Genomic DNA, 57,671 nt, shown 5'->3' on the forward strand with positions numbered 1-57,671 from the left:
CGGCGCGGTAGCCGTGTAAGTTCATTAGATCGACGACGCCCTGGAAAGAGCCATCCGGGCTGCTGGCGTTCAGCTTGACGCTGGCGGCGGTGATGTTGTCGCCCGAGGCGAATTCGACGCCGACCGTTTCCAGATCGATCTTCAGTTTCGCAAAGACCTCGCGCTTGGGGTCCCACAACCCGTCGATGCGGTTGCGGCCGATCTTGGCGGCGGCCCTGACCTGTCCGCCCGCCACGAAACGGATCATGTCCGACACATGGCCGGTGACCGCCCAACCGCCTTGAGACGGCGCGATCAGGAACTCGGCCGGGCCGAAATCGATGGTCGCCAGATTGTTGCCTCCGGTCGGCGCCAGCCAGGCCAGTTCCGACACTTTTACCGTAAAACCACCGGATACGGCGGGCAGGACATGGATCGGTTCGGCGAAGGATAATTTGCCCTCGCCCGGTTTGTCCTGGGTCCAGGCCGCCAAGGCCTGGCCGAGGCGGTTTTTGAAGCCTTGGGCGTCTTCGGCATTTGCCGGAAAGGCCAGGGCGAGAAAGGCGAGGATCAGGGCTGATTTGCGCATGGCGTTCCAGATACGTGGAAATCATGGCATTTGCAAGGCGGGGCCCGCTCGACACCTGAGGGACAACTCGGAGCGAAGCGACTAGGCCCAAGGGGCCGCACGCCTGATGGCGTGGAAGCCAAGCGCCCAGAGGGCGCGCCCGGCACCTGAGGGGCAACATAAAATGCATACCCCCATGCGCGGGCGGGGGGTATGCAAGACAGTGCGTGCCAATTATTCTCTGCCGGTCCAAGAATAATAGGAGTTCCAGATGCCTGCCCTGCGCTCACGCACCTCGACCCATGGCCGCAACATGGCTGGCGCCCGCGGACTTTGGCGCGCCACCGGCATGAAGGACGAGGATTTCGGCAAGCCGATCATCGCCGTGGTGAACTCCTTTACCCAATTCGTTCCCGGCCATGTGCATCTGCGCGAGATCGGCCAGATGGTGGCCCGCGAGATCGAGCGGGCCGGGGCCGTGGCCAAGGAGTTTAACACCATCGCCATCGACGACGGCATCGCCATGGGCCATGGCGGCATGCTTTACAGCCTGCCGTCGCGCGACCTGATCGCGGATTCGGTCGAATATATGGTCAACGCCCATTGCGCCGACGCCATGGTCTGCATCTCGAATTGCGACAAGATCACGCCCGGCATGATGATGGCCGCCATGCGTCTGAACATTCCCACCGTGATGGTTTCCGGCGGGCCGATGGAAGCGGGCAAGGTGGTGATCGGCGGCAAGACCCGCGCCGTCGATCTGATCGACGCCATGATCCAGGCAGCCAATCCGGCGACCAGCGACGAGGACGTCACCGCCTATGAGCGGTCAAGCTGCCCGACCTGCGGTTCCTGCTCGGGCATGTTCACTGCAAACTCCATGAATTGTCTGGCCGAGGCGCTGGGCTTGGCGTTGCCCGGCAACGGCACCCTGGTCGCCACCCATGCCGACCGACGGGAATTGTTCGTGCGCGCCGCCCATCTGGCGGTGGAGATCACCAGAAGATGGTACGAGAACGAAGACGCCAGGGTTCTGCCGCGTTCGTTGGCCAGCATGAAGACCTTCGAGAACGCCATGGCGCTCGATATCGCCATGGGCGGCTCCACCAATACCGTCTTGCATCTGCTGGCCATCGCCCGCGAGGCGGGAACCGATTTTACGATGAACGACATCGACCGCCTGTCGCGCAAGGTGCCGCATCTATGCAAGGTGGCTCCTTCGACCCCAGATTTCCATATGGAAGACGTGCATCGCGCGGGCGGCATCATGGCCATTCTGGGCGAGCTGGATCGGTTGGGGCTGATCCATCGCGACGTGCCCACCGTGCATAGCCCCACCTTGGCCCAGGCGCTCGAGGAATGGGACGTCATGCGCACGAAGTCGCAGGAAGTGGCGGCCTTTTATCGCGCCTCGCCGGGCGGCAAGCCTACCATCAAGGCCTTCTCGCAATCCAAGCGCTATCGGTCGCTTGATCTGGACCGCAAGCATGGCTGCCTGCGCGAGGGTGCTAACGCCTATAGCCAGGATGGCGGTCTGGCCGTGCTGTTTGGAAATTTGGCAGAGCAGGGCTGCATCGTCAAAACGGCGGGCGTCGATGCCTCCATCCTGACCTTTGCTGGTCCCGCCCAGGTTTACAACAGTCAGGACGAAGCTGTCGAAGCCATCTTGAACGGCAAGGTCAAGGCAGGCGACGTGGTGATCGTGCGCTATGAGGGGCCTCGGGGCGGACCCGGCATGCAAGAGATGCTGTATCCCACCAGCTATATTAAATCGATGGGTTTGGGTAAGGAATGCGCCCTGATCACCGACGGGCGCTTTTCGGGCGGCACGGCGGGCTTGTCGATCGGCCATGTCTCGCCGGAAGCCGCCGAAGGCGGCCTGATCGGCTTGGTCGAGACCGGCGATCGGATCGAGATCGACATTCCGAAGCGGCGCATTCAATTGGCCGTGCCCGACGACGTGCTGGCGGCCCGCAGGGCCGCCATGCTGGCCAAGGGGGCCGACGCCTGGATGCCCGTGGGCCGCGACCGCAAGGTTTCGCAAGCGCTTCAGGCCTATGCGCTGATGGCGACCAGCGCTGCCCAGGGCGCCGTGCGCGATCTGTCCAATCTGACCCGCAAGGTCTGACCGATGCCTGCTCCGGGGGGTGCCAGCGGTCATCTTGACCGTTTCGTGCGTGATCGTCTGCCCTTGCCGGGCCAGATGCCCGATTTCGATTACTCGGCCCCGCATCTGCATGGCTGGCCAGATCGCTTGAACGCCGCCTCTGAATTGGTGGATCGCGCCTGTTCGCTGGGTTTTGCCGACAAGCCCGCCACCATCTGGGAAGGCACGGTCTGGAGTTTTGCCCATCTCAAGGACCGTTCGGAGCGCATCGCCCGCGTGCTGGTCGAGGATTGGGGGCTGGTGCCCGGCAATCGCGTTTTGCTGCGTGGCACGAACTCTCCCATGCTGCTGGCGTCCTGGCTGGGCGTCGTGCGGGCTGGCGGCATCGCCGTCACCACCATGCCTTTGCTGCGCGCCAAGGAATTGGGCTTCATTCTGGAACGCGTGAATATCCGCCATGCGCTATGCGAGGCGTCGCTGGCCGAGGAAATGATCCTGGCCGCCGAGAAGGCGGGCGAGCCTGCAAAGGTTGGCCTGTTCCATCCCGTGGGAACCGGCGGTGGCGATTTCGAGCGCGCCCTGGAAGCCAAACCGAACGGCGGCAAGGTGGCCGATACCTCAGCCGACGATCCGGCGCTGATCGTCTTTACATCGGGCACCACCGGCCAGCCCAAGGCCGCCGTCCATTATCACCGCGATGTGATCGCGGTTGCCGAATGCTGGCCCAGGGATTTCGGCATCAAGCCGGGCGATGTGCATACCGGCTCGCCGTCGATGGCCTTTTCATACGGCTTCGGCGCCTTCATCGCCTTTCCGCTGCGCCATGGCTGCTGTTCGGTCATGCTGCCCAAGGCGGCCCCCGACGCCATCTTGAACGCCATCGCCAAGCATCGGGTGACGTCGCTTTTCGCCGTGCCGACCTCGTACAACGCCATGATGGACGAGGCCAAGAAATACGACCTGTCCAGTCTGCGTTTCTGCGCTTCGGCGGGCGAGCATCTGCGCGATCACACTTTCCGCAATTGGATCGAAGCGACCGGGCATCGGCTGGTCAACGGCATCGGTTCGACCGAGATGCTGAACCATTTCATCGCCCAGCCTTTGGGGGTGGAGCGGCCCGGTGCCACCGGGCGTCTGTTGCCCGGCTATACGGCGCGCATCGTCGATCAGGACGGCAATCTTGCGCCATTGGGCGAGAAAGGCTGGCTGGCCGTCAAGGGGCCGGTGGGTTGCCGTTATTTCGACGATCCAGAACGTCAGAAAGTTTATGTCAAACAAGGCTGGAACGTCACCGGCGACATTTTCGAACAGGATGCCGACGGCTGGTTCTGGTATATCGACCGCGGCGACGACATGATCGTCTCGTCGGGCTACAATATCTCGGCCCAGGAGGTGGAACAGATTCTGATCGAGCATGCCAGAATCAAGGAATGCGCGGTGGTCGGAGCGCCCGACGACGAGCGGGGCCAGATCGTCAAGGCCTTCGTGGTTCTGAAAGATGGGGTCACCCCCAGCGAGGATCTGGCCCGCGACATTCAGGAATTTGTCAAAAACGCCGTGGCCCCTTATAAGTATCCCCGCCTGGTGCGTTTTCTGGATGAATTGCCCAAGACCGCCACCGGCAAGATTCAAAGGTATCTGCTTAAAGAGATGGAGTAAGCGCGTGTCAGGCAATCGGGTTCTGGTCTTTCTGCTGGCCTACAATGCCGAGCGGTTCATCCAGGATACGATGAAGCGAATCCCCGAAGAACTGAAGGAATTCGACACGCATGTACTGATCATCGACGATGCGTCGAGGGATCGCACTGCCGAAATGGCGCTGGAATTCCAAAAATCGACGCCGTTGCCCTTTCCCACTACCATCCTACGCAATCCGGTCAATCAGAACTATGGCGGCAACGTCAAGCTGGGCATGCGCTATGCCATCCGCGAAGGCTTTGACGCCATCTGCCTGATCCATGGCGACGGCCAGTATCCGCCGGAAAAATTGCCGGAATTCGTACGCCCCTTGCTGGCGGGCGAAGCCGATGCCGTTTTCGGCTCACGCATGATGGTTCCCGCCGACGCCCTGAAAGGCGGCATGCCGATGTATAAATATGTCGGCAACAAGGTGCTGACCCGTTTCGAGAATTGGGTGCTGGGCACCGATCTGTCGGAGTTCCACTCGGGCCTGCGTCTCTATTCCGTCAAGGCGTTGGAGCGTTTGCCCTTTCATCTCAATTCCAACGATTTCCATTTCGACACGGAAATCATCGTGCAACTTCACTTCGCTGGCCTCAGGATCAAGGAATTTCCCATTCCCACCCGTTATGGCGAAGAAGTCAGCCACGTCAACGGATTCAAATATGCCTGGGATATCGTCAAGCAGGCGACGTTGGGCCAGTTGCAGCGCCTGAGCTTGGTCTATCAGCGCAAATTCGACGTGTCGCCCAAGGGACGCGAAGTGCTGTATCACGTCGGCAAGATGACTTTTACCGAGGCTCATCGCATGGCGGTCGAAACCGTACCCGCCCAGGCCAAGGTGTTGGATATCGGTTCGTCCGATGGGTTGGTAGGGGCGGCATTGAAGGAAAAGGGTTGCCATGTCGCCGGCATCGACAAACATGCGCCACCCAAGGAGCGCGGGTATGATCGCTTCACGCCCTCAGACCTTGATCGCGACCCTTTGCCGGTTGATCCCACCCACTTCGATTGCGTTCTGCTGCTCGATTTGCTGGGGCATCTGAAGGAACCCGAGCATTTCATGGAACGCTTGCATGAAAGCCTGGGGTCAAAGCCTGAAACCCAAGTCATCGTCACGGCTGGCAATATCGGTTTCATACTGAACCGTCTTCAATTGCTGTTCGGCTATTTCAATTACGGCAAGCGGGGCATTCTGGACGCCAGCCATACGCGCCTGTTCACGTTCCAAAGCCTGCCCAGATTGCTGGAGGAAGCAGGGTTCGAAGTCACCAGCGTGCAGGCGGTTCCCGCGCCATTCGAGCTGGCCCTGGGCGACAATGGCGTTACCAAGATTTTAGTAGCGCTCGACCGATTGCTGCTAAAGCTGTCGCGGGGATTGTTCGGTTTTCGCATCTTTGTATTGGCCCGCCCGCGCCCGACACTGGATGGCATTCTCGCCAAGGCTGTTGCGCAGGAATAGCTATTCCGCCATCCGCCTCGTTTCGGCGGCAATGCGTTTCAAATAGTCGCCATAGCCGCTTTTGCCGTAAGGGGCGATCAGGCTTTCAAAACGGGCCAGATCGATGAACCCCATGCGCAGCGCGATTTCTTCCAGGCAGGCGATCTTCAGTCCTTGGCGGGATTCCACCGTTTGCACGAATTGCGCCGCCTGCAGCAGTGAATCATGCGTGCCGGTATCCAGCCAAGCATAGCCGCGCGACAGATGTTGGACAGTCAGCGCCCCCAGTTCCAGATAAAGACGGTTGAGGTCGGTGATTTCCAACTCGCCCCTGGGCGAGGGTTTCAGCGAGGCCGCCAAATCGCAAACCCGGTTGTCGTAGAAATACAAACCCGTCACCGCCCAGTTGGATTCCGGTGCCGTGGGTTTTTCTTCCAGCTTGGTGACCTTGCCTGATTTGTCGAAACTGACGACGCCGTAGCGTTCGGGATCGGCAACCTCATAGGCGAAAACGGTGGCACCCTGGTTCGAACGCGCCGCTTCTTGCACCAAGCCGCGCAATCCGTGGCCGTAATAGATGTTGTCGCCCAGCACCATGGCGACTGAATCCTGGCCGATGAACTCGCGCCCGATGATGAAAGCCTCGGCCAGGCCGTTTGGTTGCGGCTGTTCAGCGTATGAGATGTTCAGGCCAAGATTAGATCCGTTGCCCAGCAATTGGCGAAAACGCTCAATGGCGTCCGGCGTCGTGATCAGCAGAATGTCCCTGATGCCTGCCAGCATCAGCACCGACAGTGGGTAATAGACCATCGGCTTGTCGTAGATAGGCAACAGTTGTTTGTTCACCGCCTTGGTCATTGGATGCAGGCGCGTGCCCGAACCGCCAGCTAGTACGATACCCTTCACCGCTTTTCTCCCGTGCCAGCGCGTTGGGTCGCCTTGTGCTTTTCAACCAATGACTCCCACCAGCCGCGATTGTCCAGATACCAAATGACGGTATTGCGCAATCCTTGCTCAAACGAAACGGATGGCTGCCAACCTAGCTCATTTTGCAGTTTTGTCGCATCGATGGCGTAACGATGATCGTGACCGGGTCTGTCTGTCACATACGAAATCAGACGCGCATGCGGTCTGTGGGGCGAGGCGGGGACGAGTTCGTCCATAAGCCGACATAGGGTTTCGACGACATCGATATTGCGTTTCTCCGATCTGCCGCCCACCAGATAGCTTTCGCCCAGACGCCCACTTTCCAAGATGGAAATCAAGGCGCTGGCATGGTCATCGACGAACAGCCAGTCGCGCACGTTTTCGCCTTTGCCATAGACGGGCAGGGGCTGGCCTGCCAGGGCGCGCACGATCATCAGGGGGATCAGCTTTTCGGGGAATTGGTAGGGTCCGTAATTGTTCGAGCAATTGGACAGGACCACCGGCAAGCCATAGGTATGATGCCAGGCCAGCGCCAGATGATCCGATGCCGCCTTTGACGCCGAATAGGGCGAGCGCGGATGGTAGGGCGTGGTCTCGGTAAAGGCGGGATCGTTTGGCCCCAGACTTCCGAACACCTCGTCAGTGGATACATGATGGAAGCGAAAGGCCGCCTTCCTCTCGCCCGCAAGGCCGCGCCAGTAATCGAGCGCCTCTTCCAGCAGGCGATAGGTGCCGGTGATATTGGTGTCGATGAATTCAGCCGGGCCGTCGATCGAGCGATCGACATGGCTTTCCGCTGCCAGATGCATGATGGCGTCGGGCTGATGCTTGGCCAGGACGGAGCGAACGGCAGCGCTGTCTCGGATGTCGGCTTGCTCGAAGGCATAGCGTTCGTGCGTCGCGACCGCAGCAAGCGAGGCCGGATTGGCCGCATAGGTCAGCGCATCGAGATTGACCACCTGATGCGCCGTTTGGCTGATCAGGCGGCGCACCACCGCGCCGCCGATGAAACCTGCCCCGCCGGTGACGAGAATCTTCATGGCGCGCCACCGAAACGCCCGAAGAGGGGCGGCAAATCCTTAAGCCTTGGAAAGGTTGTGTCGCGTTCTGCCAGAATGGCTTCGTCCTCGGCCACCGGCCAAGCGATGGCAAGGTCGGGATCATTCCACAACAGGCCATGCTTGTTGCATTCGGGGCTGTAGGGCGACGACAGTTTGTAGACCAGCTCGGTGCCGTCTTGCATGGCGCAGAAACCGTGCGCGAACCCCGTGGGTATGTAAAGCAGCTTCCAGTCGGTTTCATCCAGCTCGACGGCCACATGTTGACCGAAACTGGGCGACCCTTGCCTGAGATCGACGGCGACGTCCAACGCCTTGCCCCTGGCGACGCGCACCAGTTTGGCCTGCGCCCGGGGCGGCGTTTGGAAATGCAGGGCGCGCACCGTCCCTTTTCTGTTCTGGCGCGACAGTCCGTCCAGCACCCAGTTCTGGCAAATGTCCAGGCCCTCGAATTTCGCGGCATCCCAGGTTTCGACGAACAGGCCGCGCGCATCGGCGTGCGGGTCAAGGTGCACGATCTTCACATCGGGGATGGCGGTGTCTTCAAGGCGCATGGGGACCCGCGATCAAGGTTTTCAGCAACCCCTCCTTCAAGTTGACGGTAGCTTTCCAACCGGGAATTTGCGGACCTTGCCAAGGAATGTCGATATGCCGCGCGGGGACCTTCCATTCGCCCCATAATTTGTTGATGCTGCGCCCGGCGACCTCTTCCAGCGTGACGACGACATCTCGAATGGCGTGCCTGAATCCGGATACGGCAAAGCGTCGGTTCTGCCAATCTTGCTGCCTTCCGATCAGTCCTGCGCCAGCCAGATACAAGGCTTCTGCCACGTCGCTGCGATAGGTCAGATCCATCACCATGTTTTCGGCGGGCAACGGCAAGGGAGCGCCGGTTTCCAGCGCCTTGATCAGCGAGGGCACAAGTTTGGCGCGCTTGTCGCCGGGGCCATAAGTGTCGAACAAAATCAGCGTGGTCGCGTTCAGCCCCAGATCCGCATGATAGGCCAGGATCGTTTCGAACGCTTCCTTGCTGGCGGCGTACAGATTGAAGGGCCTGGGCGTTTGCGACTGGTAGAATTGGGCAAAGGTGCCGACATTGACGAAGTTGATGAAATCGCGCCGGATCAGCGAGTCCAATAGGCATGCGCCCAGGGTGACGTTGGCGTCGATCAGGCGCTGAATGTCGTCGGGAGCCGGATCGCGCAAATACAGATTGGCCAAGTGATAGGTGATGTTGGGGCGGCTTTTGCGCACCGCTTCGTCGATGGAGGTGGCCGTTCCGTCAATGGGATGCAAGAAGACGCCCTGGCGGGCCAGCCCTGTCGTGTCGGTCTTTTCGCGCACGATGGCGTGGACCTCAAGCCCCAATTTCAAAAGCCGCTCGGCAAGGGCCATTCCCGGAAAGCTGGTGGCACCTGTGAGCAAAGCGCGGCGCATCGTCGGACCTAGAATGTCTTGGCGAAAGAGCGGAATGTTTCTTCGACATAGGCCAGGGCCTTGGCGTCAAGCCCCTGATGGCAACCGATCAGAATGCCGCCCCGCATCACGCGATCGGCATTGGCGAATCCTTCGGGATCGGCCCGGTGGGCAATGCCCTTGAAGCCCGGTTGGCGCAGAATGTTGCCGGTGAAAACGGTGCGCGTTTGAATGTCGCGCTTCTCGAAATGGATCTGCAGATCGCGCCGGGTGAAAGGGGCGTCGTCCCTCACAATCAGCGGGAAGGCCAGCCATCCGGTGCGCACGTCGCTGCGCTGGCGCGGCAGGATGAACCAGTTCTCATATTGAGAGAAGAAACGCAGCAAGGCCTGGAAGTTGGCCTCGCGGGTTTGGATGAAGCCCTCCAGCTTGGCCAACTGGGCCAGCCCAAAGGCCGCCGAGATTTCAGAGGGCAGGAAATTATAGCCTATGCCCTCGAAAATGAATTTTGAATCGTAGGGAATGCCATCGACCTCGGCATTGAATCTGGCATCGACGCTTTCGGTCTCTCCCATCAAACTGCTGGATCGGCCCCAACCGCGCAAAAGCGTGGCGCGGCGCGCCAAGCCCTCGTCGTTCATGCTGATCATGCCGCCGAAACCGGCGGCGGTCACCACATGCGATGCATAGAAGCTGGTGACGGAAATGTCGGCCAGGGTGCCGGTGGGGCGACCCGAAATGGTGGCGCCCAGCGTGTCGCAAGAATCTTCGATCACGTAAAGGCCGCGGCTGTCGGCGATGCGGCGCAACTCCACCCAGTCGGGCAGATTGCCGATCAGGTTGGGAATCATCAGCGCCTTGGTCTTGGGGCCGATCAGCGCTTCGATGCGCTTCGTGTCCACGACATAGCTGTCGGGTTCCACATCGCAAAAGACCGGCATAAGACCCAGTTGGATCAGAGGCGCTACCGTCGTGGCGAAGGTCAGGGCGGGGGTGATGACCTCGGCCCCCTTGGGCAGGTCGAGGGCGGCAAAGGCCAGCAGGTTGGCCGACGAGCCGGAATTGACCATCAAACCATGGCGCTTTCCGAACAAGGCCGCGATCTTGCCTTCAAACTCGGCCACCTTGGGTCCGGTCATCAGAGCCAGCGACTGATTGCGCAGCACATCGATGACGGCGGCGATCTCTTCTTCGCCATAAATGGCTTGCCCATAGAAAACACGCATCAGACGATCTCCACTTTGCGCACGGGCATGATCCACTTGCCGCCCTGCGCCCGCCAGGACTGTTCCTTGGCGTCGATTTCCTTGAAATGGTTCCAGGCGAACAGCACGGCTGCATCGGGCGGCTGGGCTCGGAATTGATCAGGCGCCACGACGGGAATGTGGCTGCCCGGCGCGAAGGTGTTTTGCTTGGCGGGCGTGCTGTCTTGTATCCAATCCAGGTGCTCGGGCGTGATGCCGCACCAGTTGATGACGGTGGCGCTTTTGGCGGTGGCGCCATAGCCCACGACGCGTTTGCCCTGGCGTTTGTACCCGTCGATCAGGTTCATCAGACGATCACGCGATTCCTCGCAGCGCTGCTTGAAGCGCAGGTAGGTTTCCGCCTTGTCCAGTCCCAACCGCTGTTCCTTGCCCTGGGCCGCAGTCAGTTCAGGCGAAGGGGAACGCACGCCTTTGCGCCCAAGATGGTAGCGCATGCAGCCACCATGATGGTCATTGTGCTCGACATGGAACACTTCCAGCCCATGGCGTCCGAAGGCGTTGTTCAGCGCCGTGATCGACCAGATATACATGTGTTCGGCGTAAACTTGGTCATAGGCGCAGTCTTCGACCATGTCGCCCAGATAGGGGTCTTCTTGGATCATAACGCCGGTGGGCTTGAGCAAGATGGCAACGCCTGCCGCCACGGCATTGATGTCTTCGATATGGTGCATGGTGTTGGTGGCGATGAATAGATCGGCGTTGCCGTGTTCCGCCACGATCTGCTTGGCCGTTTCGACGCCGAAGAAGGCGCATAGGGTTTGAACTCCCTTGGCTCTGGCAGCCTCGGCGACATTGGCGGATGGCTCGATTCCCAGGTGCCGGATGCCCGCATCGGCGAAGTTCCGCAGCGTGATGCCGTCGTTTGAGCCGATCTCGGTCACGAAACAGTCGGGACCGGTCAGGTAGCGCTTCTTCAAATCCTCGGCCATCTCGGCGAAGTGGCGGCTCATCACCGCCGAAGTGCTGGCGAAATAGGCATAATGATCATGGAACATCTGCTCGGGCCTGGGAATTTCCACGATCTGAAAGCATTTGCAGGAAGGGCAAAGGGCCGGTTTCAGTTCGTAGAAATACTCGCCCGCGAACTCGGCTTTCGAGCGCAGGAAGGCGTTGGCGATCGGCATGCGACCGAACGACATGAAGGGGACGACAGGGGTTTGGCAGATGCGGCAAGAATAGATCATGGCAAGCGGCAAGCTAGCTTCTTGAGAAGGGGAAATCAACCGCCCCGGCAGCCCCAGAGGTCGAAGAATCGCCCTTTTTCCTTGGCTTCGTAGCTTTCCAGAAATGCTTGACGGTAGGAAAACAGGAAATCCTGGCCCAAAAAGACGCTGGACATAGTGAACGGCTGCTCTTGGGCGGGGATCAGCCATAAGTCGGTCTGACATTTGGCTAGTCGTTCTCGTCTGGCCGCCGATGGGGGAAGGCCGACAAAGGCGGCTTCCATGTCCGACCAGCCATCGAAGGTGTTGGGATGGCCCGCAAAGGCCAGCATGGGCTTCAAGAAAGTGGCGCGGTAGGTTTCCGCCACGTCGCGCCCGAAGCCCATTTCTACCGATTGGCCGGGATGGCGGGTCAGGATACCCTCTATCTCGGCCTTGGCTTCGCTCATCCAAGCTCTTTCATTCATGTATTTATGCATGCGCCGCTGAGCGGGCCAGCCCAAGAACAGAGGGATCAGGATCAGAAGCAACAGCGCGCCGGTCAGGCGTTTTGGGCTGGCGGGCAGAGCGGCCCGGCCAAGGCGCAGGCATAAATCGGCCCAGATGGGCAGGAAGGGGACCAGTTGATACCAAGCGCTTCCCGCCACCGATGCGGGATAAAGTCCAATCAGAACGCATAATCCATAGCCAAGGGCATAAAGCCGTTCATTCTGCTCCAACCCCTTCCAGGCCCAAGGCAACAGCAAAAGCGGGGTCAGAAACGGCAGCATGCGTTTCAGGGCGTAAAGCAGCAGATCTGGTTCGATGCCGCGCACGCCGACCACCTTGGACAGGCCGCCCAGATACAGATCAAGCGGAAAGGATGGGTGCAGGAATGGCATGTACCAAGCCGCGGCGGCACAAAATGCCGCCAGCGGCCAAGCCAGAAGCCAGCGCCTGGCGGCAAAGCCAAGTGCTAGCGGCGCCAGGAACAAAAATCCATGGGCCTTTACATTCATGGCCAATCCGACCGCCGCGCCTAACGCCAAAGGGGCGGCCCACCAGACCTTGCCGGAGCGCCCGAACTGGGCGCTGGCGGTCAGGCCCAGGCTGGCGATCATCAAAGTGATCGGATCGGCCCTGGTCCAGAAGCTATAGGGGGTTGCCATGAGCATTCCCGCCCCCAACAGCGCCAATCCCGGCGCCAGCCAGAGTTGGCCAAACCTGTTCCAAACATGGTGGGCGAAGGCGGCCAGGGTTACGATGGCCGCCAGAATGCCCCCCAATTTACTGGCGGCAATCGAGCCGCCGAAAAGGGTAAGCCAGAAGCCGTTCCACAGATAGGGCAGGGGGCCGTAAACGGTCAGCAGAAAATCAGGCGCGTCTGGGGGCATATAGGCAGGCAAGCCCTGGGCGACGCGCCAGGAGCGCGAGGCCATGTTGGGTTCGCCGTGATCGAAATATGAAGCAAAATCAATATAATGAATGAAAAGCCAAGCCAGCAGACCCAAAATGGCCAAGCTGACGGCGCTAAACAGATGGCGCTTTGCTAAATCTGCGCCAATGGCTGGGAATCGTTGAGTATCTGGCATGGGGGCGAGATTGTCCGAGCTTTGCTCTTGCGTCCATTGAAAATTAACGCTCATGCGCGTATATTCTAGGTGTGGCTGCTGAATGCGGCGTGGCCGTCGGATAGGCGGCAAGTGAACAGGATGTTCAAAATGATGCTCGTTCTTGCGACGTTGCTTTCCTCCTTGATGCTCTGTTGGTCGGCTTGCGGGCAATCGCGAGCGGTGCCGGTGCCTGCGCGCAATCGCGCCAGGAGGTGGTAATGGCTATCGACTATGCCGGCGGGCTTTCCATTCTGTCGTCTTCGTCTTCGACATTCTCCAGCAAGTCGATGCAGGACGTGATCTACGAAAAGATCACCGAGCAGTACAAGGCCAAGATTGAAAAAGCCAGCGAGGCTCGCAGCGAAGTTTACGACTCGCGCGCCAAATATTACGAAGCGCAGAACGAGAAACTTTCCATGGTCCGTGGCGGCGTCAGCAATGCCGTCGAGTCCATCGGCGGCGCCGTTGAGGGCGCCAAGAAAATCAAGGACTTGATCTTCGACCTCAAGGTTTTATTGGAGAGCGCTGACCGCGATCCGACCTATTACGCCCAGGAATTCGACAAGAAGCTGGCCGCCATCAATTCCGAAGTGCAAGAAAGGGCGGGCGTCTACAACCTTCTGGGCGCCAAAAGCCGCACCAATTACGAAGCCAGGGACTACGACCTGAAGGTGGACGAAAGCGGCACGGCGGTGACGCTGCAAGGTTACAACATGTCCGTGGATTACATGATTACCGACAGCGACGGTAAATTTTGGGTTCCGGATATGCAAAACAGCATCAAGCGTTACGACAATTACGACGCTGCCGACTTGAACATCGATACAACTTTCTCGACGGCCCAGACGGCGGCGGCCGGATCGGGTTCGGCGACCAGCAAGGTGATCACGCGAACCGACACCGATTACGCCAACAGCGCCATTTCCTTCAATGTCGATGGCGTCGATTATACGGGCACCATCTCGAAGGGCGGCCTCAATGTCGGCCAAAGCTGGATATATGGCGGCTTCGATTCGCCAGAAGGCATCGCCCAGGCGGCTTCGGAAGTCGAGGATGCGCTCGAGAATGCGGAAATGATGGTGGCGCAGCTTTCCGCCATGCAAGTGACGACCGAGGGCCAATACAACATTCTGGAAAACACGACCATTCAGAATAAGTCCGAGATGACCAAGGCGTTGATCGCCCAGATGCAGGAAGAGTACAGCTTTGCGGCGAAGCTTAAGCGTGAATATGAGGGCGCCGTCACCAGCATCGCCTCGATCGCGCAAACCCAGGGCCAATATACCGAGGTTTTCGGCTCCATCCTGGGCGACAATAAGCTGATGAACTTCATGTTCAATCAGACCGTTTAGTAAGCGATCACTTAGCGCGTCTCCCAACGATTTGAATTTTTGTCTCTGCCCCGATGTGGCGGGACGATTTTGTATGCGAAACGGATTGGGTGCATCCGTCCGATTGGCGCTGGGACGACAAATTTTCATGATATATATTGTGCCGAACTTGCCCGGTCGAAATCGGGCGGATAGATTTTCTGCCGTCATGGGGCGCTTGCTTCGTGACGGCATCCATTTGATTGGAGATGTGCCGCATGACCTTTCGAAAGAACGCCCTGACCGTGATGACGCGGTCGGTGATTGTGGTGATCGCGGCGGTTTCACTTGTCAGCTATCTGATTTCGCATCGGATGACGGCCTCGTTCGAAGAGGGCCAGTTCACCCTGATGGAACAGACCCTGCATTCAAAACTCTTAGGCGCCGAGAGCAAGGCCATCGCCGCGGCGGAAATGATGGCGGCCATGCCTGCGGTCAAGAAGGCTTTTGCCGCACGCAACCGGGCGGAACTTTTGTCGGCTACGAAAAACGCCTTCCGCATTCAGCATGAAAAGTACGGCATCAGCCAGGCTCAGTTCCAACTGTCGCCGGCAACGTCGTTTCTGCGGGTGCATAATCCCGACAAATTCGGAGAAGACCAATCCGCCTATCGGCCAATGATCGTAGAAGTCAACGCCAACCAAACCATTCGCAAGGGGATCGAGATAACCACCTCGGGAATTGGCGTGTTCGGCGCCTTGCCGATGACGGATGAATCCGGCAAGAATATTGGCAGCTTCGAAATGGCCATGGAAATTGGGCCGCTGCTTGATGAACTCAAGGGGGCCTATGGCTTTGATCTTGGCTTCTTCGTCGATGAAAAAATTCTGCATGCAACCGCCACGTCGCTGAAAGGCGATATTTTCAATGATGAAAACCGCGTCGGCGCCTTCATAAAGTTCCATTCCACACATCCTGCATTGCTTCAAGCGCTGGTGGGCGACGCCGACGTCAATGTGACCGAGAGCGCCCACTATTTGCGCGAAGCCAATGGCGTTCCATACGGCGTTTTGCTGCAGCCGGTTTACAATTACGCCAAAAAGCGGATCGGCGTGATGGCCATCGCCAGCGATTTCAGCCAGACCCGCTCTGCCGACGGTCAGGCGGTGGTGTGGCAGGTGTTGCTGGGGTTGGTTTCATCGGTTCTGCTGATCGGTTTTATCCTTGTCGTCGTGCGGGGCATGATCATGCGCCCACTTGAAGTGCTGAACGAACATGTGGCTTCATTGGCCGATGGCGAGCGTGGGCGCGATCTTCCCGGCGTTGAATCCTGGTGCGAGGAAATGCGCGAACTAGCACAAAATTGCGAAAGGCTTGCCGACAGATCTGCGCATGACAAGAAGAAGGGGAACGCGGAATGATCCCTGCAGCGACAAGACGTGCCGCAAAGATTGTTTTCGCCCTGGCTGGGCTGGCGTTCTTTCTTGCGGCACCTTTGGCCAATGCGGCTTCCCCGGCGCAAGACGACGCAGCCTCGCGGGTTGTATCGATTCCACATGGAAACGGCCTGCCGGTTGTCGTTCGCCCGGCCCTGTTCTTCAATCACCTCGAATCGTTCGATGACAACGCCGGGACGTTTGAGGCAACGGTCGATCTTCGCCTGACATGGATTGATTCCCGGTTGCGCTATCCTGCCAAAGAGGCCCTGCGCGGCTATAAGGAATATCGCGTTTCGGCGGCGGAAAAAGAAATTGCCAAGATTTGGACGCCAACCATTCGCCATGTCAATCGTGTGGGCGATCCAGCCTTCTCTGAACGTCGTCTGCGCATATTTCCCAATGGCATGGTCGAGGTCATTGACAGAATAACGGCGACCTACAAAACGCCGGTTGAAACCTCGCGATTTCCCTTCGACCGCCAGAATCTGGAAATCGTCATGGTGGTGCAGGAAGATACGGTTGAAACGGTGGATATGAATTTCACCAGCGACGATGTTGGATTCAGCCGCATATCCAAAAACGCCGAACTCGATGGTTGGTCCACCGGTTTGGTTGGCCTTAAGCGCGAACTGGTCAATGGATGGAACGGCGACCGCTATGCAAAGATCGTGGCGTCGCTGACAGTGAGTCGCGTGGCGACAAGCTCGATCGCCACCATTTTCATTCCGCTTTTCGCATCTCTGTTGATCCCGTTTCTGGCAACCTGGATGAATCGCGCGCAAGACGGCGAATTCGATGTCGATGCCTTCGAGCTTGGCAATGTCATCATCGGCGGCCTATTCGCCGTCATTGCGCTTAGCTTCACCTTCAGTTCGTCCTTTCCGGCGCTCAGTTCGGGCGACAATACGGTGACGCGACTGTTGGGCTTGAATTACGTGGCGCTGGCTTTCGGCACGATCATAACTGTCGTGTTTTACCGCTACAAATTGCCTGCGCGCTGGTTCGGAGTCTATGTGCAGGAACAGGCATTTCTGTTCTTGTCATGGGCCTTCCCGATTTTGTTCATTGCCACCGGCTTGGCGTTCGTTTTCGTCTCGGCGGCTTGATTCTCGCCGCCAAGGCCGCTATTCGTCTTCAGCGACAAGTGCGCAGCCTTCCTTGGGGCCGGTGCAGGTTTCCGGCGGGCTTTGTCCAGCCAACAGGTCTGGGCGGATGTCGATCCAACCTTTCAGACGTTCCGGCTCGAACCCGGCGCAGCGCTTGCCGTCGGCTTCCATCAGGGGGCGGCGGATCAACAGCGGGTCGGTCAGCATCAGCCTAAGCGCATCCGATGCCCCCAAATTCTCGGGCACGATTTCACCCGACTTAATGCGGGGCGACGAGCGATTGAACCAGTCCTTGGTTTCAAGACCTTCGAAAAAGGAATTCAGCAAATCAAGAGTCCACGACTCTTCAAGAAGGTTTCTGACGTCCAGTCGATGGCCGGATGCGACCAGCAAACCTTTCTGGCGGGCATTGCCCTTGCATCCGGGCTTTTCCCAGAAGGTGACGTTCATGACGATGATCCTTCCGCGGCAGATACGGTTTCGGCAATTTTCAGCAGATGCGGCACCTGGCGCTCGATCTCGCGCTGGGCCGGTTCTTCCAGCTTTTCGCGCCAAGCGTCTGGAATGTCTTCGATGCCGTAGGTGGCGCCCGCCAGCATGCCCGCCAACGCGCCCGTGGTGTCGGCGTCGCCGCCCTGGTTGACGACTTCGATCAGGCATGTGCGAAATGAATCGGTGCGAAAGAAATAGTGCAAAACCGTTTGCACCGTATCCACCACATAAGCCGAACATTGGCCCTTATATGGATCGAAGCGGAAGGTTCGGTGCGATTCGACCAGCGCGTTGGCGTGATCGCGCGCCGCCTTGATGCCGCCGCCCAGGATCAGCGACTGCGCCATGCGTCCCAAAGTCAGCGTGGCTGCGTCGGACAAAGGGTGGTTATGGGTGATGTGGGCCTGGGAAAGCGCCCAGCTCTCGAAGGTTTTCGGAGCGCCCAGCGTGGCGATGGCCGTGGGCAGAATGCGCATGACGGCGCCATTGCCCGCGTCGCCGTCATTGGGCAGCGCTTCAAGCGTTCCTTCCGTCATATAGCGGCGAATGCCGCGCCTGCAGGTGTTGCCGACATCGACGGGCTTGGTTTTCAGCCAATCGAGAAATTTCTCGCAAGCGATCTTCTGGTCGTATCCATTGGCTTCGACATGCGCCTTTCCAAGCGCAATGCTCATGGCGGTGTCGTCGGTGGTCTGGCCGGGCTTCAATTTCAGCCAGCCGCCGCCGATCATTTTCTTGTGGGTGCCATATTGCGTTTCGATTTCGCCTTTGGTCAGGAATTCGACGGTGGCTCCCAGGGCGTCGCCGACCGCCAGGCCAAGATAGGCCCCCATGGCGCGGCGCTTGATGTGATCGGTCAGAATCATTTTGCCCATTAGAAATAGCTCGCCTTAACGCGAAAATCGCCGCCGATGACCATATATTCATGTTCGCCCTTCAAGGGCGCGGTAGGCAGAAGGGCGTTGAAGAACAGAATTTTAGATGCTGGCACAAGGGCCTCCAGGATGTGATCGCCGAATTCGCCCGCAATGTCGCGCGAAGACGAAAAGGAATTCAGATTGTTGAGCCGCACGACAATGGTGCGTTTGTCGATGCGCTCGACCAGAACCTGCTCCTCGTAACTGTTCACGCCTCTATATAGCGTCAGATGCTTGCGACCGGACAGAAAAAAGCGCGCCAGCGACCATTGGCAGAATTCATACAGCAAGTCCAGTTGCAGATAGATGGAATTGGAATGGAAGCGGCTGGACATCTTTTCTTCAGTATAGGCCACCCAGCCTTTGCTGCCCACGCGTCCCACCGGTTCCTTGTGAAAAGTGGGAAACAGGCCAAATCGGCTTTCCACCCAACCTTTCATGACAGCGCCTTCCGGCGTGTTGGTTTCGAAACCCCAGCCTTTCAACAAGCGCAGATAACTGGAACGGAAGCGCTTCTTTTCCTTGGCCCCGCCGCCTTTTTCCAGCTGCTCAGGTTCCAGGCCGAACATGGACCCCATCCATTCCTGAAAGGCCCAGGCGGCTTCCTCGATGCTTTCCGCCCGGGGCAGCATTTCTTGGAACAGGCCCTTGTTGGTCTCGCGCACGCCCGCGATGTGCAAGGCCACGGGATAGTCGTTATAGGCCACCGAGGCCAAAAGCCCCGTCGGTATGCCGATCAGATTGGTGCTGTGCCCCCTTGCGGCTTCTTCATCCGGCCGAGCCACCTTTGACGCCCCCGTCTTTGAATCAATCCACAGCTTTATGCAATTTCCGGACCGGCTGCGCCAGCCACAAAATCCGCCGTTTCTTTGATGTCTGATGTGGGGGAGGCGACAAAGGAGAGGGGGCTTTGTCGGGGTTGCGACAAGCCCGGCTCATGGGGGGTTTTGAAGGCAATCAATTATAACACACTGTATTATAACGACATTATATGGCAGCAGGGCTGTCCTTAGAACTGGCACGCCTCCTGCAAGGATAGAGGCAAGCGGCGGCTCGACCCCGTTTGGTTCAGATATCAAAAGGAGCAGTTCCATGGCACTTCGTCAGATCGCTTTCTACGGCAAGGGCGGCATCGGCAAGTCGACCACCTCGCAAAACACTCTGGCTGCGCTGGTCGAGATGGGTCAGAAGATTCTGATCGTCGGTTGCGATCCCAAGGCCGATTCGACCCGCCTGATTCTCAACACCAAGCTGCAGGACACCGTGCTGGCTCTGGCCGCCGAGAAGGGGTCCGTCGAGGATCTCGAACTCGAAGACGTGATGAAGATTGGCTACAAGGGCATCAAGTGCACGGAAGCCGGCGGTCCCGAGCCGGGCGTGGGCTGCGCAGGACGCGGCGTGATCACCGCCATCAACTTCTTGGAAGAAAACGGCGCCTATGACGACGTCGACTATGTTTCCTACGACGTGCTGGGCGACGTGGTGTGCGGCGGCTTCGCCATGCCCATCCGCGAAAACAAGGCGCAGGAAATTTACATCGTCATGTCAGGCGAGATGATGGCGCTGTATGCCGCCAACAACATCGCCAAGGGCATTCTGAAATACGCCCATTCGGGCGGCGTTCGCTTGGGTGGCCTGATCTGCAACGAGCGTCAGACCGACCGCGAGCTGGAACTGGCCGAGGCATTGGCCAAGCGCCTGGGTTGCAAGATGATCCATTTCGTGCCGCGCGAAAACATCGTCCAGCACGCCGAGCTGCGCCGCATGACGGTCATTCAGTACGCTCCCGATTGCGCCCAAGCCAACGAATATCGTCAGCTGGCCCAGAAGATCCACGACAACTGCGGCAAGGGCGTCATTCCCACGCCGATCTCGATGGAAGAGCTGGAAGAAATGCTGCTCGAATTCGGCATCATGAAGTCGGACGAACAGGCTTTGGCCGAGCTTGAAGCCAAGACGAAGAAGGGTGCTGCGTAAGCGGCCCCGGCTTTCCTTAAGGCAACGAGTTTCGGAATTCTATTAGGAGACAGGTCATGGATGGCATGAACCCGGACGTAAAGGCCGAGCGCAAGGCCCTGATCGAGGAGGTCCTCTCGGCTTATCCCGAGAAGACCGCCAAGAAGCGCGCACGACACTTGAACGTCTACGATGAGGGCAAGCCCGATTGTGGCGTCAAGTCGAACATCAAGTCAGCCCCCGGCGTCATGACCATCCGTGGCTGCGCCTATGCCGGTTCGAAAGGCGTGGTCTTCGGCCCGCTGAAGGACATGGTGCATATCAGCCATGGCCCGGTCGGTTGCGGTCAATATTCCTGGTCGCAGCGCCGCAACTACTACACCGGCACCACCGGCGTCGACACCTTCGTGACCATGCAGATCACCAGCGATTTCCAGGAACGCGACATCGTCTTCGGCGGCGACAAGAAGCTGGAAAAGGTGATCGACGAAATCCACACGATGTTCCCGCTCAACAAGGGCGTCTCGATCCAGTCGGAATGTCCGGTCGGTCTGATCGGCGACGACATCGAAGCCGTCGCCAAGAAGAAGGGCAAGGAGCACGGCAAGCTGGTCGTGCCCGTGCGTTGCGAAGGTTTTCGCGGCGTTTCTCAGTCGCTCGGCCATCACATCGCCAACGACGCCGTGCGCGACTGGATGCTGGGCAAGGGCAAGTCGAAGGAATTCGAAACCACCCCTTACGACGTGGTCGTGATCGGCGACTACAACATCGGCGGCGACGCCTGGGCCAGCCGCATCCTGCTGGAAGACATGGGGCTTCGCGTCATCGGCCTGTGGTCGGGCGACGCCACCCTGGCCGAGATCGAGCGCGGCAACAAAGGCAAGCTCAATCTCATCCACTGCTACCGCTCGATGAACTATATCTGCCGCCATATGGAAGAGCAGTACAACATCCCCTGGATGGAGTACAACTTCTTCGGCCCCACCCAGATCGCCAAGTCGCTTCGCGCCATCGCCGAGAAGTTCGACGACAAGATCAAGGCTGGCGCCGAGCGCGTGATCGCCAAGTATCAGCCTTTGGCCGATGCGGTGCTTGCCAAATACAAGCCGCGTCTGCAAGGCAAGAAGGCGATGCTGTATGTCGGCGGTCTGCGTCCGCGTCACGTTGCCGACGCTTACGGCGATCTTGGCATCGACATCATCGGCACGGGCTATGAATTCGCGCATAGCGACGATTATCAGCGCACCGCCGAATATATCAAAGACGCCACGCTGGTCTATGACGACGTGACCGACTACGAGTTGGAAAAGTTCATCGACAAGATGCGCCCCGATCTCGTCGGTTCCGGCATCAAGGAAAAGTACTCGACCCAGAAGATGGGCGTGCCTTTCCGCCAGTTGCACTCGTGGGATTACTCAGGCCCCTATCACGGTTACGACGGTTTCGCCGTCTTCGCCCGCGATATGGACATGGCGATCAATAGCCCGGTATGGGCCTTGAACAAGGCCCCCTGGAAAGCCGCCTGATTTAGGAGAACTTCGATGCCTCAGACAGCACTCAAGATCAAAGACCATATCGACCTTTTCAACGACCCGGAATATCTCGAAATCTTCAAGCGCAAGCGCGAACAGTTCGAAGACATGCCGGACGCCGACGTGGTCGCCAAGCAGGCGGACTACATCAACACGATGGAATACCGCGAAAAGAACTTCGCCCGCGAAGCCCTGGTGATCAATCCCGCCAAGGCCTGCCAGCCGGTGGGAGCGGCCTATTGCGCCGCCGGTTTCGAAGGCACCTTGGCCTTCACGCATGGATCGCTGGGCTGCGCGGCTTACTTCCGTTCGCACCTGTCGCGCCACTTCAAGGAACCGTCGGCCATGGTCTGTTCGGCCATGACCGAAGACGCGGCGGTGTTCGGCGGCCTCAACAACATGGTCGAAGGCCTGGCCAACGCTTATGCGCTGTACAAGCCCAAGATGATCGCCGTGCATACGTCGTGCATCGCCGAAGTCATCGGCGACGACTTGAACAGCTTCATCATTCAGTCGCGTGACAAGGGCAGCATCCCGGCCGATTTCCCGGTCGCCTACGCCCACACGCCCAGCTTCGTTGGCAGCCATATCGTTGGCTATGACAATATGATGAAGAGCATCCTTTCCAACTTCTGGGAAGGCAAGGACCGCAAGGCCGGCAACGGCGTCAACATCATCGGCGGTTTCGATGGTTATGGCGTCGCCAATGCCCGTGAGATCAAGGACATCATCGCCGCCATGGGCGCCGACGCGACCCTGCTCTCCGACGTGTCCGACATTTACGACACGCCCGCCGACGGTTCGTACCGCATGTATGACGGCGGTACGCCGCTGGAAGCCGTGACCAAGGCGCTCGACGCCAAGGCCACCATCTCGTTGCAGGAATGGTGCACGGGCAAGACCCTGGATTTCGCCAAGGAGAAGGGCCAGGAAGTGGCTTCCTTCAACTATCCGATGGGCCTGGGTGCGACGGACGATTTCCTGATGAAGCTGTCGGCCCTGACCGGCAAAGCCATTCCGGAATCGATCGCCAAGGACCGTGGCCGCTTGGTCGACGCCATTGAAGACTCGCTGTCTTGGATCCATGGCAAGAGCTTCTCGATCTATGGCGATCCCGATTTCGTCTATGGCATGACCCGCTTCATCTTGGAGTTGGGCGGCGAGCCGGCTCACCTGTTGTCCACCAACGGCGGCAGCGAGTGGGAAGAGAAGATGAAGGCCCTGCTGGCCAGTTCGCCCTTTGGCGCTTCCGGCCAGGTGTGGAAGGGCAAGGATCTGTGGCACATGCGCTCACTTCTGGCCACCGAACCTTCCGATTATCTGATCGGCAGCTCGTACGGCAAGTATCTGGAGAAGGATACCGGCGTGCCCCTGATCCGCATCGGTTTCCCGATCTTCGACCGTCACCATCACCACCGCTTCCCGACCATGTTCTATAAGGGCGGCCTGCGCGTGCTGGTGACTATTCTGGACAAGATTTTCGACACCATCGACGAGAAGACGAAGGTGACGGGAATCAGCTACGACCTGACCCGCTAGCGAACCCGCACTCCAGTCGCTGGCGGCAGGCCGAGGGCCTGGGAGAAATCCCAGGCCCTTATTTTTAGGATGGCGTTGCATTTCATGTTATGGTGACGCCATGACAAAGACATCGCCTTATGAAGGCCGCCCCCAAAACGAGTGGGGCGCAGTTGCCGCCCAACTTCTGGATCAATATCCGTTTAGCGCCTCGGACGTGCTTGCCGCCGCCAAGCAGGTTTTTGCCTTTTATTTTCCAAACGGAAAAGAGGTCAAGCAACTGGCCGATCTTGAATTCGCCCTTGATCACGGCATGAAGCCCTCGAATCTGCCCCACTTGTATAAGGGTATGGAATTGGGGGTGCCTCATTTTCTGGCGCGAAAACTGGCTCAGGCGCTCGGCAAACTTCAGCCCGAGGCATGGCAGGTCGTCGATATGGAGTGGGGATGCAGGCTTGTCTGCAAGCGGGACAATCTGTTCACCCTGAACATTCTGTTCTCAGGAATCGATGATCGCTTGGAATGCCACTGCAGTCACTCCGATCAGTGCGGATTGTCCGGCTATTTCCTCGCGCTCCACTCGTCCTTTTCCGAACCCCTTGACTATGCAATGCGCTGGGGATGGATCGATGCCCAAGATTGGGGCCAGATTGGCGGGCGCTTCGAGGTTCCCGCCCCGGTGGCGCAAGCCAAGAGCGTGTGGTTAAAGACCTTCCACGTCGCCTAGAGCATCCTGCGATAAGTCGATCAGCGCCTCTCTCTCAGGGGCGCATGGGATAAATTCCCTGGAGTACGATGCATGTCGTGCCAATGGTCTTTGGCGTGTCCTTGGCGTCCTTGTCCGATTTGCGCAGATCGGGAAGTTTGAAGTCAGTCTTGCCGTCGCCGCCATAGGTGATGCCCAGCAAAGAGAAAAGTGCCGCATTGTCCCTGATCGGGAGGCTGCGCCCATCCGCAGGCAGGTAACCTTGCGGACAGAAGTTGAAGGCAAAGACGCAGACTTCGCCTATATAGGGGGAGTCGCCGCAGGCCTGGGCGGGCGCGGTCGGCCAGATGATCGTGATGCCCAATACCGCCAAGGCGGCAGCCAGAAGGCGGCGTGCATGTGTGTAAATGGACTTCATCTCAAACTCCCCCACATTTTACATAAACCATGTTCACTTAAGCTAACGACGGCCACCGCCGCCGCCGGGACCACCGCCACCGCCGGGACCACCGCCACCGCCAGGACCACCGCCACCGCCGGGCCTGCCCATGCCTTGACCCTGATTCATCATTTGCCCTTGGCCTTGCTGCATCATGCGCTGGCCCTGTTGGCCGCCCATGCCTTGGCCCTGATTCATCATCTGTCCCTGGCCGGGTCCGCCCATGCCCTGTCCACCTTGCATCATCTGTCCCTGGCCTTGCGGTGGCGGCGGCGGTGGCGGCATTTGTCCCATTTGCCCTTGACCCTGCTGCATCATGCGTTGCTGGCCCTGTTGACCGCCCATGCCTTGGCCCTGATTCATCATCTGTCCCTGGCCGGGTCCGCCCATGCCCTGTCTACCCTGCATCATCTGCCCCTGGCCTTGCTGGGGAGGCGGGGGCATTTGGCCGCCTTGCTGCGGCTGCGGACCGGTTTGTTGGGCCAACACAGGACCCGCCAGCATCATGGCGGCAGCGATGATCGTGGCTCGCTTGAACATTTTGTTTCTCCCCCTCGTCGTCATTCCAGATGAAAAGGGCGGCAGGGTGAATTTCCCGCCGCCCGAATTCCTGGCGATCAGTTGCGCTTGTTTTCGCGCCGCTCGCCCTTCTGCTCACGAAATTCGTTTCGCTTCTCGCGCATTTCCTTGGCGCGCTTTTCGGGTTTTCCATCCCGGCGGTCGCGAACGTCATCGCGGGCGTCGCGTTTGTCGTCGCGCAAGTCGTGACGATCCTTCTTCATGTCCTTCTTGGCGTCGCGCATGTCCTTGCGGTCTTGTTTCAACTCGTCGCGATACTGGGCGGCCTTTTCCTTGTCGCCTTCCTTCAGGGCATCGCGCATGGCCTTTCGGTCTTCGATGGCCTCCTTGTGCGCGTCGCGCAAGTCTTGGCGATCTTCCTTGATCTGCTGACGATCTTGCTTGATTTGCGCCTTGTCGTTCTGAAGCTGCGGATTGGGCGCCTGGGCCAGGGCCAGCGAGGGGCTGGCGAACAAGACAGCGGCGAGAATGGCGGTACTGCGGTTCATGGAAGGAAACTCCCAAAGAAATGACGATGGTGGTCATTAGGCCCAAGGATCGTGGCCGAAATGCGGAACCGATTATGGCGAACCGGCCATTAAGAATGTGTGATCTCCATCACAGGGCTGGCCTATCCGCACCGCATCCAAGGTCCAAGATCGACATGAATATGGTCCTTGTGATCGTAATCCGAGGCGGGCGTCAGCACCAGATGGAAGTGATTGCAGGCTTGTTCCGACAGATTGCGCAGGAAAACGCCCCGGGCGCCGCTGGTTTTCCAATCGTCGCGCACTTTGATGATGGCGCCGTCGCTTAACTCAAAGGCCCAGAAATCGATGGCCTGACCCAGCCCGTGCTGGCTGATCTGTTTGCCGTTGCGCTGCTTTCTGCAGTCATAGGCCCCGACATGGTGGATCTTGCGAACGCTTTGCCCCAGATGCTGGCGGGCCAGCGGCTGCATGGCGCTTGTCTCGAAACGGGCCAGGGAAAGGGCCAGCGGGCATGACATGGCGGCTGGTCGGTTGAGATCGGCCCCTAATTTCAACAGCTTGACGGCATTGACTACCCGGCAGCCATCGGGGGTGGCGAAATCTGCCATTTCCTCGAATTTGGTTCCCGTCGCCCGCAACTCGGCCAGACAGCGCGCCGGGTCGCCGCCGACGGCTGGCGCGCGGCTGGCTCTTTCCGGCTCGAACATGGCGCATCCGCCGAGCAGAAGCAGGAGGAGAGTGGCTGTCCAGAGCTTCAACATCTAGCCATTGTGAATGAAATGCGCTAAGTCCACAATCTGTTGATATACAGATAGAGGCGTTTTCCGTGATTCTGGCCCAGCTTTCCGATTTTCATCTGTCGAGTACGAACCCCGAGCGCACGGAACGACTGGCGCGGGCGATCAGCCATTTGCTGGCGCAAGATCCCAGGCCCGATGCGGTGGTCGTGACCGGCGACGTGGCCGACCGGGGCGAGCCTGCGATGTATGTCCTGGCGGCGGAAATGCTGGCGCGCTTGCCGATGCCGGTTTTCGCCGTTCCCGGCAATCGCGATTGGACGGAACCGTTTCGCCAGTCGATGGCGCCTTGGTGCGGCCCGGTTGAAAACGGTTTTCTCAATCATGAGGGCGCGATGGGCGATTTGCGCCTGATCGGCCTGGATAGCCGCCGCCCTGGCAGCCAGCAGGGCCAGTTTTCCGCCCAAAGCAAGGCTTGGCTGGAAGCGCGTCTGGCCGAGCAGCCAAATCGTCCCACCGTTCTTTTTCTGCACCACCCGCCTTTCAGAACGAAATTGCGCAATGGCAGCATCGGCCATCAGATCGAGGGGGTCGAGGCCCTGGACGCGCTGCTGCGCCAATATCCCAATGTGGTGCAGATTCTGTGCGGGCATCTGCATCGGATATACGCTGCGCCGGTGGCGGGCGTCATCGCCACCTCGGCCCCGTCGGTGGCCTATCAGGCCATCGTCGAACATTGGCACGAGAAGGAGGACGCCGACATCCGCCCAACCGCCACGCTCCATTATTGGACGGATGGGCAGTTGATCAGCCGGTTAAGCTGGTAAATTCCCCCGCATGGCGTCCAGCGTGGCGTCGGGGGCTTCGGTCATCATCATATGGCCCGAGCCTGGGATGATGACAAAACGCGCGCCCAAAATCATCCCCGCCAGTTCCTTGCCGCCCTTGGCGGGCGTCATCTGATCGGCCTCGCCCAGGATCAGAAGGGTGGGGCAGGCGACTTTCGCCGCCGCATCCGCGGCCCCCCTGTAATCGTTGCAGGCGGTCAGGCCATTGAAGATCACGCCCGGCTTCGAGCGAGCGATCAACTGATGCGTCTGGCCCAGCATCCACATGCCGGGCATTTTATGGGTGCCGAAATGATGCGGGCGGGCAAAACTCCATGAGGTCATGCAGCGGATCACTTCGTCCGTGCCTTCCTTGGCCGACGCCAGCATGTCGGGATGCACGGGCATTTTTTGCGCCGCTCCCAGCAGCGTCAGGCGCGAGACGCGCTCCGGATATCGGGCCGCCGCTTCCAGGCAGATCAAGGCGCCAAGACTGTGTCCGGCCAGCGCCGCCTGCTTCAACCCAGCCGCCTCCATGAAACGCGTCAGCCAATCGGCATAATCGCCGACATTGGCAAAGGCGGTTCCCTCGCTTTTTCCGTGACCGGGCAGGTCGATGGCCAGCACGTTCATGCCGTGATGGGCCAGCCAGCGGGCCTGCAACACCCACACGCTATGATCCATTCCGGCGCCATGCAGCAGCAGGATCGTGGGTTTTGAACCGTCGAAAGGCTTGCCGCCGGTGGCCGCGAATATCTTGTTTCCGTCCAGGGTGACGTCCATGTCAGCCCCCCTTCTGCGAGGCGTGCAGGGCCTGGGCTAGATCATCGATCAGGTCGTCCTGGTCTTCCAACCCGATCGACAGGCGGACCAGTTCCTCGCCGATTCCGGCCAGGGCCAGGGCCTCGGCATCCATCTGTTGATGCGTGGTGCTGGCGGGATGGATGGCCAGCGATTTGGCGTCGCCGATATTGGCCAGATGCGAGAAGATTTTCAGCTTCTCGATGAAGCGCGCAGCCGCAACCCGCCCGCCCTTGATGCCGAAAGTGACGATGGCGGTAATGCCCTTCGGGTACATTTCCTGGGCGCGCTCGTGGTCGGGGTGCTCGGGCAGATCGGGCGAATTGACCCAGGCCACGGCGGGAGAACATTCCAGATGGCGCACCACTTGGCGGGCATTGTGAATATGTCGCGCCATGCGGATGGGCAGGGTTTCCACCCCTTGCAGGATATGAAAGGCGTTGGTGGGGCTGATGCAGGCCCCGAAATCGCGAAGTCCTTCGGCTCTGGCGCGCTGGATGAACGCGGCGGGTCCGAATTCCTGGGCAAAATCCAGGCCGTGATAACCCGCATAAGGTTCCGTCAAGGTCGGGAACTTGCCGTCCGTCGCCTCCCAGTCGAAGTTCCCGCCATCGATCAAGATGCCGCCGATGGCGATCCCATGGCCGCCCAGATATTTGGTGGCCGAATGCATGACGATGTCGGCACCCATGGCGAGGGGGCGGCCCAGGGCCGGGGTGGTGAAGGTGGCGTCAATCATCAAGGGCAGCTTTGCGTTATGCGCAACCTGCGCGATTAATGGTGTGTCCAGCACTTCTAAATTGGGGTTGCCCACGGTTTCCGCGAAAACCAGCCTTGTTTCGGGGCGAATGGCCTGCCTGAAAGCCTCGGGGTCTCGGGGATCGACGAAACTGGCGGTAATTCCGAAGCGGGGCAGGGTGTGGGCCAGCAGGTTATAGCTGCCCCCATAGAGGGCGCGGGACGCCACGATATGGCCGCCCGATCCCATCAGTGTTGCGATGGCCAGATGCAAGGCGGCCTGACCCGAGGCGGTGGCGATAGCGCCAACGCCGCCTTCCAGGGCGCTTAAACGTTCTTCCAGAACCGCTACGGTGGGGTTGGAAATGCGTGAATAGATGTGACCGGCACGTTCCAGATTGAACAAGGAAGCCGCGTGATCGGTGTTTTTAAAGACAAAACTGGTGGTTTGATAGATCGGCACCGCCCGAGAGCCATGCTCGGGGTCAGGCTGCTGGCCCGCATGAAGGGCCAGAGTGTCGAACCGGATATGCTTTGGATCGGCCATGCAAATCCCCCTTTGGCGGCTTGGCGGCCCGACTATAGGTCTTTTGCCGCTTTGGAATCCAGCCGTTCTCAACCGATTGGTTTCCCTTAGGGAATGCTTGCAAATCGGCCCTGCAAAAAATATGGCTGGAAACCTGTCCATTTTTTTGTAAAAAAGACAGCTTGTTCCATAACAAGCCACGTGTGGTGAAGGCGGACGAAGCACCAGCCGCCAGTAAGGATGACTGAGCCTATGTCGAACCCGTTTCTTTCAGGCCTTCCAGAAGCGCAAGGCCTATATGATCCCTCGTTCGAGCGCGATGCCTGCGGCATCGGCTTCGTGGCGCATATCAAGAACAAGAAAAGCCACAAGATCGTCGCCGACGGGTTGGAGATTTTGAAACGCTTGGTTCACCGTGGCGCGGTGGGCGCCGATCCGCATGCGGGCGACGGGGCGGGAATCCTGGTTCAGATGCCCGACGCCTTCCTGCGCGCCGAGGCCGCCAAGCTGGGCATCACCCTGCCCGAACAGGGCCACTATGCCTGCGGCATGGTCAATCTGCCCAAGTCCGCCGCCGAGCGCGATCTGTGTGTGGCCGGTCTGGAGAGGGCGGTTGCCGAAGAGGGGCAGGTTCTGCTGGGCTGGCGCGACGTGCCGGTCAACGAGATGGCCTTGTCGGAAGGCGTGCGGGGAACGGCCCCGCTGGTTCGCCAGATTTTCATCGGGCGCAATGCCGCTCTGGCCAGCCAGGACGCTTTCGAGCGCAAGCTGATGGTGATCCGCAAGAAGTCGTTCAATCAAATCAACGAAAGCGGCGACGCCAAGCTGGCCGATTACTATCTGCCGTCGCTCTCGTCGCGCACCATCGTCTACAAGGGCATGTTCCTGGCCGAACAGGTCGGCGCCTTCTATCCCGACCTGCTGGACGAGCGGTTTGAATCCGCCCTGGCCCTGGTGCATCAGCGTTTCTCGACCAACACCTTCCCCACCTGGAAGCTGGCCCATCCCTTCCGCCTGATCTGCCACAATGGCGAGATCAACACCTTGCGCGGCAATTTGAACTGGATGACCGCAAGGCGCGGCACCATGAAGTCAGACGTGCTGGGCGACGATCTGAACAAGATCTGGCCGATCACGGTCGAAGGCCAGTCCGATTCGGCCAGTTTCGACAACGCGCTGGAACTGCTGCTGATGGGCGGCTATTCGCTGGCCCATGCGGTGATGATCATGATTCCCGAAGCCTGGGCGGGCAATCCGCTGATGGACGAGGAGCGCAAGAGCTTCTACGAATATCACGCCGCCATGATGGAACCCTGGGACGGTCCTGCCGCCGTCGCCTTTTCGGACGGGCGCCAGATCGGCGCTACGCTCGACCGCAATGGCCTGCGCCCGGCCCGTTACATCGTGACCAAGGATGATCGCGTCATCATGTCGTCGGAAGTCGGCGTGCTCGACATTCCGGAGTCCGAGATCATCCAGAAGTGGCGCTTGCAGCCGGGGCGCATGCTGCTGATCGATCTGGAAAAGGGCCGCCTGATCCCCGACGAGGAGATCAAGCGCGAACTGACCCGCGCCCATCCCTACAAAAGCTGGGTCAAGAAGACGCAGATCGTGCTGGAAGATCTTCCGGCGGCCGTGGCCCCCATGGCTCCCGATCCCCAGACGCTGCTCGATCGCCAACAGGCCTTCGGCTATACGCAAGAAGACATCAAGTTCCTGATCACGCCCATGGCCGTCACCGGCCAGGAAGCGGTGGGATCGATGGGCAATGATTCGCCGTTGGCCGTGTTGTCGGACAAGCCCAAGCCCTTGTTCAATTACTTCAAGCAGTGCTTCGCCCAGGTGACCAATCCGCCGATCGATTCGACGCGCGAGGAACTGGTCATGAGCTTGGTGTCCTTCATCGGCCCGCGTCCCAATCTGCTGGGCCTGACCGACGGCGACAGCAGGCAGCGCCTGGAAGTGCGTCAACCCATCCTGACCAATCAGGACCTGGAAAAAATCCGCGCCATCGAAGACGCCACCGACGGCGTATTCAAGGCGCGCACCATCGACATCACCTACAACGCCAGCGAAGGCGCTGGCGGCATGCAGAAGGCGCTTGAGCGCTTCAAGACCGAGGCCGACAAGGCGTTGGGCGAGGGCTGCAACATCCTGATTCTGTCGGATCGCAAGATATCCGCGGCGCGCATCGCCGTGCCGTCGCTGTTGGCGACATCGACCGTGCATCATCATCTGGTCAGGTCGGGCAGTCGTACCCGCGCTGGTCTGGTTGTCGAGACGGGCGAACCCAGAGAAGTGCATCATTTCTGCGTGCTGGCCGGTTACGGCGCCGAGGCGATCAACCCTTATCTGTTGTTCGAAACCATCGCCACCGTGCCGCTGCCCGAGGATTTGAGCGAATATGAAGTGCAAAAGCGCACCATCAAGGCGCTCGACAAGGCGGTGTTGAAGGTGATGGCCAAGATGGGCATCTCGACCTTCCAATCTTATTGCGGCGCCCAGATTTTCGACGCCGTTGGCCTGTCGCAGGAATTCCTCGACGCCTATTTCACCAAGACGTCCAGCCGCGTCGGCGGCGCCGGTCTTGCGGAAATCGCCGATGAAACCGTCAGGCGTCACGCCATCGCCTATGGCGACGACCCCATGTATCGCCTGTCGCTCGATCCGGGCGGCGACTACGCTTGGCGTTTGCGCGGCGACAATCATGCCTGGACGCCCGAGAGCATCGCGGCGCTGCAACATTCAGTGCGTGGCGCTGGCTTCGAGAAATTCCAGGAATTTTGCAAGCTGATCGACGAGCAGAGCGAGAAGCTGCTGACCTTGCGCGGCCTGTTCGACATGAAGTGGGCGCCAACGCCCGTTCCGCTTGACGAAGTGGAACCCGCCAAGGAGATCGTGAAGCGTTTCGCCACCGGCGCCATGTCGTTCGGCTCCATCTCGCGCGAGGCGCACACCACCCTGGCCGCCGCCATGAACCGCATCGGCGGCAAGTCGAATTCGGGCGAGGGCGGCGAAGAGTCCGAGCGCTACAAGCCGCTGCCCAATGGCGATCTGTTGCGTTCCGCCATCAAGCAGGTGGCCTCCGGGCGTTTCGGCGTGACCGCTGAATATCTGGTCAATGGGTCGGATATCCAGATCAAGATGGCCCAGGGCGCCAAGCCCGGCGAGGGCGGACAATTGCCCGGCCACAAGGTGGACGCCACCATCGCCCGCGTGCGCCATTCCACGCCCGGCGTGGGGCTGATCAGCCCGCCGCCGCATCACGACATCTATTCGATCGAGGATTTGGCCCAGCTGATCTACGATCTGAAGAACGTGAACCCCAAGGCGCGTATTTCGGTCAAGCTGGTCAGCGAGATCGGCGTCGGCACCATCGCCGCTGGCGTCGCCAAGGCCAGGGCCGACCACATCACGATTTCGGGTTATGACGGCGGCACCGGCGCAAGCCCGCTGACCGCCATCAAACATGCCGGTTCGCCCTGGGAAATCGGCTTGGCCGAGACGCATCAGACCTTGGTGCTGAACAAGCTGCGCGGTCGCGTCGCCGTGCAGGTGGATGGCGGATTGCGCACCGGGCGCGACGTGGTGATCGGCGCCTTGTTGGGTGCCGACGAATTCGGCTTCGCCACCGCCCCCCTGATCGCCGTCGGCTGCATCATGATGCGCAAATGCCATCTGAACACCTGCCCGGTCGGCGTGGCGACGCAAGATCCTGAATTGCGCAAGCGCTTCACCGGCCAGCCCGAGCATGTGATCAATTACTTCTTCTACATCGCCGAGGAAGTGCGCCGCATCATGGCGCGCCTTGGCGTGCGCAAGATGGAGGAGTTGACTGGGCGTTCCGATCTTTTGGACATGCGCAAGGCCATTTCGCATTGGAAGGCCAGGGGTCTTGATTTCAGCAAACTTCTCTATAAGCCGGAAGCGGGCAAGGGTGTCGCCATCCGCAAGAACGAGGATCAGGACCATCACCTGAACGAGGCGCTCGACAATCTGCTGATCGAGAAAGCCATGCCAGCCCTTGAGAAGGGAGAAGCGGTCGCCATCGACGTCAAGGTCACCAACGTCAATCGCACGGTGGGGGCCATGTTGTCGGGCGAAGTGGCCATGCGCCACGGCCATGCGGGCCTGCCGGAAGACACGATCCTGATCAACGCCAAGGGCACGGCGGGGCAAAGCCTGGGCGCTTTCCTGGCCCACGGCGTCGCGCTGACGCTTGAAGGCCAAGCCAATGATTATGTCGGCAAGGGATTGTCGGGCGGGCGCATCGTCGTCTATCCGTCGCCCGAGTGCAAAATCGTGGCCGAGGAGAACATCATCGTCGGCAATACCGTTCTGTACGGCGCCATCTCGGGCGAATGCTATTTCCGTGGCGTCGCGGGCGAACGTTTCGGCGTTCGCAATTCGGGCGCCCTGGCGGTTGTCGAAGGCGTTGGCGATCACGGTTGCGAATACATGACCGGCGGTGTCGTCGTCGTTCTGGGCAAGACCGGGCGCAATTTCGCGGCAGGCATGAGCGGCGGCATCGCCTATGTGCTGGACGAGGACGGCGATTTCGATCAACGCTGCAACCTGTCGATGGTCGAGCTTGAGCCGGTGAAGGACGAGTCGGAAGCCCTGGAAAATCTTGATCATCAGGGCAATGACTTGGAAGCGCATGGCCGCGTCGACGTCATGAGCGACATGTCGCGTTTCGATGCCCAGCGCTTGCATCAGGTCATCGAGAGCCACCACCGTTACACCGGCAGCAAGCGGGCGCACGACATCCTTCTCAATTGGGTCCATTATCTGCCCAAGTTCAAGAAGGTGATGCCGGTCGATTACCGGCGCGCGCTTACGGAAATGCAGGCGATGCAGTCTGGAAAGTCCGCCCCGGCGGCTCGTCCGGCGAAAGGACACTAAGATGGGCAAGCCCACTGGATTTATGGAATTCTCGCGCCAGGAGCGGACCTATGCGCCCGCTTCCGACCGCATCTCGCACTATAACGAGTTCGTGATCGGCCTTGATGACGCGGCGTTGTCGCGCCAGGGGGCGCGCTGCATGGATTGCGGCATTCCCTTTTGCCATTCCGGCTGTCCGGTGGCGAACGTCATCCCCGATTGGAACGATCTGATCTATAAGGGCCGCTGGAAAGAAGCGTTGGAGGCGTTGCACGCCACCAACAATTTCCCGGAATTCACCGGCCGCATCTGTCCGGCGCCTTGCGAACAGGCTTGCACGCTCAATATCGACGACGTGCCGGTGACCATCAAGACCATCGAATGCGCCATCATCGACCGTGCCTGGGAAGAAGGCTGGATCACGCCGCAAATCCCCGCCAAGCGCTCGGGAAAATCGGTTGCCGTCATCGGTTCCGGCCCGGCGGGTTTGGCCGCCGCCCAGCAACTGGCCCGCGCCGGTCATGAAGTGACGGTCTTCGAGAAGAACGCCAAGGCGGGCGGTCTACTGCGCTATGGCATTCCCGATTTCAAACTGTCCAAGTCGCTGATCGACCGGCGCGTCGCCCAGATGCGCGCCGAGGGCGTCGAGTTCCGCACCAAGGCGCATGTCGGACAGAATGTGGACGCCAAGGAATTGTTGGCCAAGTTCGACGCCGTGCTGCTGGCGGGCGGCGCCGAGCAACCGCGCGATCTGGCCGTGCCCGGACGCGAGCTTTCGGGCATTCATTTCGCCATGGATTTTCTGGGCCAGCAGAACAGGCGCGTCGGCGGCGAACAGTTCGATTGCGACGATATCTTCGCCACCGGAAAGCGCGTGGTGGTGATTGGCGGCGGCGACACGGGGTCGGATTGCATCGGCACCTCGGTGCGCCAAAGGGCATTGTCGGTCACGCAGATCGAGATCATGCCCAAGCCCCCCGAAAAGGAAAACAAGGCGCTCAATTGGCCGAATTGGCCCAACAAGATGCGCACCTCCTCGTCACACGAGGAAGGGTGCGAGCGCATGTGGAGCGTCGCCACCCAATCCTTCTTTGGCAAGAACGGCAAGCTGGCCGGTCTGAATGCCGTACAGGTGGATCAGAAAATGCAGCCGATTGCGGGAACCGAGTTCGTGATCGAGGCCGATCTGGCCTTCCTGGCCATGGGCTTCGTCTCACCGGTCAAGCAGGGGCTGCTTGACGCCTTGGGCGTGGGGTTGGATCAGCGCGGCAACGTGGCCGCTGATTACGAGGGCTTTGCCACCTCGGTGCCCAAAGTGTTCGCGGCGGGCGACATTCGTCGTGGGCAAAGCCTGGTCGTCTGGGCGATCCGCGAGGGCCGCAGGGCCGCCGCCGCCATCGACGCCTTCCTGGTCGGTTCCAGCGTTCTGCCCAGGTAAGCGATTCAGTCCTCGAAGATGCCCTCTGCCGCCTTGGGGTGGCAGGCTTGGCAATTGGCCAGCGTCTTGGCGCGGGCCAGCATGGGCGATCCTGGCTTGAACTTCTTGTGCTTGCGCTGGAAGCCATACGTCTCGGTCAGGCGCAGGGGCGCTTCGTCTCCGTTGACGCCCTTGATGAAGGGGCTGGGCCGTTCGGTTTTGGCGTCGCCAGCCCTGGCCAGCAGGGCTTCCTCAACCGCTTTCCTGCGGTCTTCGGTCAATCTGGCGTCGTCGCCGAAATGGTTGTCCAGGTTCGCCATGATCTTGCGCCACGAGGCCTTGGGCAGCCATCCCGCTGAAAAGGGTAAATGGCAGGAGGAACATTCCTTGACCAGCAGCGGGTCTTGGCCGGTTTGGGCGAAACTTGCCCCGCTGGCTGTGGATATGGCAAGAATCAGAAGGGCGGGGATTGGCCAGTTCATGAATGAATGCTCCAGAAGTTGACTGCGGGCATTCTTGCATTCGAAGCTGAACCCTGGCTGAACGGATCAGCTATTCCCCTTCAATCGGATGCGCAGCGCCCCCCACAGGCCCAGCCCGGAAACGACGGTCATGACCAGGAAGGCATGGCCTCCCAGCGCGTGATAAAGGGGGCCAGCGGCCAGCAGGCCGATTCCTTGCGCCACGCCCGCCACGCCCGACGAGTAAAGCCCCTGGGCGCGTCCGGAAAGCGAGAGCGGAATGTTGCGCGACAGGTAATGCATGCAGCCCAAATGGAAGGCCCCAAAGGTAAGGGCGTGCAGCGCCTGCGCGCCATACAGGGCGGGAAGCCAGGTGGTGAATCCCAGCACCGTCCAGCGCACCAATCCTCCCGCTCCGGCCAGAATCATCAGGCCCGCCGGTCCCAGCCGGTTCAAGACCTTGTTGCCTTGCGAGAATAGCAATATCTCCGCCAGCACGCCCAGCGACCAGAGGATGCCGATCGTAGTCTCGCCGATTCCCGCTTGGCGCCAATGCAGGGTGGAAAAGCCGTAATAGACCATGTGGCTGGTTTGCAGGGCGCTGGCGGTGGCGATGAACAATAGAAAGCGGCGGTCTTGAAACAGCGTCATCATGCCGACGGCGCTTTGCGGCGCATCCTTGCGCTTCTCGATGCGCATTTCCGGCAATCCCAGCGTGATCAGGGCCATCAGCAGCAGAAAAGCCAGCGACACCGGCAGGACGACTTCGGAACTTCGCCCCGACAGGTACCAGCCGCCCAGCAGGGCGGCCAGGATGAAGGCCAGCGATCCCCACAGGCGCACGCGCCCGTAATCGAACTGGTGGGTTTGCGCCATGTGCAAAGACAGATTCTCGGCCAGCGGCATCTGCGCCGTGAACAGGCCGCTGGCGATGGCCGAAAGGAGCAGCAGCGGGAAGAAACCGTGCGTGACCCAGAAGGCGGCGAAAGCGAAAAAGGTGGCGAAGGCCAAGCCGATCATGGCCGTGCGTCTTTTGCCCAGCCGGTCGACCCAACTGCCGATGACGGGATTGACCGCCACTTTCGAGATCGATCCCACCGCCAGCAATACGCCGATCTGCCACTCCGATAGCCCCCGCCCGGATAGGAAAACCGGCCAGAAGGGCAGCATTACGCCGACCGGCGCGAACAGGCCCGCATAATGAGCGGCCAAGCGCAATTTCAGGAAGGGGGGCGGGGCTGACATTGCAACAGTTTGATACGGCATGACTTTCTGGGCAAGTGGGCGCTGCGCTTCAAGACATGATACATTATGCAATTAACAAAATGAGAAAAGTGTGTCGAATTTGATTGCGAATTCGGTATCGCGATGCTAGTTTTCGATAGCAACCGGCCCTAAGGCCGGAACAACGCCTAGGATGGAGGAAGCCCCATGAAGTCCAGTCTTGCCGCAGGTCTTGCCGCCACGAGGCGTTTCGACGTCGATAAGGACAGGACCATCAGCTTCATGGGCGAAGAGGGGCGGGTTTACGCCACCCCTTCGATGGTGCGCGACATCGAACAGACCTGCCGCGATTTCCTGCTGGAGCATTTGGACGTTGGCGAGGATTCGGTGGGCACCAGGGTCGAGTTTGACCATATGGCGGCCACGCCTTTGGGCATGGCGGTCGAATTCACGGTCACCATCGCCGAGGTTCAGGGCAAGGCCGTCACCTTCGAAGTGACGGGCAAGGACGCCATGGACCAGATTTGTCGCGGCAAACATTGGCGCTTCGTGGTTGATGTGGCGAAAACGGCCGAGCGCATCAAAGCCAAGATCGCCAAGTCCAAAGGTTAATCTGCATTCCCTTTAAAGGGATCGCCTTATGACAAAGTACGTTCTCGTTGCCGATCTCAGGCGTTGCGTGGGTTGTCAGACCTGCACGGCGGCCTGCAAGAATTCGAACGCCACGGCGCCCGGCATTCAATGGCGCAAGGTGCTTGATGTCGAGACGGGCACGTATCCCGATGTCCGGCGCTCCTTCTTGCCGGTGGGCTGCATGCATTGCGACGATCCGCCCTGCATGACCGTGTGCCCTTCGACCGCCACCAAGAAGCGCGACGACGGCATCGTCATCATTGATTATGACCTGTGCATCGGCTGCGCCTATTGCGCCGTCGCCTGCCCCTATCAGGCGCGCTTCAAGGTGAAGGATCGTTTAAGCGCTTACGGCGAGGCGGCTGGCGAAATGTCGCACGAGGCGGCGCGATTCGATCAGGCGCTGATCGGCGTCGCCCAGAAGTGCACCTTCTGCGCCGACCGCATCGACGAGGGGCTGGCTTTGGGGCTGGTTCCCGGCAAAGACTGGCAGGCGACTCCGGCTTGCGTCAATTCCTGCATTTCGAGCGCGCTTCAATTCGGCGATCTGGACGACAAGGACAGCGCGGTCAGCCGGTTGCTGGCGGAAAACCAGTCGTCTCGCATGCATGAGGAATTGGGAACGGGTCCCAACATCTATTACATCTGGGATGATGCGCCATGACATCCGACCTGCGCGAGATCAAAGGCGTTTCCCCCTGGCTGCAAACCAACTGGGATGCCCGTGCCGCCGGCAATTTCATCGGCGGCGGCACCGGCACGGGTTTGCTGGCGGTGGCGGCGTTCCTGGGGCTGACGCCCATTGGCCTGTTTTCCATTCTGGGCTTGGCCTTCGTCGGCCTGGGATTGCTGTGCGTGTGGCTGGAGATCGGCAGGCCCTGGCGCGCCATCAATGTTTTCTTTCATCCCCAGACCTCTTGGATGACCCGCGAGGGATTGGTCGCCATGCCCTTGTTCGGTCTGGGCGGCCTGGCCTTTCTGTTCGATTCCACGCTGGCCCTGATGGCGGCGGCGCTGGTGGGGCTGTTCTATCTGTATTGTCAGGCGCGCATCATATCGGCCAGCAAAGGCATTCCCGCTTGGCGTCATCCGGCCTTGATCCCTGCCTTGTTGGCCATGGGACTGGCCGAAGGAGCCGGGGTGGCGATGTTGTTCGCCCCAGGCCAGGGCGCGTTTCTGGCCTTGGTTCTGATCGGCTTGCGCTACGCCCTGTGGCAGCTCTATCTGAACCGTCTTGAGGCGGATGGCGCTCCGGCTGGAACGATCAAAGCCTTCGCCGTCAGCCGCAAACTGTTTCTGATCGCGGGCCATATGCTGCCGCTTCTGCTGATCGGCGCGGCGGAATTTTCTGAAAGCCCGCTATTGGCGATGGGCGGCGGATTGCTGGTCGTCGCCTCGGGCTGGTGGATGAAACTTATCCTGATCACGAAAGCGGCCTATAATCAGGGCTTCGCCGTTCCCCGCGTTCCCGTGCGCGGCCAAGGCAAGCCGGGGGCGCCAGTCAAGCCGGGTTGGGTATGACCGAGATTCGCATTCATGGACGCGGCGGCCAAGGCGCCGTGATGGCGTCGGGACTGCTGGCCCAAGCCATGGCGGGCGAGGGGCGCTACGTGGTCGCCATTCCCTCGTTCGGTTTCGAGCGCCGGGGCGCTCCCGTGGCCTGTTTCATGCGCGTCGATTCCAAACCCATCCGCGCCATGACCAACATCTACAAGCCCGATGTCATCTTGTGCATCGATCCCACGGTGTCTCGCGTGATCAACATCTTCCAAGGCATGAGCGCTGGCGGCATTTTGGTGCAAGCGGGCAAGGGCGATATCGAGCGTCTGGGCGTTCCCGACGTCGTATCCAGGATCGGGCTATGTGACGCGGTGGGCATTGCGCTTTCCATCTTCAAGCGCCCCATCACCAATACCGTGATGCTGGGAGCTTTCGCCCGCGCCACTGGGCTGGTGGGGCTGGACTCGCTGAAAGCGGCGATCGAGGAGGGTGAGTTTCGCGATGCGGGCCTCAAGCAGAATTTGGAAGCCGTGGAGCGCGGCTATGCCGAGACCGAGATTCACGAATTGAGGGCGGCGGCATGACGGACCCCAGGGCCAACATTCCCGACAATCTGTGTCCGGTCGCCACCGAACTGTCCACCATGCTGCCCGGCGATTGGCGGGCCATGCGCCCGGTGGTGGACCGTGACAAATGCGTAAAATGCGCCGTCTGCTGGCTGTTCTGCCCGGTGCAGTGCATCAAGGAAATGCCCGCTTGGTTCGACGTGAATTACGCCACCTGCAAGGGCTGCGGCATTTGCGCCAACGAATGTCCGCACCGCGCCATCGTCATGGTCGAGGAGCCGCAGGAATGACGGTCCAATCGAAAGCCAGGGGCAAGATCATCGTCGTCGATGGCAACGAGGCCGCCGCCAAGGGCGTCGCCCTGGCCAGGCCCGATGTGGTGGCCGTCTATCCCATCACGCCGCAATCCTCGCTGGTCGAGGCGCTGTCGTCCATGATCGCCACCGGCGAGTTGGATGCCGAACTGATGAATGTGGAAGGCGAGCATTCCGTACTGTCGGCGCTGCAAGGCGCTGCGCTGGCCGGGGCCAGAACCTATACCGCCACCTCGGGTCCGGGGTTGGCCTTCATGTTCGAACCCTATATCCGCCAGCCCGGTCTGCGCCTGCCCATGGTGGCCTCGCTGGTCACCCGCGACACTTTGACGCCGCAATGCGTCTGGGGCGGCCATCAAGACGCCATGCTGGTGCGCGAATGCGGCTGGATTCACATGTATTGCGAAACGGTGCAGGAAATCCTGGATACCGTCATCATGGGCTACAAGGTGGCAGAGCATCCCGAAATCATGCTGCCGGTCAACGTCAATCACGACGGCAATTACCTGTCCTTTGGCGTCACCAGTTGCGAATTGCCCGATCAGGCGATGGTCGATGATTTCCTGGGTCCGAAAAGCATCAACTGGCATGCGGCCCTTGATCCGGAACGCCCGATGTCGGTCGATCCCTTGACCGGCAATGCGGGCGGGGCGGGGCCTTCGATGTTCGTGCGTTACAGAAAAGGCCAGACCGATGCGATGGCGCGGTCGCTGCAGGTGATCTGCGACGTGCATGCCGATTGGGCCAAGCGCACCGGACGCGCCCATGCGCCCTTGGTCGAGGAATACCGTTTGGACGATGCCGAGATCGCTCTGGTCACCCTGGGCAGCATGACGGGTGCGGCCAAGGATTGTTGCGACGCTCTGCGCGATGCCGGGCGCAAGGTGGGCGTGATCAAGGTGAAAACCTATCGCCCCTTCCCCGTGCAGGCGATGGCGAAGGCCTTGTCCAAGGTGAAGGCGGTGGGGGTGGTCGACCGCTCGGTCAGCTATGGCTGGAATTCAGGCCCCATGCATCACGACGTGTTGGCCGCCATGGCCAAGTCGGGTTTCGTCATGCCCTGCATCCCGTTCATCGGCGGGCTTGCGGGCGCCGACATGACGCAATCGCACTTCGAGCAGGCTTTCGACATCGTGGCCAAGGGCGACATGCCGTCAGGCCCCATCTGGATGAACGAGAAGGATTAGGCGATGCAAGACTGCACCTATCTGATCGTGGGGTCCAGCCATGCGGGTTTGACGGCGCTTGACGCCATTCGCATGATTGATCCCGAAGCCAGCCTGATGATGGCCACCCGCGAAGACCATCTGCCCTATTCGCCGACCGTGCTTCCCTATGTGGTTTCCGGTCGTTCGGTTCCCCAGAAAGTGGCGCTGCGCGACGATGCCTACTTCGCGGAGAAGAAGGTTTCTTTCCTGAGGAACGCCAGTCTGAAGTCGCTCGATTGCGCCAATAACACGGCGCATTTCGAAGGTGGGCGGATGGCGCGCTATGAGAAACTGCTGCTGGCCACCGGCGCCCAGCCCAGCATCCCGCCCATTCCCGGCCTGAAGGATGTTTCCTATCACGTGCTTCGCACGATGGACGACGCGCTTAATCTGAAAAGCGCCATGGGATCGGCCAAGTCGGCCTTGGTGCTGGGGGCTGGGCTGATCGGCACGCATGCCGCCGAGAACATGGCCGAAGCGGGCGTCAAGGTAACCATCGTCGAGGCCAAGGGCCAAGTGTTGCCAGGCTATTTCGACAAGGCCGCCTCGGCGATCATCGAGGCGGCCTTCAGAAATCACGGCATCGCGCTTGAATTCGGCCGTTCGGTCAAGGAAATCAAGCCGGGTGCCGCGGTGCTGGATGATGGCGCGGAGCTTCCCTTCGACCTGCTGTTGATCGCCACCGGCGTCAGGCCGCAGCTTTCCTTTCTAGATGGAACAGGCATCAAAACGGCCAACGGAATTCTGGTCGACGAGATGCAAAGAACCAGCGCCGCCAATGTGTGGGCGGCAGGCGATTGCGCCGAAGCCAGCCTGTTCCAGGCACCGGGAACCGGCGTGGCGGGCATTCTGCCCATTGCGGTCGAACAGGGCCGGATAGCCGGACAGGCGATGGTGGGCGACCATGGGGTCAAACCCTTTCCCGGTTCGGTCTCGCTCAACACCTACAGCTTTTTTGGTCAGCAGGCGATTTCGGTGGGGGTCGGCGACGCTTCGGGCGTTGATGCCCATCTGCGCATCGACGAGGCGGCGGGAACCTATCTGAAAATCGTGCTGAAGGACGGCATGCTGATGGGCGTGGCATCGGTCAATCATCCGATCGATCCGGGCATCTTGTGGCAACTGATCTTGCGCCGCACCGATCTGTCCGAGGTCAAGGATCGCTTCCTGGCCGATCCCAAGGCAGTGGGGCGCATGCTCATGTCCAGGCTGTGGAGATAGGCCATGAGCGCATATAACAGCCTGACCTACAATGCCAGCCTGTGCGTCGGATGCGGCGAATGCATGATGGCCTGCGCCAAGGCCAAGACCGGGAGCGCTGACGATCTGTCCCAGTCGCGCATCAAGATCGTGGTCGCCGAGGAAGGCAAGTACGAGGCGGCTTTGTGCCGCCAGTGCGGCGACGCCAAATGCGTGATGAACTGCCCGTCGGGCGCTCTGACCAAGAACCAGGGCAACGGCCTAATCGATTGGAACGCCGACACTTGCGTCAATTGTTTGCTTTGTACCGTAGGCTGCGCCTATGGCGGCATTACGTTCGAAGCAAGCGTGGGCCATGTCGCCAAATGCGACACATGCGGCGGCGATCCGGCCTGCGTCAAAGTATGCAAGAGCGGAGCGCTGGGTTATGTCACGACGGCGGCAATCTATAACGATTATGGCAAGGAAGAGGATCTGTTCGCTCCTGGCTTGGCCGCCTGCCAGGGCTGCAATTCGGAACTGATGATCCGCCATGTGCTGCGCAAGGTGGGCAAGAATGTGGTAGTGGCCGCCCCCCCCGGCTGTATTCCCGGCATGGGAACTGTGGGCTATAACGGCAAAGCCGGGGCCAAGGTGCCCATCTTCCATCCTTTGCTGACCAATACCGCCAGCATGCTGGCCGGGTTGAAGCGCACCTATGAGCGCCAAGGGCGCGAGGTGACCGCGCTGGCCCTGGCGGGCGATGGCGGGGCGTCGGATGTGGGGTTCCAGTCTTTGTCGGGAGCGGCCGAGCGCGGCGAGCGTATTTTGTTCATCTGCTTTGACAATGAAGGCTATATGAACACCGGCATGCAGGCTTCCAGCGCCACCAGTTTCGGTTCCTGGACCAGCACCACGCCGGTGGGCGACAAATTGCAGGGCAAGCGAACCGACGCCAAGAACATGCCCATGGTCATGATGATGCACAACGCGGCCTATGTCGCCACCGCCTCCAGCGTTTACATGGAAGACTTCTATGAAAAGCTGGACCGGGCGCTTGAAGCCTCGAAGAAAGGCTTCGCCTATCTGCATCTGTACGCGCCTTGCCCTTCGGGCTGGCGTTTCCCGGCGGGCCTGACCATCGACATTTGCCGATTGATGGTGGAAAGCAATTTCGTGACCCTGTGGGATTATGAACCGGATCGCGGGTTGGTGTTCACCCACCCGACCGACAAGCCCAAGCCCTTGGAAAGCTATCTCAAGGCGATTGGGAAATACCGCCATCTGGCCCAAGAGCAGGTGGACAGAATAAAAAAACTGTTGGAGGATCGGCTGTCCATGCTCAAGCGCTTTCAAAAAGCGTGAGCCGGGGTGGCCCAGGAAAAGGGGACGTTATCCATGAGCAGCTCGCAGATGTACCAGCCCGACATCGAAACCATGCCGCGCGACAAGCTGGCCGAGGTTCAGTTGGCGCGCTTGAAGAAAATCGTCAGGCACGCCTATGACAATGTGCCGCATTACAAGTCGGCCTTCGACAAGGTGGGCGTCAAACCCGACGACCTGAAGGAACTGGCCGACATCGCCCGCTTCCCCTTCACGGTGAAAACCGATCTGCGCGACAATTACCCCTTCAAACTGTTCGCCGTGCCCCGCGAAAAGGTGGTGCGCATCCATGCTTCGTCGGGCACCACCGGCAAGCCGACCGTGGTCGGCTATACGCCTGCCGACATCAGCAACTGGGCCGACCTGATGGCCCGCTCGATGATGGGGGCGGGGGCAAAGCCCGGCGACGTGATCCACAACGCCTATGGTTATGGCCTGTTCACCGGCGGTTTGGGCGCTCATTACGGGGCCGAGCGCCTGGGCGCTTCGGTGGTTCCCATGTCGGGCGGCAATACCGAAAAGCAGATCGTGCTGCTTCAAGATTTCGGCGCGCGCGTGCTGTGCGCCACGCCTTCCTATGCGCTCAACATCGCCGAGGTGGCCGAAAAGGAAGGCATCGATCTTAGGAAATCCCCTCTCAAGGTCGGCATCTTCGGGGCCGAACCCTGGAGCGAGCAGATGCGCGCCGAACTGGACGAGCGTCTAGGCATCAAGGCGGTTGATATCTACGGCCTGTCCGAGATCATGGGGCCGGGCGTGGCCGCCGAATGCGAGCATCGTTGCGGCCTGCATGGCTGGGAAGACCAGTTCTTGTTCGAAATCGTCGATCCCGACACGTTGCAGCCCGTGCCGATGGGCCAGCCCGGCGAATTGGTCATCACCACGCTGACCAAGGAAGCGCTGCCGATGATCCGCTATCGCACCAGGGACATCACCAAGCTAAACGACGAGAAATGCGCCTGCGGACGCACGCATGTGCGCATCCTGCGCGTGACGGGGCGCAACGACGACATGCTGATCATCCGTGGCGTCAACGTCTATCCCAGCCAGATCGAATCGGTGATGGTGGGCAGGCCCGGCGTATCGCCGCACTATCAATTGGTCGTGCAGCGCGAAGGCAATATGGATACGCTGACCGTCGAGATCGAAGCGGAACCCGGCATGGCGACCAGCCAGGACGCCTACGACGCCATCGGCCATGACGTGCAGCACCATATCAAATCGATGATCGGCGTTTCGTGTCGGGTCGTCGTGCTGTCGCCCGGCGAGATTCCCCGCTCGATGGGCAAGGCGGTGCGCGTGCGCGACCTGCGCAAGAAACCGGCGTGAGGCAAGGGCAAGACCGCAAGCGGGGACTTGATCTAGGCTTTCTTGAAGGCCTGATCGGTTTTCGCCTGCGTCTGGCCCAGATCGCCCTGTTCGATGATTTCGAACGCGCTCTGCGCCCGTTCGACATCACGCCGACGCGTTTCGGCGCCCTGGCCCTGATCGACGCCAATCCGGGCCTAAGCCAGATGCAGTTGGCCAAGGCCATCCGCCTTGATCGTTCCACCCTGGTCGCTTTGCTCGATCACCTTGAGGGCAGGGGGCTGGTGTTGCGCCGCCCATCGGCCACTGACAAGCGCACCAATGAACTGGTTCTGACGGGCGAAGGACGCAAGCTGCTGGGTCAATTGAAGCGGCGCGTGCTCGATCATGAAAAACGGATGTTCGGCAAGCTGTCGGCTGACGAGCGTGCTCAATTGTCGCGCCTGCTGGAATCGGTTTCGGCCATGAAGACAAAGCAAGTCATTGAAATATAATAAGTATAAATGTTTGACGTCAAACTAGTTGCGGCGTATCCTTCTTGGCAAGAACAAGGAGGCGTTCATGAAATCCATCCTTTCCCTATGGGTGAATGGCAGGCTGCGCGAAGATGCGGTCGATTCAGCCACCCTGTTGATCGATTATCTGCGCGACCAAGTTGGCCTGACCGGCACCAAGCAGGGCTGCGATGGCGGCGAATGCGGGGCTTGCACGGTTCTGGTCGATGATCGTCCGCGTCTGGCCTGCGTCACGCTGGCCCATCAGGTGGCGGGCAGGCGCGTTGAAACGGTCGAGGGGCTGGTGGAAAATGGCCGCATGAGCCGCTTGCAGCAGGCCTTTCACGAAAAGCTGGGCACGCAATGCGGTTTCTGCACGCCCGGCATGATCATGGCCGCCGAGGCCTTGTTGCGCAAAAATCCCGATCCGTCGGTTGATGAGATCAAGCTGGCGCTGTCGGGCAATCTGTGCCGCTGCACGGGTTATGTCAAAATCGTCGAAGCGGTGCAGGAGGCGGCTCAATGAACGCCCTCGTTCCCCAGAATGGCAAGATCGGCGCCAGAACCCCGCTGATCGACGGCGTCGAAAAAGTGACCGGCAAGGCGAAGTATACCGCCGATCTGGCGCATGTCGGCGCGCTGGCCGGGCGCATCTTGCGCTCCACCCGCGCCCATGCGCGCATTTTGTCGATCGATGTGTCGAAGGCTTTGGCCCTGCCCGGCGTGGTGACGGTGGCGACCGGCGCCGACACGCCGGTTCCCTTCGGCGTTCTGCCGATTGCCGAGAACGAATATCCATTGGCGCGCGAGCGCGTGCGCTATCGAGGCGATCCGGTAGCCGCCGTGGCCGCCATCGACGAAAAAACGGCGGCGGCGGCGCTCAAGCTCATCCATGTCGAATATGAAGACCTGCCTGCCTATTACGATCCCAAGAAGGCGATGGCGGCGGGCGCAGTGGCGCTGCACGACGACAAGCCCAACAACGTGCTGCGCGAAGTGCACAACGAATTCGGTAATGTCGAGGATGGTTTCGCCAAGGCCGATCTGATCCGCTCGAAAACCTACAAATTCGCCGAGGTCAATCACGTCCATATCGAACCCAACGCCAGCTTGGCCGAATATGATCCTGATCGCGGATATCTGACGCTGCACACCACGACCCAGGTGCCCTATTACGTCCATCTGAAAGTGGCGCAGTGCCTGCAGATGGACACGTCGCGCATCCGCGTGGTCAAGCCCTTCCTGGGCGGCGGCTTCGGCGCGCGCACGGAAACGCTGAGCTTCGAGATCATCGCAGCACTTCTGGCCGTGAAGGCCGAAGGCAAGGTGCGCGTCTTGCAGACCCGCGAGGAAGCCTTCATTTCGCATCGCGGCCGTCCGGCGGCCGAGATCACCATGAAATTGGGCATGACCAAGGATGGCAAGATCACCGCTTGCCATGAAGAGGTCATCCAGCCGGGTGGCGCCTATGCGGGCTACGGCATCATCACCATTCTGTATACCGGCGCTTTGCTGCATGGCATTTACGACCTTCCTGCCATCAAGCACGATGCTTGGCGTGTCTATACCAACACGCCGCCCTGCGGCGCCATGCGCGGCCACGGCACGGTCGACGCCAGGGCCGCCTTCGAGGATCTGATGACCTTGATGGGCGAGGAACTGGGGCTTGATCCTTTTCAGGTGCGCCAGGCCAACCTGATTCCATCGATCCCCTACACCACCATGCTGGCCCAGAAGGTCATGAGCTACGGCTTGCCGGAATGTCTCGAGAAGGTCAAGAAGGCCTCGGGCTGGGACGAGCGCAGGGGCAAGATGCCCAAGGGCAGGGGGCTGGGAATGGGCTGCGCCCATTTCGTGTCCGGCACTTCGACGCCCAAACATTGGACCGGCGAGCCGCATGCCACGGTCAATCTGAAAGTCGATTTCGATGGCGGACTGACCATCTTTACCGGCGCCGCCGACATCGGCCAGGGGTCCAGCACCATGGCCGCCCAGGTGGTGGCCGAAGTGTTGGGCGTCGATATCAAGCGCATCAGCGTGATCGCAGCCGACAGCGCGCTGACGCCCAAAGACAATGGCAGCTATTCGTCGCGCGTGACCTTCATGGTCGGCAATGCCGCCCTGGATGCCGCCACGCAGCTAAGGCAGAAATTGGCCGAAGCGGCGGCGCGCAAGCTGGAAGCGCGACCGGAAGACATCGAGAACCATGACGAGCATTTCATGGTGGCGGGCGGCCAGGACAAGGGATTGTCCTTCGGCGACGTGGTCAAGGAAGCGATGGTCAATAGCGGCACCATCACGGTCAAGGGCACCTTCGCCTGTCCCAAGGAATTCATGGGCGACAAGGCGATCAGGGGCAGCGCCATCGGCGCCACCATGGGATTTTGCTATTCCGCCCAGGTGGTCGAGGCCGAGGTCGACGAGATCACCGGAAGGGTCAAGCCCATCAAGGTTTGGGTGGCGGTGGACGTGGGCAAGGCGCTCAACCCGCTGGCCGTCGAAGGCCAGATTCAAGGCGGCGTCTGGATGGGCATGGGCCAAGCCTTGTCCGAGGAAACCCGCTTCGAAGATGGCCGCATGCTGCATGCCAATCTGATCGATTACCGCGTGCCGACCATGCAAGACAGCCCCGACATCGAAGTGATCATCGTGGAGTCCATCGACCCCAACGGGCCTTTCGGGGCCAAGGAAGCCTCTGAGGGCATGTTGGCGGGCTTTTTGCCAGCCGTCATGAATGCCGTGTACGAGGCTTCGGGGGTGCGCGCCGATCAGTTTCCCTTAACGCCGGATCGCATGGCCGACTATCTTGATGCGAAGGAGGCCCAGCAATGAACCTGCTTCCCGATTTCAATCTGCTGCGCCCCACCAGCATCGACGAGGCCGTCGCGGCCCTTTCGCAAGAAGGCGTGTTGTCCATCGCGGGCGGTACCGATCTGTTGCCCAATTTGCGCCGCGGTTTGGGTGAGCCAAAATTGCTGGTCGATCTGTCGCAGCTAGGCGGCCTGTCCGCTATCGAACCGATGGCGGATGGCGGGCTTCGCATCGGCGCGCTGACGACGTTGGAGGCCTTGGCCGACTCTTTGCTGACGCCGGTTGCCATAAAACAGGCGGCGCTTGGCGTGGCCGGTCCCACCCATCGCGCGCAAGGAACGCTGGGCGGCAATCTGTGCCAGGACACGCGCTGCGTTTTCTATAATCAAAGCGATTGGTGGCGCGAAGGCAATGATTTCTGCCTGAAATATCGCGGCGGCAAATGCCACGTCGTGACCAAAAGCGATCGTTGTTACGCCACCTATCATGGCGATGTCGCTCCTGCCCTGATGGTGCTGAACGCCAGCGCCGAGATCGTTGGGCCGGATGGGCAGCGCACGCTTTTGTTGGCCGATCTGTTCAAGGAGAACGGGGCCGAGCATCTAACGCTTGCGCGCGGCGAAATCCTGACGAGCGTCGTCGTTCCTGATCAGGCTGGCTGGCAGGCGGCCTATGAAAAGGCCCGCGTGCGCGAGGCGATTGAATTTCCCCTGGCTGGCGTTGCCGTGGCCTTGAAGAAGGACGGCGGGAAAATCGCCGGTCTTCGCGTTGCCATCACGGGGTCCAATTCGGCCCCCTTGCTGGTGCCTACCGGCGATCTAACCGGCATGGAATGGAACCAAGAAGCGTCAGAGATTCTTGCCAAGGCCGTTCGCAAAGTGTCGAACGTGCTGAAATCCACCCTGACCGGGCCGAAATACCGCCGCCGGATGCTGTTGAAATTGACGCAGCATCTTGTGGATAAGTTGTGGCTGGAGAGCGCTTCGGCGGGATGATAATCTCGCCCCGTGATTGATCTTCGCCTTCGCCATCCCGCCAAGCCAGTTCTGAACCCGGAACGCATCGCCGTGATGATTCCGACCCGGGGGCGTCCGGCCATGCTGGGCGAAACGATCTCATCTTTCCTGATCGCAACCAGGCGGCCCGATCTTGTCTCTTTCTGGATCGCCGTCGATGACGACGACCAAACCACGCAAGACTATATCGGTCGGGTGGATGCCAATTCCCTGCCGTTTTCGTTGAACTGGGTGGTGCTGCCCCGCCAGCCGACGCTGGCCATGACCTGGAATTTGCTGTGGCAGTCGGTGTCCGACGGCCCTGGTTTCTATCTGGGCTTCATCGACGATTACCTGATGCTAACCCAAGGCTGGGATGAGGCCGTGCGCGACGTGCTTGGCCAAACGCCCAACGGATTGGGGCTTGGCCAGATTCCCGACTCGTTTCAGAAGAATCCCGACACGCTGACCATTATTTCGGGGACAGCCGCATGGTTCAACAAGTTGGGCTATTTCGTGCCGCCCTATTTTCCCTTCTGGTTCGCCGATACTTGGCTTGATCAGGTGGCGACCGCCGCCGGTCTGAAATTCAGGTTGCCCCTCAATGTGACGCCGCAGGGCGACCAGCCGCCGGGCACACACCGCATGCGCGAGCTTGGCTTTTGGTACAAGGTCTTCTGCGCCATGACCGAGGAGCGCTTGGCGTCGGCCAAGCAATTGGCGCTGGCGGCCTATGCGGGCGACATTCCCTGGTATGCCGAACGCGAGTCGCTGGTTCGCCAAGCCAATGAAACCCTGTTGAAGCGCGTTCATGAGCAGCCCGAAGCGATTATGGAGATGGAAGCCTTCTTCGCCGGAAAATCTCCCTGGTCCAAATATGACGAAGACCGCTATCATGCCGTCAAGTCAGCCGTGATCGATTATCTGGGGTCAGCGTTCAAGCCATGACGGGTTTCATTCATCTGCGCGTGCATAGCGCCTATTCCTTGGCCGAAGGGGCGATCAAGGTCAAGGAACTGGTCAAGCTGACCGAAAAGCACAAGATGCCCGCGGTGGCGCTGACCGACACCAGCAATCTGTTCGGAGGCCTTGATTTCTCATCGGCCTGCACGGATGCCGGAATCCAGCCCATCGTCGGCTGCCAATTGGCGATCAGAAGGGACGAGGTCGAAGGCAGTGGGGCCTTTCGCGAAGGCCGCAAGCCGGAGCCTGACAGCGTGGTCGTCTTGTGCCAGAACCCGGACGGATACGCCAATCTGCTGAAATTGGTCAGCAAGGCCTTTTTGGAAACCGAGGCGGGCGAGACGCCGCAAATAACGATTGCCGATCTGGAAAGTCGGGCAGGGGGATTGTTGCTGCTGACCGGCGGCGTTGCGGGTCCCATCGGACGCTTGTTGCTGGAAGGGGCGAAAGACAAAGCGCGCGACTTGTTGATCCGGTTCAAAGCTGCTTTTCCCAATCGACTGTATATGGAAATCCAGCGCCATGGCCTGGACGATGAACGCAAGACCGAGCCGGGATTCTTGGATTTTGCCTATGAGCTGGATATCCCGCTGCTTGCCACCAACGAATGTTTCTTCGGTCCCGAAAGCATGTACGAGGCGCATGACGCGCTATTATGCATTGCTGGCGGCGCCTATGTGTCGCAGCCCGAACGCAGGCGCGTGACGCCCGAACACCGATTCAAGTCGGGCGATGAAATGCGCATGCTGTTCGCCGATCTGCTCGAAGCGGTGGACAACACGTTAACGGTCGCCAAACGCTGCGCCTACTGGCCCGCCAAAATCAAGCCGATCTTGCCCGTCTATACCAAACTGGAAGGACGCAGCGAGGAAGAGGCTTTGCGCCAAATGGCCCGTGACGGGCTTGAGAGACGATTGCCCGTGCATGTCTTCAACGAGGATATGGACGATGACCAAAAGGCGCATGCCGCCAAGCCATATCGCGAGCGCCTTGATTACGAGTTGGACGTCATCGTAAAAATGGGGTTCCCCGGCTATTTCCTGATCGTCGCCGACTTCATCCAATGGGCCAAGGAACACGATATTCCGGTGGGGCCGGGGCGCGGTTCGGGCGCCGGTTCGGTGGTGGCCTGGGCGCTGACCATCACCGACCTTGATCCACTTCGCTTCAACCTATTGTTCGAACGCTTCTTGAATCCGGAACGCGTGTCGATGCCCGACTTCGATATCGATTTCTGCCAGGATCGCCGCGACGAGGTGATCCGTTACGTGCAGAAGGAATACGGCCATGATCGGGTGGCGCAGATCATCACTTTCGGAAAATTGCAAGCCAGGGCGGCATTGCGCGATGTGGGCCGCGTTCTGGAAATGCCCTACGGCCAAGTGGACCGCATCTGCAAGCTGGTGCCGCAAAATCCCGCCAAGCCGGTTACCATCGCCGAAGCAATCGATAGCGAACCGCTTTTGGGGCAGATGCGCGAAGCCGATCCGGTGGTGGGCAAACTGCTGGATGTGGGCCAAAAGCTGGAAGGGCTTTACCGCCATGCTTCCACCCATGCCGCTGGCGTGGTGATCGGCGACCGTCCGCTGGACGAACTGGTGCCGCTGTACCGCGATCCCAGATCAGACATGCCGGTTACGCAATTCAACATGAAATGGGTGGAATCGGCGGGCCTGGTCAAGTTCGACTTTCTGGGACTGAAGACGCTGACCGTGTTGCAAACGGCGGTCAGGCTGGCCAGGCCAAAGGGGGTCGAGATCGACCTGTCGGCCCTGCCGCTCGATGACCGGCCCACCTACGAGATGCTGGGGCGCGGCGACACGGTCGGCGTGTTCCAGTTGGAAAGTGCGGGCATGCGCGATGTGCTGAAGGGCCTTAAGCCCGACACGTTGGAAGACATCATCGCCGTGGTGGCGCTGTATCGTCCCGGCCCGATGGGCAATATCCCCAGCTACATCAAGCGCAAACATGGGCAGGAAACGCCCGACTATCTGCATCCCACGCTGGAACCCATCTTGAAAGAGACCTTCGGCATCATGGTCTATCAGGAACAGGTGATGCAGATCGCCCAGGTCCTGTCGGGTTATTCGCTGGGCGGCGCCGATCTGTTGCGCCGCGCCATGGGCAAAAAGAATCAGCAGGAGATGGACGACCAGCGCAAGAACTTCGTGGAAGGCGCGTTGGCTCGAAAGGTGGCGGAATCGCAGGCCTCGCACATCTTCGACATGGTGGCGAAATTCGCCGAATACGGCTTCAACAAAAGCCATGCCGCCGCCTATGCCGTGGTGGCCTATCAAACCGCCTGGATGAAGGCCAATCATCCGGTGGAATTCATCGCGGCTTCCATGACCTACGACATGGGATCCACCGACAAGCTGTCGGTCTTCCGCCAGGAATTGGATCGCCTGAAGGTGAAGCTGCTGCCGCCCGACGTCAATAAATCCATGCCGACATTCGCCGTCGAGAATGGCCAAGTGCGCTACGCGCTGGCCGCCATCAAGAATGTCGGTCTGGCGGCCATGCAGTTGCTGGTCGATGAGCGCTTGAAAAACGGCCCTTTCAAGGACGTGGCCGATCTCTTCCGCAGGCTGGATACGAAAACCTTGAACCGTCGTCAGGTTGAAAATCTGATTCGCGCCGGCGCCTTCGACAGTCTCGACAACAACCGCGCCCGTTTGATGGATGGGCTGGACATCTTGATGCGAGAAGCCAGCGCCGCCCAGGAAGAGCGCGAAAGCGGCCAATCCAGCCTGTTCGGCGCCATCGATCCCAAGGCCAACGCGCCCAGGCTGCCCAACCGGACCGACTGGCCGCCTATGGACCGGCTGAAAGAGGAATTCGCGGCCATCGGCTTTTACCTGTCGGCCCATCCGCTGGATGCCTATGCCAAAAGCCTGGAACGTCTGCATGTCATCAAATGCACGGAACTGCCTGGGCATCTGGCGGCTGGCGGCAAAAGCCGGGTGAAGCTGGCTGGCGTTCTGATCGGCAAACAGGAGCGCACCAGCCAGCGCGGCTCGCGCTTCGCCTTCGCCCAGGTTTCCGACATGACGGGCACGTTTGAAGTGACGCTGTTTTCCGAAGTATTGGCCGCCTCGCGCGATCTTTTGGAAAGCGGCCAGCCCCTGCTGCTGACTGTCGATGCCCGCATGGAAGAAGAGCAGGTCAAGCTGCTGGCCCAGGAAATTTCGGCTCTTGATCAGGCGGCGGCAAAAACATCGGGCGGCATCAAGGTCTATTTCGCCGATGTCTCGCCGGTGGCCGAAGTGAAATCCCTGCTGTCCAAGGAAGCCAGAGGAAAAGGGCGGGTTATTCTGGTGCCGCAAACCGAACAAGGCGAAGTCGAAATGTTGCTCAAGGGAAGTTACGCCCTGTCGCCCAGCTTGTTGTCGGGTTTGCGCGCCGTTCAAGGCGTTCGGGAATTAAGGGAAATCTAATAAACGAAAGACTTGTTTTTCAACCCCGTGAAAAACACAACATGTATTCTACAATTATTACAATAAATCCCATAATCTGAATAAGGTATTACCGAAATTGACATAGCTGAGATCAGTGTTTTCCTCTCCTTTCGTGTTTGACCTTGGTCAATTCTGGCGTTTTTTGCCATGAGGGAGAGAAGCATGGGTTTTCTTGCGCGGATGAAAGTCTCCAGCCGTATCTTTTTGGGATTCGGCACGACGCTGGCCTTGATGATTGTTGTGGCTTTGACCGGGGGCGTCAGCCTGATGTCGGTCAGCGGCGGCTTTCATCATTACGAGCAGGCCAGCTCCGACGCTCTGCGCTTGATGGAGCTTGACCGAGCGGTTGCCGGCTTACGCCGAAATGTCAGCCTGTTCGCGCTGAACGGCGATGAGGAGTCGCTCAAGCGCGTGCACGATCTGGAACAGATGATCAGCGCAGGCTTGAAAGCTGCCCATGACGAGGAAGAAGACCCCGTCCGCAAGAGCAATCTAGCCAAGCCGCTCGAGAAATTCGCCCAGCATCGCGATCATTTCGCCACGATGTCCAAGCTGCGCTTGCAGATCGGCGCCAAGCCGGAAGATGGGGGGCTGGCAGAAGCGCAGTTGGCCGTCGCCAAAATAGTCGATGCTGAATTGACGCCACGGGAAGAGGAAATCGCAAAAATTCTAAGCGATACTGTGGCGTCCGAAAAGCGCACGATGGCCGATGACGCCGAGACGGCGTACAACATGATCGCCTTTGCCGAGAGTCTGGTCGTTATCCTGGGCATTGGCGCCACGGTTCTGGGCGTGCTGTTCGCCCTGGTGATTGCCCGTTCGATCGTTGGCCCGGTGAAGGAGATGACAAACGCCATGGGCCGCTTGGCCGGCGGCGACAAATCAGTCGCCATTCCCGCCACCGAAAATAGCGATGAAATCGGCGAGATGGCCAGGGCGGTGCTGGTTTTCAAGGAGAACATGATCAAGGCAGATAGGCTGGCGGCCGAGCAAGAGGCGGCGCGTCAGGTTCAGATCAACCGCGCCCAGAAGATTCAGGAACTGACCGAGAAATTCGACCTGACCGTTACCGAGACCGTGAATGGCGCTTCCAGTTCGGCGACCGAGCTTGAAGCGACGGCGGAAAGCATGTCGGTGACGGCCGAACAGACCCAGCGCCAAGCCATCGCCGTCGCAGCGGCTTCTGAAGAGGCGTCGTCGAACGTGCAGACGGTCGCGGCGGCGGCCGAGGAGTTGTCAAGCTCGATACAGGAAATCAGCCGTCAGGTTTCTCGATCGACAAGCGTCGCCCAGGGTGCGGCCCAGGAGGCCGAGCGCGCCAACGCCATGGTCCAGGGTTTGGCCGATGCGGCCAACAAGATCGGCGAAGTTGTGCACCTGATCAACGACATCGCATCGCAAACGAATCTTTTGGCCTTGAACGCCACCATCGAAGCGGCCAGGGCGGGCGACGCGGGCAAGGGATTCGCCGTTGTCGCCAACGAAGTCAAAAGCCTAGCCAATCAAACGGCCAAGGCAACCGACGAGATCAGCCAACAGATTTCATCGGTCCAGGGCGCAACTCAGGATGCCGTCAATGCCATTCAAAGCATCACCAAAGTGATCAGCCAGGTGAACGAAATTTCGACCGCCATCGCCTCGGCGGTCGAGGAGCAGGGGGCGGCGACACAGGAAATCGCCCGCAACGCCCAGCAGGCGTCCGGGGCCACCACGGAAGTCTCCAGCCATATTAGCGGCGTGACGGGGGGGGCCACCGAAACCGGCAAGGCGGCCAGCCATGTGCTGGAGGCGGCCAGCGCCCTGACCCGCCAAGCCGAGTTGTTGCGCCAGGAAGTTGACGAATTCCTGGCTGGCGTGAAGGCAGCGTAAGACTAACGATTTGTGGATGGCTGTGGGGCTTGGCTTTGCCTTGCCTCGGTCGTGAGCGCTTGATTATTCTGGCGAAAGATTGCCGTCAGTCTGGAATTATTTACCGCCAAGGACCAAGTCAAACCTAGGATGACTGAGAGAGTTCGGTTTCTGGGCGGTGCTTGTAATTTTGGGAGGCGGTCATGCAAGGCACGATCAAGTCAAAGCTGATTACACTGGGCGTCGTTGCCATTCTTGGCCAATCGGTCTTGGCGGGCAGCATCCTGTGGGTCAATTCCATCTTGAAGGAATCCTTCGCTTTCGCCGAAATGCGCGGCTCGCAATTGGCCGCCGTCGAAGAAATGCGCCGCGAGATTCTGGCCATCATGCTGGGCGCCATGGATTCGATCATCGACAAGGATGAAGGCAAGATCCAGCCCGAACGCATGAAGGACATGACCGACGGTCTTTCGAAATTGTCAGAAGGCGCCAAAAGCCTTCAGGTCTACGCCGACACTGCGGAAGAAAAGCAACTGGCCGCCGGTCTCGAGTCATCCGTTGCCGAATTGAAAACTGGCATTACTGGAAATCTGGTCAAGGCGATTGAAAGCCGCGCCGGTGAAGACGCCTTCGCCGAGATCGACGACATACTGGACAAGACGGGCGATGGAATCGCCGACAATCTGGCCCGCTTCGAGCAATCGTTGCGCGGCGAAATGGACGAAGCCAAGAAGGAACAGGATGGCTGGCTTGGCCGCCTGACCCTGATATCGTCGCTGACCTATGTCGTTACGGCGCTGTTGATGATTGTCGGTTTGGTCATAACGGCTGGCGCGATCATCCGTCCGGTCAACGCGTTGACCAAATCCATGCGCCGTTTGGCGGATGGCGACCGTCAGGCTGAAATTCCTGCCTTAAGCCAAAAGGACGAAGTGGGCGAGATGGCCCGCGCCGTCGATGTGTTCAAGCAAAACGCGCTTGAGATGGATCGTTTGCGCGCCGAACAGGACAGGCAGAAGAAGGCTGCCGAAGAGGAACGCAGGCAAGGCATGCATTCCCTGGCCGACAATTTCGACCATTCGGTCGGCGGCGTCATGCGCCAGGTTCTAAGCTCGGTAACCGATCTTGAAACGACGGCCAAGAACATGTCGACCATCGCCGACGAGACGATGCGCCAAGCCACCGCCGTCGCCGCCGCGTCTCAGGAAGCCTCGACGAATGTGCAAACCGTTGCATCCGCCGCCGAGGAATTGTCGGCATCGATTCAGGAAATCAGCCGCCAAGTGGCGCAATCGACCAAGGTTGCCCACGGCGCCGCCGACGAGGCCGAACGCGCCAACGCCATGGTGCAGGGACTGGCCGAGGCCGCCAACCGGATCGGCGAGGTCGTGCACCTGATCAACGACATCGCGTCGCAGACCAATCTTTTGGCCTTGAACGCCACCATCGAGGCCGCCAGGGCAGGGGACGCAGGCAAGGGATTCGCCGTGGTCGCCAACGAGGTCAAAAGCCTTGCCAACCAAACAGCCAAGGCCACCGATGAAATCAGCCAACAGATTTCCGCCGTTCAAGGGGCAACCCAGAATGCCGTCAACGCCATCGAAAGCATCACCAAGGTGATCGGCGAGGTGAATCAGATTTCCACCGCCATCGCCTCGGCGGTGGAAGAGCAAGGTGCTGCCACCCAGGAAATCGCCCGCAATGTGCAGGAGGCCTCGGGGGCGACGGCTGAAGTG

49 protein-coding genes (2 of these 49 cut by a window edge) are annotated in these 57,671 nt (G+C 59.9%); 30 read left to right on the plus strand and 19 right to left on the minus strand.

Annotated elements, in window-relative coordinates; all coding sequences use genetic code 11:
* Positions 1 to 568, minus strand: the 5' end (the start) of a protein-coding gene (locus tag HQL44_00250) for a hypothetical protein (GenBank protein ID MBF0266998.1). The gene continues 605 nt to the left of window position 1, outside the view; the window shows 568 of its 1,173 coding nt (coding positions 1-568); its start codon is at positions 566 to 568; its stop codon lies beyond the left edge, outside the window.
* Between the two features lie 250 nt (positions 569 to 818).
* On the opposite strand from HQL44_00250, the gene ilvD reads away from it, so the two are divergent.
* The 3 genes from ilvD to HQL44_00265 are packed head-to-tail and all read left to right on the plus strand — an operon-like array spanning position 819 to position 5,796.
* Positions 819 to 2,675 carry a dihydroxy-acid dehydratase gene (gene ilvD / locus HQL44_00255; GenBank protein ID MBF0266999.1) on the plus strand — a complete coding sequence of 619 codons (1,857 nt, stop codon included), beginning with the start codon at positions 819 to 821 and terminating at the stop codon, positions 2,673 to 2,675.
* Positions 2,676 to 2,678: 3 nt separating this feature from the next.
* Complete coding sequence (locus HQL44_00260) at positions 2,679 to 4,313, plus strand: AMP-binding protein (GenBank protein ID MBF0267000.1); 1,635 nt, start codon at positions 2,679 to 2,681, stop codon at positions 4,311 to 4,313.
* On the plus strand, positions 4,252 to 5,796 hold the full coding sequence (locus tag HQL44_00265) for a glycosyltransferase (GenBank protein ID MBF0267001.1): 1,545 nt from the start codon (positions 4,252 to 4,254) through the stop codon (positions 5,794 to 5,796). The genes HQL44_00260 and HQL44_00265 overlap by 62 nt, the downstream gene beginning before the upstream one ends.
* On the opposite strand, the gene rfbA is transcribed toward HQL44_00265, so the two are convergent.
* From rfbA to HQL44_00300, 7 genes are read right to left on the minus strand one after another with little or no spacing between them, the layout of a single operon-like run.
* On the minus strand, positions 5,797 to 6,681 hold the full coding sequence (gene rfbA / locus HQL44_00270) for a glucose-1-phosphate thymidylyltransferase RfbA (GenBank protein ID MBF0267002.1): 885 nt from the start codon (positions 6,679 to 6,681) through the stop codon (positions 5,797 to 5,799). It abuts the gene before it with no gap.
* The gene (gene rfbB, locus HQL44_00275; protein ID MBF0267003.1) at positions 6,678 to 7,742 is read right to left on the minus strand and encodes a dTDP-glucose 4,6-dehydratase; all 1,065 of its coding nucleotides are present in this window, start codon (positions 7,740 to 7,742) and stop codon (positions 6,678 to 6,680) included. The genes rfbA and rfbB overlap by 4 nt, the downstream gene beginning before the upstream one ends.
* A complete protein-coding gene (gene rfbC / locus HQL44_00280) occupies positions 7,739 to 8,314 on the minus strand; it encodes a dTDP-4-dehydrorhamnose 3,5-epimerase (GenBank protein ID MBF0267004.1) in 576 nt (191 codons plus the stop codon). Before rfbC ends, rfbB begins: the two co-directional genes overlap by 4 nt.
* Positions 8,304 to 9,197 carry an NAD(P)-dependent oxidoreductase gene (locus HQL44_00285; GenBank protein ID MBF0267005.1) on the minus strand — a complete coding sequence of 298 codons (894 nt, stop codon included), beginning with the start codon at positions 9,195 to 9,197 and terminating at the stop codon, positions 8,304 to 8,306. Before HQL44_00285 ends, rfbC begins: the two co-directional genes overlap by 11 nt.
* 8 nt (positions 9,198 to 9,205) lie before the next feature.
* Entirely contained in the window at positions 9,206 to 10,402 is a 1,197-nt protein-coding gene (locus HQL44_00290) for an aminotransferase class I/II-fold pyridoxal phosphate-dependent enzyme (protein ID MBF0267006.1), read from the minus strand.
* On the minus strand, positions 10,402 to 11,625 hold the full coding sequence (locus HQL44_00295; protein MBF0267007.1) for a methyltransferase domain-containing protein: 1,224 nt from the start codon (positions 11,623 to 11,625) through the stop codon (positions 10,402 to 10,404). Before HQL44_00295 ends, HQL44_00290 begins: the two co-directional genes overlap by 1 nt.
* A gap of 35 nt (positions 11,626 to 11,660) precedes the next feature.
* Positions 11,661 to 13,229, minus strand: a complete 1,569-nt coding sequence (locus HQL44_00300) for a hypothetical protein (protein ID MBF0267008.1) — start codon at positions 13,227 to 13,229, stop codon at positions 11,661 to 11,663.
* A 185-nt stretch (positions 13,230 to 13,414) separates the two neighbouring features.
* Between HQL44_00300 and HQL44_00305 the strand changes: the two genes are divergently transcribed.
* The 3 genes from HQL44_00305 to HQL44_00315 all read left to right on the plus strand — a co-directional run bounded on the left by HQL44_00305 (position 13,415) and on the right by HQL44_00315 (position 17,051).
* Positions 13,415 to 14,548 (plus strand): hypothetical protein, encoded by a 1,134-nt coding sequence (locus HQL44_00305; protein ID MBF0267009.1) that lies wholly within the window; start codon positions 13,415 to 13,417, stop codon positions 14,546 to 14,548.
* Positions 14,549 to 14,784: 236 nt separating this feature from the next.
* Positions 14,785 to 15,927: a hypothetical protein gene (locus HQL44_00310; GenBank protein MBF0267010.1), complete on the plus strand. Its 1,143-nt coding sequence runs from the start codon at positions 14,785 to 14,787 to the stop codon at positions 15,925 to 15,927.
* Positions 15,924 to 17,051: a hypothetical protein gene (locus HQL44_00315; protein MBF0267011.1), complete on the plus strand. Its 1,128-nt coding sequence runs from the start codon at positions 15,924 to 15,926 to the stop codon at positions 17,049 to 17,051. The genes HQL44_00310 and HQL44_00315 overlap by 4 nt, the downstream gene beginning before the upstream one ends.
* Positions 17,052 to 17,069: 18 nt before the next feature.
* On the opposite strand, the gene HQL44_00320 is transcribed toward HQL44_00315, so the two are convergent.
* Genes HQL44_00320 through HQL44_00330 form a run of 3 tightly spaced genes read right to left on the minus strand, consistent with a single transcriptional unit; the run spans position 17,070 to position 19,245 of the window.
* Complete coding sequence (locus tag HQL44_00320; protein ID MBF0267012.1) at positions 17,070 to 17,501, minus strand: hypothetical protein; 432 nt, start codon at positions 17,499 to 17,501, stop codon at positions 17,070 to 17,072.
* Positions 17,498 to 18,409, minus strand: a complete 912-nt coding sequence (draG, locus tag HQL44_00325; GenBank protein MBF0267013.1) for an ADP-ribosyl-[dinitrogen reductase] hydrolase — start codon at positions 18,407 to 18,409, stop codon at positions 17,498 to 17,500. The genes HQL44_00320 and draG overlap by 4 nt, the downstream gene beginning before the upstream one ends.
* Before the next feature lie 8 nt (positions 18,410 to 18,417).
* Positions 18,418 to 19,245, minus strand: coding sequence for an NAD(+)--dinitrogen-reductase ADP-D-ribosyltransferase (locus HQL44_00330; GenBank protein MBF0267014.1), 828 nt, complete (start codon positions 19,243 to 19,245; stop codon positions 18,418 to 18,420).
* 307 nt (positions 19,246 to 19,552) lie between these two features.
* Here HQL44_00330 and nifH point away from each other — a divergent pair, with 307 nt between their 5' ends.
* From nifH to HQL44_00350, 4 genes are all read left to right on the plus strand, one after another.
* Complete coding sequence (nifH, locus tag HQL44_00335) at positions 19,553 to 20,437, plus strand: nitrogenase iron protein (protein ID MBF0267015.1); 885 nt, start codon at positions 19,553 to 19,555, stop codon at positions 20,435 to 20,437.
* 56 nt (positions 20,438 to 20,493) lie between these two features.
* Positions 20,494 to 21,942, plus strand: coding sequence for a nitrogenase molybdenum-iron protein alpha chain (gene nifD, locus HQL44_00340; GenBank protein ID MBF0267016.1), 1,449 nt, complete (start codon positions 20,494 to 20,496; stop codon positions 21,940 to 21,942).
* 15 nt (positions 21,943 to 21,957) lie between these two features.
* A complete protein-coding gene (gene nifK / locus HQL44_00345) occupies positions 21,958 to 23,487 on the plus strand; it encodes a nitrogenase molybdenum-iron protein subunit beta (protein ID MBF0267017.1) in 1,530 nt (509 codons plus the stop codon).
* A gap of 100 nt (positions 23,488 to 23,587) precedes the next feature.
* Entirely contained in the window at positions 23,588 to 24,193 is a 606-nt protein-coding gene (locus HQL44_00350; GenBank protein MBF0267018.1) for a hypothetical protein, read from the plus strand.
* Between the two features lie 34 nt (positions 24,194 to 24,227).
* Here the strand turns inward: HQL44_00350 and HQL44_00355 are convergent, their stop codons facing one another.
* The 4 genes from HQL44_00355 to HQL44_00370 form a co-directional block, all read right to left on the minus strand.
* Positions 24,228 to 24,590, minus strand: coding sequence for a tail fiber protein (locus HQL44_00355; protein MBF0267019.1), 363 nt, complete (start codon positions 24,588 to 24,590; stop codon positions 24,228 to 24,230).
* 42 nt (positions 24,591 to 24,632) lie between these two features.
* Complete coding sequence (locus HQL44_00360) at positions 24,633 to 25,151, minus strand: hypothetical protein (GenBank protein MBF0267020.1); 519 nt, start codon at positions 25,149 to 25,151, stop codon at positions 24,633 to 24,635.
* 77 nt (positions 25,152 to 25,228) lie between these two features.
* Positions 25,229 to 25,678, minus strand: coding sequence for a hypothetical protein (locus HQL44_00365; protein ID MBF0267021.1), 450 nt, complete (start codon positions 25,676 to 25,678; stop codon positions 25,229 to 25,231).
* A gap of 122 nt (positions 25,679 to 25,800) precedes the next feature.
* The gene (locus HQL44_00370) at positions 25,801 to 26,421 is read right to left on the minus strand and encodes an extensin family protein (protein MBF0267022.1); all 621 of its coding nucleotides are present in this window, start codon (positions 26,419 to 26,421) and stop codon (positions 25,801 to 25,803) included.
* 65 nt (positions 26,422 to 26,486) lie between these two features.
* Between HQL44_00370 and HQL44_00375 the strand changes: the two genes are divergently transcribed.
* Positions 26,487 to 27,224: a metallophosphoesterase gene (locus tag HQL44_00375; GenBank protein MBF0267023.1), complete on the plus strand. Its 738-nt coding sequence runs from the start codon at positions 26,487 to 26,489 to the stop codon at positions 27,222 to 27,224.
* On the opposite strand, the gene HQL44_00380 is transcribed toward HQL44_00375, so the two are convergent.
* Both HQL44_00380 and HQL44_00385 read right to left on the minus strand, forming a co-directional pair.
* A complete protein-coding gene (locus HQL44_00380; GenBank protein MBF0267024.1) occupies positions 27,213 to 28,007 on the minus strand; it encodes an alpha/beta hydrolase in 795 nt (264 codons plus the stop codon). The two genes, HQL44_00375 and HQL44_00380, sit on opposite strands and share 12 nt — an antisense overlap.
* Position 28,008: 1 nt before the next feature.
* Positions 28,009 to 29,310 carry an O-acetylhomoserine aminocarboxypropyltransferase gene (locus HQL44_00385; protein MBF0267025.1) on the minus strand — a complete coding sequence of 434 codons (1,302 nt, stop codon included), beginning with the start codon at positions 29,308 to 29,310 and terminating at the stop codon, positions 28,009 to 28,011.
* Between the two features lie 231 nt (positions 29,311 to 29,541).
* Between HQL44_00385 and gltB the strand changes: the two genes are divergently transcribed.
* Together gltB and HQL44_00395 are read left to right on the plus strand one after the other, a co-directional pair.
* Complete coding sequence (gene gltB / locus HQL44_00390) at positions 29,542 to 34,194, plus strand: glutamate synthase large subunit (protein MBF0267026.1); 4,653 nt, start codon at positions 29,542 to 29,544, stop codon at positions 34,192 to 34,194.
* A 1-nt stretch (position 34,195) separates the two neighbouring features.
* Positions 34,196 to 35,611, plus strand: a complete 1,416-nt coding sequence (locus HQL44_00395) for a glutamate synthase subunit beta (protein ID MBF0267027.1) — start codon at positions 34,196 to 34,198, stop codon at positions 35,609 to 35,611.
* Between the two features lie 5 nt (positions 35,612 to 35,616).
* On the opposite strand, the gene HQL44_00400 is transcribed toward HQL44_00395, so the two are convergent.
* Both HQL44_00400 and HQL44_00405 read right to left on the minus strand, forming a co-directional pair.
* Positions 35,617 to 36,072 (minus strand): cytochrome C, encoded by a 456-nt coding sequence (locus tag HQL44_00400; protein ID MBF0267028.1) that lies wholly within the window; start codon positions 36,070 to 36,072, stop codon positions 35,617 to 35,619.
* 66 nt (positions 36,073 to 36,138) lie between these two features.
* Positions 36,139 to 37,296: an MFS transporter gene (locus tag HQL44_00405; protein MBF0267029.1), complete on the minus strand. Its 1,158-nt coding sequence runs from the start codon at positions 37,294 to 37,296 to the stop codon at positions 36,139 to 36,141.
* A 186-nt stretch (positions 37,297 to 37,482) separates the two neighbouring features.
* Between HQL44_00405 and HQL44_00410 the strand changes: the two genes are divergently transcribed.
* The 17 genes from HQL44_00410 to HQL44_00490 all read left to right on the plus strand — a co-directional run.
* Positions 37,483 to 37,887: a LysR family transcriptional regulator gene (locus HQL44_00410; GenBank protein MBF0267030.1), complete on the plus strand. Its 405-nt coding sequence runs from the start codon at positions 37,483 to 37,485 to the stop codon at positions 37,885 to 37,887.
* Between the two features lie 28 nt (positions 37,888 to 37,915).
* The gene (locus tag HQL44_00415) at positions 37,916 to 38,572 is read left to right on the plus strand and encodes a 4Fe-4S dicluster domain-containing protein (protein ID MBF0267031.1); all 657 of its coding nucleotides are present in this window, start codon (positions 37,916 to 37,918) and stop codon (positions 38,570 to 38,572) included.
* Entirely contained in the window at positions 38,569 to 39,429 is an 861-nt protein-coding gene (locus HQL44_00420) for a dimethyl sulfoxide reductase anchor subunit (GenBank protein ID MBF0267032.1), read from the plus strand. The genes HQL44_00415 and HQL44_00420 overlap by 4 nt, the downstream gene beginning before the upstream one ends.
* Positions 39,426 to 39,992, plus strand: a complete 567-nt coding sequence (locus HQL44_00425; protein MBF0267033.1) for a 2-oxoacid:acceptor oxidoreductase family protein — start codon at positions 39,426 to 39,428, stop codon at positions 39,990 to 39,992. Before HQL44_00420 ends, HQL44_00425 begins: the two co-directional genes overlap by 4 nt.
* On the plus strand, positions 39,989 to 40,264 hold the full coding sequence (locus HQL44_00430) for a 4Fe-4S binding protein (GenBank protein ID MBF0267034.1): 276 nt from the start codon (positions 39,989 to 39,991) through the stop codon (positions 40,262 to 40,264). The genes HQL44_00425 and HQL44_00430 overlap by 4 nt, the downstream gene beginning before the upstream one ends.
* The gene (locus tag HQL44_00435; GenBank protein MBF0267035.1) at positions 40,261 to 41,475 is read left to right on the plus strand and encodes a phenylglyoxylate dehydrogenase; all 1,215 of its coding nucleotides are present in this window, start codon (positions 40,261 to 40,263) and stop codon (positions 41,473 to 41,475) included. The genes HQL44_00430 and HQL44_00435 overlap by 4 nt, the downstream gene beginning before the upstream one ends.
* A 3-nt stretch (positions 41,476 to 41,478) precedes the next feature.
* Positions 41,479 to 42,717, plus strand: a complete 1,239-nt coding sequence (locus HQL44_00440) for an NAD(P)/FAD-dependent oxidoreductase (protein MBF0267036.1) — start codon at positions 41,479 to 41,481, stop codon at positions 42,715 to 42,717.
* A 63-nt stretch (positions 42,718 to 42,780) separates the two neighbouring features.
* The gene (locus HQL44_00445; protein ID MBF0267037.1) at positions 42,781 to 44,040 is read left to right on the plus strand and encodes a phenylglyoxylate dehydrogenase; all 1,260 of its coding nucleotides are present in this window, start codon (positions 42,781 to 42,783) and stop codon (positions 44,038 to 44,040) included.
* A gap of 33 nt (positions 44,041 to 44,073) precedes the next feature.
* Positions 44,074 to 45,387 carry a phenylacetate--CoA ligase gene (locus HQL44_00450; protein ID MBF0267038.1) on the plus strand — a complete coding sequence of 438 codons (1,314 nt, stop codon included), beginning with the start codon at positions 44,074 to 44,076 and terminating at the stop codon, positions 45,385 to 45,387.
* On the plus strand, positions 45,384 to 45,860 hold the full coding sequence (locus HQL44_00455; GenBank protein ID MBF0267039.1) for a MarR family transcriptional regulator: 477 nt from the start codon (positions 45,384 to 45,386) through the stop codon (positions 45,858 to 45,860). Before HQL44_00450 ends, HQL44_00455 begins: the two co-directional genes overlap by 4 nt.
* Before the next feature lie 67 nt (positions 45,861 to 45,927).
* The gene (hcrC, locus tag HQL44_00460; protein MBF0267040.1) at positions 45,928 to 46,386 is read left to right on the plus strand and encodes a 4-hydroxybenzoyl-CoA reductase subunit gamma; all 459 of its coding nucleotides are present in this window, start codon (positions 45,928 to 45,930) and stop codon (positions 46,384 to 46,386) included.
* A complete protein-coding gene (gene hcrA / locus HQL44_00465; protein ID MBF0267041.1) occupies positions 46,383 to 48,692 on the plus strand; it encodes a 4-hydroxybenzoyl-CoA reductase subunit alpha in 2,310 nt (769 codons plus the stop codon). The genes hcrC and hcrA overlap by 4 nt, the downstream gene beginning before the upstream one ends.
* Positions 48,689 to 49,666 carry a 4-hydroxybenzoyl-CoA reductase subunit beta gene (hcrB, locus tag HQL44_00470; protein MBF0267042.1) on the plus strand — a complete coding sequence of 326 codons (978 nt, stop codon included), beginning with the start codon at positions 48,689 to 48,691 and terminating at the stop codon, positions 49,664 to 49,666. The genes hcrA and hcrB overlap by 4 nt, the downstream gene beginning before the upstream one ends.
* 12 nt (positions 49,667 to 49,678) lie before the next feature.
* A complete protein-coding gene (locus HQL44_00475) occupies positions 49,679 to 50,614 on the plus strand; it encodes a hypothetical protein (GenBank protein ID MBF0267043.1) in 936 nt (311 codons plus the stop codon).
* Positions 50,611 to 54,066, plus strand: a complete 3,456-nt coding sequence (gene dnaE / locus HQL44_00480) for a DNA polymerase III subunit alpha (GenBank protein MBF0267044.1) — start codon at positions 50,611 to 50,613, stop codon at positions 54,064 to 54,066. The genes HQL44_00475 and dnaE overlap by 4 nt, the downstream gene beginning before the upstream one ends.
* Positions 54,067 to 54,930: 864 nt before the next feature.
* Positions 54,931 to 55,956 carry a methyl-accepting chemotaxis protein gene (locus tag HQL44_00485; protein MBF0267045.1) on the plus strand — a complete coding sequence of 342 codons (1,026 nt, stop codon included), beginning with the start codon at positions 54,931 to 54,933 and terminating at the stop codon, positions 55,954 to 55,956.
* A 182-nt stretch (positions 55,957 to 56,138) separates the two neighbouring features.
* On the plus strand, positions 56,139 to 57,671 hold the 5' portion of the coding sequence (locus tag HQL44_00490) for a HAMP domain-containing protein (GenBank protein ID MBF0267046.1). Its footprint extends 150 nt past the window's final position; only the first 1,533 of its 1,683 coding nucleotides appear in the window; its start codon is at positions 56,139 to 56,141; its stop codon lies off the right edge, out of view.

The sequence above is a fragment of the Alphaproteobacteria bacterium genome (genome assembly GCA_015231795.1).
In the GTDB taxonomy this organism is placed as follows: Bacteria; Pseudomonadota; Alphaproteobacteria; order Rhodospirillales; family WMHbin7; genus WMHbin7.

What these genes read in the sequence shown, in the direction of transcription:
- ilvD (MBF0266999.1), top strand. Translation starts at nt 819, where the DNA reads ATGCCTGCCCTGCGCTCACGCACCTCGACCCATGGCCGCAACATGGCT.
- HQL44_00260 (MBF0267000.1), top strand. Translation starts at nt 2,679, where the DNA reads ATGCCTGCTCCGGGGGGTGCCAGCGGTCATCTTGACCGTTTCGTGCGT.
- HQL44_00265 (MBF0267001.1), top strand. Translation starts at nt 4,252, where the DNA reads ATGAATTGCCCAAGACCGCCACCGGCAAGATTCAAAGGTATCTGCTTA.
- rfbB (MBF0267003.1), bottom strand. Translation starts at nt 7,742, where the DNA reads ATGAAGATTCTCGTCACCGGCGGGGCAGGTTTCATCGGCGGCGCGGTG.
- rfbC (MBF0267004.1), bottom strand. Translation starts at nt 8,314, where the DNA reads ATGCGCCTTGAAGACACCGCCATCCCCGATGTGAAGATCGTGCACCTT.
- HQL44_00285 (MBF0267005.1), bottom strand. Translation starts at nt 9,197, where the DNA reads ATGCGCCGCGCTTTGCTCACAGGTGCCACCAGCTTTCCGGGAATGGCC.
- HQL44_00290 (MBF0267006.1), bottom strand. Translation starts at nt 10,402, where the DNA reads ATGCGTGTTTTCTATGGGCAAGCCATTTATGGCGAAGAAGAGATCGCC.
- HQL44_00295 (MBF0267007.1), bottom strand. Translation starts at nt 11,625, where the DNA reads ATGATCTATTCTTGCCGCATCTGCCAAACCCCTGTCGTCCCCTTCATG.
- HQL44_00300 (MBF0267008.1), bottom strand. Translation starts at nt 13,229, where the DNA reads ATGAGCGTTAATTTTCAATGGACGCAAGAGCAAAGCTCGGACAATCTC.
- HQL44_00305 (MBF0267009.1), top strand. Translation starts at nt 13,415, where the DNA reads ATGGCTATCGACTATGCCGGCGGGCTTTCCATTCTGTCGTCTTCGTCT.
- HQL44_00310 (MBF0267010.1), top strand. Translation starts at nt 14,785, where the DNA reads ATGACCTTTCGAAAGAACGCCCTGACCGTGATGACGCGGTCGGTGATT.
- HQL44_00315 (MBF0267011.1), top strand. Translation starts at nt 15,924, where the DNA reads ATGATCCCTGCAGCGACAAGACGTGCCGCAAAGATTGTTTTCGCCCTG.
- HQL44_00320 (MBF0267012.1), bottom strand. Translation starts at nt 17,501, where the DNA reads ATGAACGTCACCTTCTGGGAAAAGCCCGGATGCAAGGGCAATGCCCGC.
- draG (MBF0267013.1), bottom strand. Translation starts at nt 18,409, where the DNA reads ATGATTCTGACCGATCACATCAAGCGCCGCGCCATGGGGGCCTATCTT.
- nifH (MBF0267015.1), top strand. Translation starts at nt 19,553, where the DNA reads ATGGCACTTCGTCAGATCGCTTTCTACGGCAAGGGCGGCATCGGCAAG.
- nifD (MBF0267016.1), top strand. Translation starts at nt 20,494, where the DNA reads ATGGATGGCATGAACCCGGACGTAAAGGCCGAGCGCAAGGCCCTGATC.
- nifK (MBF0267017.1), top strand. Translation starts at nt 21,958, where the DNA reads ATGCCTCAGACAGCACTCAAGATCAAAGACCATATCGACCTTTTCAAC.
- HQL44_00350 (MBF0267018.1), top strand. Translation starts at nt 23,588, where the DNA reads ATGACAAAGACATCGCCTTATGAAGGCCGCCCCCAAAACGAGTGGGGC.
- HQL44_00355 (MBF0267019.1), bottom strand. Translation starts at nt 24,590, where the DNA reads ATGAAGTCCATTTACACACATGCACGCCGCCTTCTGGCTGCCGCCTTG.
- HQL44_00360 (MBF0267020.1), bottom strand. Translation starts at nt 25,151, where the DNA reads ATGTTCAAGCGAGCCACGATCATCGCTGCCGCCATGATGCTGGCGGGT.
- HQL44_00365 (MBF0267021.1), bottom strand. Translation starts at nt 25,678, where the DNA reads ATGAACCGCAGTACCGCCATTCTCGCCGCTGTCTTGTTCGCCAGCCCC.
- HQL44_00370 (MBF0267022.1), bottom strand. Translation starts at nt 26,421, where the DNA reads ATGTTGAAGCTCTGGACAGCCACTCTCCTCCTGCTTCTGCTCGGCGGA.
- HQL44_00380 (MBF0267024.1), bottom strand. Translation starts at nt 28,007, where the DNA reads ATGGACGTCACCCTGGACGGAAACAAGATATTCGCGGCCACCGGCGGC.
- HQL44_00385 (MBF0267025.1), bottom strand. Translation starts at nt 29,310, where the DNA reads ATGGCCGATCCAAAGCATATCCGGTTCGACACTCTGGCCCTTCATGCG.
- gltB (MBF0267026.1), top strand. Translation starts at nt 29,542, where the DNA reads ATGTCGAACCCGTTTCTTTCAGGCCTTCCAGAAGCGCAAGGCCTATAT.
- HQL44_00395 (MBF0267027.1), top strand. Translation starts at nt 34,196, where the DNA reads ATGGGCAAGCCCACTGGATTTATGGAATTCTCGCGCCAGGAGCGGACC.
- HQL44_00400 (MBF0267028.1), bottom strand. Translation starts at nt 36,072, where the DNA reads ATGAACTGGCCAATCCCCGCCCTTCTGATTCTTGCCATATCCACAGCC.
- HQL44_00405 (MBF0267029.1), bottom strand. Translation starts at nt 37,296, where the DNA reads ATGTCAGCCCCGCCCCCCTTCCTGAAATTGCGCTTGGCCGCTCATTAT.
- HQL44_00410 (MBF0267030.1), top strand. Translation starts at nt 37,483, where the DNA reads ATGAAGTCCAGTCTTGCCGCAGGTCTTGCCGCCACGAGGCGTTTCGAC.
- HQL44_00415 (MBF0267031.1), top strand. Translation starts at nt 37,916, where the DNA reads ATGACAAAGTACGTTCTCGTTGCCGATCTCAGGCGTTGCGTGGGTTGT.
- HQL44_00420 (MBF0267032.1), top strand. Translation starts at nt 38,569, where the DNA reads ATGACATCCGACCTGCGCGAGATCAAAGGCGTTTCCCCCTGGCTGCAA.
- HQL44_00425 (MBF0267033.1), top strand. Translation starts at nt 39,426, where the DNA reads ATGACCGAGATTCGCATTCATGGACGCGGCGGCCAAGGCGCCGTGATG.
- HQL44_00430 (MBF0267034.1), top strand. Translation starts at nt 39,989, where the DNA reads ATGACGGACCCCAGGGCCAACATTCCCGACAATCTGTGTCCGGTCGCC.
- HQL44_00435 (MBF0267035.1), top strand. Translation starts at nt 40,261, where the DNA reads ATGACGGTCCAATCGAAAGCCAGGGGCAAGATCATCGTCGTCGATGGC.
- HQL44_00440 (MBF0267036.1), top strand. Translation starts at nt 41,479, where the DNA reads ATGCAAGACTGCACCTATCTGATCGTGGGGTCCAGCCATGCGGGTTTG.
- HQL44_00445 (MBF0267037.1), top strand. Translation starts at nt 42,781, where the DNA reads ATGATGGCCTGCGCCAAGGCCAAGACCGGGAGCGCTGACGATCTGTCC.
- HQL44_00450 (MBF0267038.1), top strand. Translation starts at nt 44,074, where the DNA reads ATGAGCAGCTCGCAGATGTACCAGCCCGACATCGAAACCATGCCGCGC.
- hcrC (MBF0267040.1), top strand. Translation starts at nt 45,928, where the DNA reads ATGAAATCCATCCTTTCCCTATGGGTGAATGGCAGGCTGCGCGAAGAT.
- hcrA (MBF0267041.1), top strand. Translation starts at nt 46,383, where the DNA reads ATGAACGCCCTCGTTCCCCAGAATGGCAAGATCGGCGCCAGAACCCCG.
- hcrB (MBF0267042.1), top strand. Translation starts at nt 48,689, where the DNA reads ATGAACCTGCTTCCCGATTTCAATCTGCTGCGCCCCACCAGCATCGAC.
- dnaE (MBF0267044.1), top strand. Translation starts at nt 50,611, where the DNA reads ATGACGGGTTTCATTCATCTGCGCGTGCATAGCGCCTATTCCTTGGCC.
- HQL44_00485 (MBF0267045.1), top strand. Translation starts at nt 54,931, where the DNA reads ATGACAAACGCCATGGGCCGCTTGGCCGGCGGCGACAAATCAGTCGCC.